This is a genomic window from Acetobacter fabarum, from assembly GCF_040702925.2.
Lineage (GTDB): Bacteria > Pseudomonadota > Alphaproteobacteria > Acetobacterales > Acetobacteraceae > Acetobacter > Acetobacter fabarum_B.
In genome coordinates, this window is the sequence record NZ_JBFCXX020000004.1 from 1 (window position 1) to 57,671 (window position 57,671).

Consider the following 57,671-nt stretch of genomic DNA (forward strand, 5'->3'; position numbering starts at 1 on the left):
CTCCCCCACGCCCCACCGCAGGACCCCTTGCCGGACATAACGCCATGGATGCAGGGGAACTGCGGCATAAGGGGTGTCCATCATTTTGAAAGCCACAGACCCGGCCCCCACATTGCCATAACAGCCCTGATGCATGGCAACGAATATGCCGGGGCCATGGCCCTTACCCACCTGCTGGCAACACCCCCTACCCCCACACGGGGGCGGCTGAGCCTGATTTTTCTTAACCCGGATGCATACGCAGCGTTCGACCCCCGCCACCCCTCCCGCTTCCGTTATATTGAGGAGGACATGAACAGGCTGTGGGCACCCAAACTTATCCACTCCACACACACATCTCTGGAAATGCAGCGCGTGCGCGAGCTTGTACCCGTGATTGACACAGTGGACGTACTGCTTGACCTGCACACCATGACATGGCCTTCCGCCCCCCTGCTGCTGACCAGCATGGCGGAACGCAACCTGCGCATGGCCAGCACTTTGGCCTGCCAGCAGGCAAGCCCCCTGCAGGTTGTGCTGGATCAGGGCCACCCTACCGGGCCACGCCTGATTGATTACGAACGTTTTTCCACGCCTTCGGGCACGGCACGGGCCTGCCTGCTGGAAGCCGGGCAACACTGGACCCGCAGCGCTGCCCAGCACAGCCTGAGCACGGCCCGCGCGTTTCTGGCCGAGCATGGCATGGGCCCTCCCTTACCCAGCACCCCACACCAGAGCGGGATCAATGCCGTGGTGACCGATTGTGTAGAAGCCCATACCGCGGGCTTTGCCTTCCTGCGCCGCTATGCGGGTGGAGATATTATTGAACACGCCCACACCCTGATTGCCGTGGATGGTATGGACGAAATCCGCACCCCTTACGATAACTGCCTGCTGGTCATACCCAACCTGCGCCCCCGCCGGGGACATACGGCGGTCCGGCTGGCGCGCATTCTTTAAAAAATCAGATACGGCGGAACAGACGCCGCCAGAGCTGAACCTGCACGGGTTTTGACGCACCAGTTCCATACAGGTCCGGCCAGCATGGTCTGAGCATCAGGCACAGTCGCACAGGCCCAAGGGTGCGGTGCTGGGCACCTGATCCATGGAATTACTGCCATAAGATCCATGGAGTTATTGCCATAAACAGAGTGGCACATTGGGCAGCACAGGCCGAAAGTGCCGAAAACCCAGAACGGATGAGCCTGCCCCTACACGCAAAAAAGGCGCAGGAGAAACCTCCCGCGCCTTTTAAGGCAGAACCGGTTTAAACGCGGATTAGCGCGTATAAATGGGGAAGCGTGCACACAGGGCCTTAACCCGTTCATGCACGGCGTTTTCCACGACGGTATCCCCCTCCCCACCCGAGGCGGCAAGGGCGGTCAGCACTTCGTCAATCATTTCACCGACCTGACGGAACTCTGCTTCGCGGAAGCCGCGCGCCGTGGCGGCAGGGCTGCCCAGACGCACGCCAGAAGTAATGGCGGGTTTTTCCGGGTCAAACGGAATGGCGTTTTTGTTGGCTGTAATACCCGCACGTTCCAGAGCCTGTTCCGCTGCCTTGCCGGTCACTTTTTTGGGCCGCAGGTCAACGAGCAGCAGGTGGGAATCGGTGCCACCCGTCACAATATCAAACCCGCGTTCTACCAGCACTTCGGCCAGCACTGCGGCGTTCTTCTGCACGGCTTTCTGGTATTCCTTGAACTCAGGGCGCAGGGCTTCGCCAAATGCTACGGCCTTACCGGCAATAACATGCATGAGCGGACCGCCCTGCAGGCCGGGGAACACGGCGGAGTTGATCTTTTTGGCCAGTGCTTCGCTGTTGGTCAGGATCAGGCCGCCACGCGGGCCGCGCAGGGTCTTGTGCGTGGTGGAGGTCACAATGTCCGCATATTCCAGCGGGTTGGGGTACAGGCCCGCAGCAACCAGACCGGCAAAATGCGCCATATCCACCATAAGCAGCGCACCCACTTCATCCGCAATGCGGCGGAAACGGGCAAAGTCGATAATCCGTGGGTAAGCGGACCCACCTGCCACAATAATGGAGGGCTTGTACTCGCGCGCAAGGCTTTCCATCTGGTCGTAGTCCAGCACGCCGTCCTGCTGGCGCACGCCATACTGCACGGCATTGAACCATTTGCCCGAATAGTTGGGAGCGGCACCGTGTGTAAGGTGCCCACCCGCTGCAAGGCTCATGCCCAGAACGGTGTCACCCGGCTTGCCCATGGCCATGAACGCGGCCTGATTGGCATTTGCGCCCGAATGCGGCTGCACGTTGGCAAAAGCTGCGCCAAACAGGGTTTTGGCCCGTTCAATGGCCAGAGTTTCCACCTTGTCCACTTCCACGCAGCCACCGTAGTAGCGCCGGCCGGGGTAGCCTTCGGCGTATTTGTTGGTCAGCACACTGCCCTGCGCCTGCAAAACAGCCTCGGAAGCCATGTTTTCGCTGGCGATCAGCTCAATCCCGTCCTGCTGGCGGGTCAGCTCTGCGGCAATGGCGGACGCAACGTCCGGATCCGTCTGGGTCAGCGGCGCATGAAAAAAACGGTCCAGATCCGTGTGGCTCATTCGGGTGTTCCCTCAAAATCAAACTGTCGTTTGGCAACATGCCTGCCGGGCGGCAGATGGTGGTCACTCTATACGGTTCCGGCTCGCTCTTTGCCAGACCATGTTCCACACTGCTTTTTATAACAGACACAAGCGCTGGGTGCTCTCTTACCCCGTTCCACGCACAGCTGACAGGAGAAAAACGCAAAAAGGGCGGAACTCTCCCCTTTTTTCTGCCCCGCACTTTTGCCCACGCCCTCTTTGGGACAAACCGTAAACATGGCTCCCCGGCACGCCCCCCATATCAACTGCGGATTCGCGTGTCCTGAGCACGGCAACACCGCGCGGGGCTGACCCTTGCGCGGCGGGGTTGCATAACAGGGGCAGGCGCGCATACTTGCCCCGTTTTGTTCACCCCGTACCGTCATGGGTAACCGGCCAAGCCTGCCCCGTGGCAAACACCGAGCAAGGAGATCCCGCCCATGATGGCTGGTCGTTTCCCTTTGACCCGCCCGCGCCGCAACCGGTTTGACGATGCTACACGCCGTCTGGTTGCCGAAAACTCACTGGGCATCAGCAACCTGATCTGGCCGATTTTTTTCATGGAAGGGACAGGTGTCACAACCGAGGTTTCCTCCATGCCCGGCGCGCATCGCGTCACACTGGACCGGCTCGCCAGGCATGTGGAACCGGCTGCCAGGCTGGGTATTCCAGCCCTTGCCCTGTTCCCCATCACCCCGACGGACGCGCGTGATGATGCCGGAACCGAAGCGCTCAACCCCGACAACCTGATGTGTCGCGCGGCCAGACTGCTGAAAAAGGAATTCCCCGACATGGCCCTGATCGGGGACGTGGCGCTGGACCCCTACACCAGCCACGGCCATGATGGCGTGATCGAGGACGGCTACGTAGCCAATGACGCCTCGGTCCAGATCCTGTCCCGGCAGGCCGTTAATCAGGCCCACGCGGGGGTGGATATTATTGCCCCTTCGGACATGATGGACGGTCGCATCGCCACCATCCGGCAGGACCTTGACGGCAATGGCCTGATCAACACCCGCATCATGTCCTACGCGGCTAAATATGCATCCGCCTTTTATGGCCCGTTCCGCGATGCGCTTGGCTCTGGCGGGCTGCTGAAAGGGGACAAGAAAACCTACCAGATGGACCCCGCCAACAGCGACGAAGCCCTGCGCGAAGTGGAAATGGACATTGCCGAAGGGGCCGACATGGTCATGGTCAAGCCCGGCATGCCGTATCTGGACATTATCCGTCGCGTAAAAGACACGTTCAGCGTGCCGACTTTTGCGTATCAGGTCTCGGGAGAATATGCGATGCTCATGGCAGCCATCAACAATGGCTGGCTCGACCGCGACCGTGCCATCATGGAAAGCCTGATGGCCTTCCGCCGTGCTGGGGCCAATGGCATACTCACGTATTTTGCCATTGAAGCTGCACAGCACATTCGGGAAAGATCGGGCCTGTAACCCACCGCCTGGCCCATGCCGGGCATAAGCGGGTCGGTTCTACCGGCCCGCCATGCATCCGGGATTGCCGATTATGACGCCTCCACTGCGCAACCCGCAGTTTTTTTATACCACAACGGCACAACCATGCCCGTACCTGCCTGCGCGCATGGAACGCAAAATTCTGGTTGATCTGGCTGTCCCCGATGCCGACACCCTGCACAGCCGCCTGTCCACCACGGGCTTCCGGCGCAGCCACACACTGGCCTACGCACCTTTGTGCGCGGGGTGCTCGGCCTGCATTCCCATCCGCCTGCCTGTTGCCGCCTTTACCCCCAACCGCACACAAAAACGGGTATGGAACCGCAATACGGACCTTAGCGCGACCCTGCTGCCCCCCATAGCAACGAGCGAACAGTACGACCTGTTCCGCCAGTACCTGAGCGCCCGCCACGCGAATGGCGAAATGGCGCATATGAGCGCGCGCGACTACCGGATTATGGTGGAGGAAACAACGGTTGACACGCAGATCATAGAGTTCCGCACACCAGACAACAAACTGGTCGCCGTCAGCCTGACCGATACGCTCGATGACGGGCTTTCGGCCGTGTACAGTATTTACGACCCACAGCAGACCACCCGTTCACTGGGGGTTTATGTTGTGCTTTTCCTTATCCACCAGACATTCCTGCTTGGCTGTCCGTATCTTTATCTGGGCTACTGGATTCCGGGCAGTCCCAAGATGGCGTACAAAAGCCGCTTCCGACCGGCAGAAATCCTGCGTGATGATACATGGCAGCCACTGGACCCGGAGCAGCCTGTCAACACCTCGCGGGACGCCCTGTTCCCCAATGCGCCATTATTCTGACCCGCCCGCCCCTTACTGGCAGGCTTACGCTCCACAGCTCATGCCCCCAGTGAGCAGAGCTGAATTTGGGCTCAGGGGCTGTTGACTGATTGCGCTGGACAGGATGTTGGACAGCAAGCCAGTGACAAGATCAGAAGCGGCACATTGAACGATTATGACGCCCTGTTGCGCCATGATAAGGTCCGACCGCTGCGGCACTCACGATTTTCCATATCTTGAAAAGCAGTTTACCCACCCTCCGCCTTGGCGGCGATGCTCTGGTTTTCATGGACGATCCCGCCAGAAAACCGCACGATACACCACCAGATAGCCTGTTTTTACGCGTCCAGCATGATTGCATCGCTCGTCGTCACGCGGCCAAGACGAGGGAAAATTGCCTCACAGGCAAAACGCTGCATCTCCAATGTGAATGTGGACATGATGTCCTCGGCAAGCACAACGTTGTATCCGTGCTCATGAGCCGCCCGAGCGGTGGACGCCACCCCCATATTGGTCGCAATTCCGCCGAGCACGATGGTTGTGATCCCGCGCCGCCGTAACTGGAGGTCGAGGTCCGTGCCGTAAAACGCCCCCCACTGCCGTTTCGTGACCAACAGATCGTCCGCTTCGGCAAGGCCGTCAACCAGTTCGCTCCAGTCTGGCGCGAAACCGTCTGGTGACGAAACAGGGCGATCGACCGCACCATGCACGGCATCGGCAAAATCGGGTGCGAATGCGACATTCACCAGAATGACGAGAGCACCGGCAGCCCGGAAATGCGCCGCGACTTTTTTCGATCGCTCGACGATCTCTCCGCCCGATATTGGTGCAAGAGGAAGCCCTGTTATGCCCTTCTGAAGATCAATCAGGACAAGAGCCGTCTGGCTGGCTGGGAGTGAAAGCATGATGAGACCTTCCTTATTGACGTTCGAAGTGCTTTCCCTAAGCATTGCCTGGGACATCAAGAAACGTTGAAATTTGAGTGCACACTCAAACAGGAGGATTATTTGAGGATAGACTCAAATACTTCAAGAGAAAAACGAACGCCTCTCCAGCCACTCCGCTCGACGGGGCGTCAGCGCGTTGAGGAACTGCTGGCGGCTGCGTCCGACCTTATGGCGGAGCGCGGTTATGAAGCGACAACGATGGCGGAGATCGCGGCCCGCGCCGGGGCGAAGATCGGTTCGCTCTATCGTTTCTTTCCGAACAAAGAATCTGTGGCGGACGCGCTGATGCAGCGGCATATCGCCATTCTGGAAGAGGAATACGCAGCACTTGCCCTGCGTGCGACCAGACTTTCGCCAGAAGAACTGGCCGATGTGCTGATCGAATTACTTGTCACGCTTCACCCTCGTGTCAAATCATTACCCGCGCTGATGGAAGCACGGACTGACAGAATGGAAATCCGTGACTGCGCACGAGGGCATGCCATAGCCGGAATTGCGGCGGCATTACGTGTCTGCGCACCGGGGCTGGATGAGACACTGGCGAGAGATATCGCAACGGTCGTTCTGAACACCATGAAAATGTTACGAAGCATGCTCGTAAAAGATGCGCCCACGACACCAGACGCTCCCAACGAGTTGCGCCGGATGAACCGGCTCTATCTTTCGGACCGGCTGGCACCGTTCCGCCGCACCTAGAGCGCGTGACAGATTATAATAAACTTTTCAATATCTTCTCTTGATATCATGTCTTTTTATGAAACCCTGTCTCGTTTTCAAACAGCCAGACGCATGTGCAGACGGCCTCGAAAAAGAAATACGTGATCCCAAACTTCGTTGTCGTGATGGGAATTACGTATTCCTCATTGAGAGAAACAACAAAGACAAAAATTGGATAATACCAACCTGAAACGCGAAAAATGCCTATTCCTTATTGATTATCTTCTGGAAAATAAAGAAGTCATGCAGTCCATTTCCTGACCCACTCCACATCATGAACGGTGGAGATTGCTAACGCGGGAGCCAGTACGTCCATCATATCCCGCCCCACTCTATCAGGACGGAGAATGACAGGGACTGTCTCTGCGTTCCGGACGCGCCTGTCACGCAGATGTACATGCCGATCAGCAATCCATATGCTGCCGCGCCGCCTTCGTCTTTTACCTCAAACAATGAACCCTGAGCCTAGAGCGCATCCACTGAACTATGAATTGTGTGGGGTGACATGGGGCATGGATTGTGATTCACCGTTTTCATTGATGGAGATGGTGATGGCGCGAGCATTGAGTGATGATCTTCGGGTGCGCGTTCTGGAAGCCGGAGCAGCGGGCGGGTCAGCGCGTTCATTGGCGAAGCGTTTCGGGATCGGGATTTCGACAGCGATCCGGTGGCTTCGGCGTGAGCGTGAACGCGCCGAATGGGCGGGAGCACAGATGATGTTCCTGCCTCCCTATAGTCCCGATTTCAACCCGATCGAAATGGCGTTCGTCAAACTCAAGGTCCTTTTGCGCACCAAGGCAGCAAGAACCGTCACAACCTTATGGGACGCCGCCGGATCAGTCCTGGATGCTTTCACTCCTGACGAATGCGCCTACAGGCCGCGAAGATTCCTTCTCATCTGCACTATTCCAGTTTCCGCTGGGTATAGGCCAAATCCTTCGTCAGTTGAGCAATGTACTGAAGGTTAAGACTCGTCAAGCACGACAATCTGCGGACTTCATGAGCGGCAGATTCTGCATCCCCCATAACAGACATTGAAAAATCACAATATTTATTTTTATATTTTTCAAATTCCCGATTGCTTATCGACATATATCTTCTGGCATCTCCCTTAAAATACTCTTCCTCAAACCACGTATCCAACATCCTCGGCTCCTGCTTTTCTTTTTGAACCAGCAGTCTCTCACTCGCTTCAAAATTTTTCTCCGCACAAAGCCTGACATCTGATAGCGCTCGAAACTGGCGGTAACATGCTTGAGATAAATCATTTGTACTGGGTTCTGCACAAACAAAAGCAGGCGCTATAGAGAAGCAACAAACCATCAAAAAAATATTTTTTCTCATTGAAAAATTTCCATTATTTATAGAAAAAAATTAAATTAATTACCTTGACTGCACAAACGGCAAGTCACCATCAATCTGCTCAATATAATGAAGATCAAGGCTCACACGACATGCTTTTTCATAGATTTCGTGAGAGTTACTGACTGATCCGCCCATAAGAGACATTGAAAAATTACAATTATCTCTCTTATATTTTTCAAATTCTTGATTACTTTCAAGAATCTTTTTCTTTGCTGCATCCTTATAGACTTGCTCTACATCCCATTGATCAAGAACCATCATGGCGTGCTTCTGCTCTCGTGCAAGGTATTTTTCACTCTCAGCGAGCTTTCCCGTCAGACAAACAACAATATCTGACGATACAAAAAAATCTTCAGAACATTGATTGTATAAATCCTGAGTACTGGGGGCAGCATTGGCAATACCCCCAAAAAAAATAATACAAAAAACAAAGCCGCTAAAATTTTTCATCATCAAGAACCTAGCACCAAAACCATCTAACCCTGCATCATTCAAGGAAATTACTACTTTTCGTTAAATACATTTTTTAGATCCACGTTGCAAAATTTTTAAAATTCTATTTTATAAAATCTCTCACATACAACAGTTTCTTATAATAATTTATATCTCCATGATTATAAAGAGCCGAAACGCTATTAATATTTAAATTTTTCCACCCTGTAATAACTCGTTTTTTTGCAGATTTTTTATATTTCCAAATCTGTCCACATCTAAAGATAGAAAAATTGGGATTCATATTTTCCATAACCTCAACTGTGCTGCCGATTTTCTTAGATAATTCATTCAGTGTTTTTTCATTATAAACTTTTATTGTGAGAATTTTTCCATCTATATTGCTATTTTTTTAAAATTCTCATCTACTACAACTTTTATATCTTCATTGGCATGCTTCATTAATAAAAACCCAACACCAATTCGAATATTATCAATCGGATTTGATAAAGCAGAATTTATATTTAACCGCCCTTTCCAAGCAGGAGGAACAATAAGATAGCCTCCCTCATTATCAGAAAAAAAGCTTTTAAACCTGGGTCTTGTGTATTTCCAATCTGCATAGGTCTACTACGCCATGAAGGGTTATCTGGTCCTCCCGTTTCAACCCAGATCATTGCCTTAATTATTTTCCAATCCAAGGGTCGGTAGTTTGGAGTATTAATTAAATAACGATTATACTCATTAACTATATTTTTTATATCTGAATCATATGCATTCCAACGATCTGAATAACGACTTTCATTAATTGTATCTTGCCATTTTTCAAAACCAGTTTTTGCACGTCCGGACAATGTTTGAGGGACACGAGATCTCTTTAGAGTTTGATGTGTTGCCACAATATCTCTCCAATCTGCCGCACACGATTAGCGCGAACAGAAAACATATTTTTTATGGGAATACTCTACGCCGGGAGCTTTCAATAGACGTAGAAAGGCTATTGTTCTTTATCAAATATGCATTATGAGCTCAGTGTCAATTATTTTTACGCAACTCAAATTCAAAAATTAATCTAGAGCGCATCCACTGAACTATGAATTGTGTGGGGTGACATGGGGCATGGATTGTGATTCACCGTTTTCATTGATGGAGATGGTGATGGCGCGAGCATTGAGTGATGATCTTCGGGTGCGCGTTCTGGAAGCCGGAGCAGCGGGCGGGTCAGCGCGTTCATTGGCGAAGCGTTTCGGGATCGGGATTTCGACAGCGATCCGGTGGCTTCGGCGTGAGCGTGAAAGCGGCGAACGGACGGGGGCACAGATGATGTTCCTGCCTCCCTATAGTCCCGATTTCAACCCGATCGAAATGGCGTTCGTCAAACTCAAGGCCCTTTTACGCGCCAAGGCAGCAAGAACCGTCACAACCTTATGGGACGCCGCCGGATCAGTCCTGGATGCTTTCACTCCTGACAAATGCGCCAACTTCTTGACAGCCGCTGGATATGAACCGGAATAAAGTGGACTCGCTCTAGGCTTTTTTGTTCGTCCATGTGGGAGCAAGCTTGCCAACACCTGCGCGCTTGCCCAGCCAGTCCTGCAAATCCGCCATGACGCGGTTTCGCACGGTTCCGGGCCAGACCAGCCCTTCGGATGCAGTAAATACCACAGCCTGACGCAACTTCCCGCCATCGGCGTATTTCTGCAACGCCACCCCCAGACCACGCCCCATGACGGGGAGCTGGTCGAGCGGGAAAATCAAAAACCGGCGGTTATCCCCAAGCACGGCCACATGGTCCCCCTGAGCTGGAATGCACAACTGGGCAGACTCATCGCCCTTGAGGTTGAGCACCTGCCGACCTGAACGCTTTTCGGAGACGAGGTTATCATCCTCCACCACCATGCCACGCCCCGCACTGGAAGCCACAAGGCGCTTGCCGCCTTCCTCCAGCACAAAAACCGCTAGCAGTTCCTCATCATTGGACAGGTCCATAAGCAGACGTACTGGCTGGCCGTCACCCCGCCCCCGTGGCAGGTCCACGCCCTTGAGCGTAAAGGCGCGGCCATCGGTCGCAAAAAAGCACAGCCTGTCCGTGCTCTGGCACGGAAGAGCCAGCTTGAAGCCATCCCCTTCCTTGAACTTCTGGCTTTCCAGATCAACATTGTGGCCCTTGATGGCGCGCACCCACCCTTTTTGGGACAAGATCATGGTCAGCGGTTCGCGCTCCACTGTTTCCACCACCGAAATGTCAACCGGCTTGGGAGCAGACAGAATGGTGCTACGCCGTGGGCCAACACGGCCCTTGCCAAACGCCTTGACCATACCCTCCAGTTCCTGCCCGATCTGCTTCCAGCGCTGTTTTTCATCGCCCAGCAGTGCGAGCAGTCCGGCTTTTTCGGCGGCGAGGGCGTCATGCTCCTTGCGGATTTCCATTTCCTCAAGGCGGCGCAGGCTGCGCAGGCGCATGTTCAGCACGGATTCGGCCTGCATGTCGGTCAGGCCAAAGGTGGCGATCAGGCTCGCCTTGGCGTCATCCTCCTCACGGATAATGCGAATGACCTCATCCAGATTGAGGTAAACGATGAGAAAGCCTGCCAGAATTTCCAGCCGTTTTTCCACGGCGGCAAGGCGGTGGCGGCTGCTCCGTTCCAGCACTTCGTGCCGGTGGTCCAGCCATGCCTGCAACACCTGCTTAAGCCCCAGCACACCGGGGGAACGGTCCGCCCCCAGCACGTTCATGTTCAGGGGAAAGCGGCTTTCCAGCGACGTGGCGCGGAACATGGTTTCCATCAGCACTTCGGGTTCGATCCCGCGTGTCTTTGGCTCCAGAATCAGGCGGATTTCATCCGTGCTTTCGTCGCGGATATCGCCTAGCAGCGGGAGTTTTTTCTGCTCCAGCAGGTCTGCCACCTGTTCGATCAGGCGGGACTTCTGCACCTGGTACGGTATTTCCGACACGACAATATGCCATATGCCAAACCGCCCCTGCTCCACAGCCCAGCGTGCACGCATGCGGAAGCCCCCTCGCCCCGTCTCGTACGCCTGCAGAATGGCCGAGGCATCCTCCACGATCAGCCCACCAGTGGGGAAGTCCGGCCCCGGCATAAGGGCCAGCAGGTCCTGCGTGGTTGCAGCAGGGTTCCGCACCAGCAGCGCCGCGGCCGCGCACACCTCCGCCGCATTATGGGGGGGAATGCTGGTGGCCATACCCACGGCAATACCCGCAGCACCATTGGCCAGAAGGTTGGGGAACGCTGCTGGCAGCACCACGGGTTCCTGCTCCTCACCATCATAGGTGGGGCGAAAATCGACCGCGTCGCTCTCTATCCCGTTTAGCAGGGCTACGGCCACTTCAGTCAGGCGGGATTCCGTGTACCGCATGGCGGCTGCATTATCGCCATCAATCGAGCCAAAATTGCCCTGCCCTTCCACCAGCGGGTAGCGAGCCGCAAAATCCTGAGCCAGACGGACCAGCGCCTCATAAACCGAGGCATCACCATGGGGGTGGAACTTACCAATGACGTCCCCCACAACACGCGCGCATTTTTTAAACCCCGATGTCGGGTCCAGCTTAAGCTGGTGCATGGCGTAAACCAGCCGCCTGTGCACGGGCTTGAGCCCGTCACGTACATCTGGCAGCGAGCGTGACATGATGGTGGACAAAGCATAGGCCAGATAGCGCTCACTTAGCGCATCTGCCAGTTTTGTCTCCTCAATATGGCCTTCGAATGTCTCGTTCATGCTCTGCCCCAGATAAAACGGTGCGATGTGTGATGGTCATGACATACCGCCACAGACCCGGTTGTGCCAGCCTTGGTGCGCAGTTCAGGTGTCGCCCGCTCCGGCTACCAGTTTTTCCACACGCCCGAGCAGTCTCTGCCGGGCGGCGGGGAGTGGCAGATGCCGCTGGCCAAAAGCATCCCGCGCCAGAAAATGCCCACTCAGGCGCAGGCCATCCAGCCAGTCCGGCCAGGAACCCGCCTGTGTCGGGTCATGCAAAAAAGCAGGCAGGGGCAGGAGCCGGTCCTTCCACGCCCCTGCCCCTTCGCAGCTGACAGCACGCCCGGTGCGGGGAGAGACAAAGGCGAGGTCGTTCGTCTGCCCGGTCACGGCGCAGCAGCTTAAATCCAGCCCAAAACCCAGCACGTCCAGCAAGGCCAGTTCCCACTCAATGTAATTAGGCAGACCGGTCTGCTCCGCAACGTCGGGGCTGTAGCCGATAAAGGAAAGAAGTTTGAGGGTCGCCCCAAAAAATGCCGGGCATGGCTCACCCTCGGGCAGGGTGGCATCGGCCAGCACACAGGCCGACTGCATCATGGCCAGTGCCAGCGGCATGCTCAGGATACGTGCAGCACAGCCATACAGCAGTTCACCCGATACCTGAACAGGAGCACCCTCGCCCCGTTGAGTCAGGCGGACCTTGACCACATTCCCCGGCTGCCACAAGGCGCGACCGGCTCGGCCAGCACCCCCGTAAGCCAGAGCGCGCACCAGCCCGTCCTGCTCGGTCAGCATATGAACCCGCGCGCCATTCTCGCCCTGCGGGGCCACAAAAACAACAAGAGCGGGAGCCTCCCTTTGCAGAGAAGTCCCGCCCTTGTTCAGCATGCAGAAGACCCTGTCTTAGACGCCGGAAACCTTGGCGACTTCAGCAGCAAAGTCGTCAACGACTTTTTCAATGCCTTCGCCAAGGTGGAAGCGGTCAAAGCCCACCAGCTTGACGCCAGCTTTTTTAACAACGTCCTTCACGCGGGTTTCGCCGTCATGCACCCATACCTGCTCCAGAAGCACCACTTCTTCGTAGAACTTGCGGATACGGCCTTCGACCATTTTTTCAATAATGGCTTCGGGTTTGCCCGATGCGCGGGACTGTTCGATCAGAACAGCGCGTTCACGCTCGACTTCTTCCTGATTCAGGCTGTTCACATCCAGCGCGGACGGGCGGGTCGCGGCAACATGCATGCCAACCTGACGGCCCAGCTGCTCAATGGCTTCATCAGCCGTCGGAGCTTCAATAGCTGCCAGAACGCCAATCTTGCCCAGACCGGGACGCAGCGCGCCATGCACGTAAGTGGCCACTACACCAGACGGCACGGTAAAGACGCGTGCGCGGCGCAGGGTCATGTTTTCACCGATGGTGGCGATCAGGTGCGTCAGTTCGTCAGCAACGGTACGCCCCGTAGCCAGCGTAGCTGCCTTGATGGCTTCCAGATCATCACCAACCTTGAGCGCAACCTGAGCAACGGATTCCACAAAATTCTGGAACGCTTCGTTACGGGCGACAAAGTCGGTTTCGGCATTCACTTCCACCATGGCGGCGGTTTTGTCGCCAGAGGCAACGGCAACCAGACCTTCTGCTGCCACGCGGCCGGATTTTTTGGCGGCGGCGGCAAGGCCCTTGGTGCGCAGCCAGTCAATGGCGGCTTCAATATCACCCTGCGCTTCGTTCAGCGCCTTTTTGCAATCCATCATGCCTGCGCCGGTTTTTTCGCGCAGTTCCTTGACCAGTGCTGCGGTAATTTCCGCCATATTCCTACTCCTTAGAAAACCGCAACGCGCCCCTGGCAGGGCGCGTGGCAGAACATTCCGTTGCCTGTAAAAAACACAGGCCTCTCATGCAAAAAAACAGCCCGGTTTAAACCGGGCTGTTTTTTTAAAGGCTTCAGCCTGCTACCGGAGCTTCTTCCGCCACCGGAGCCGCTTCCAGAGCGGGTTCAACCGGCAGTTCTTCAGAAGCACCCACGTCATGGCCCGCAGCACCCAGTTCGGCGGAAATACCGTCGAGCACGGAACCGGAAACGAGGTCGCAGTAAAGGCCAATGGCGCGAATGGCGTCATCGTTGCCGGGGACCGGGTAGGTCACGCCACGCGGGTCGGAGTTGCTGTCCAGAATGGCCACAACCGGGATACCCAGCTTGTTGGCTTCTTCAATGGCCAGCTTTTCCTTGTTCGTATCAATCACGAACAGAATGTCGGGCAGACCACCCATTTCCTTGATACCACCAAGCGAGCGTTCGAGCTTGTCGCGCTGGCGGGTCAGTTCCAGCACTTCCTTCTTGGTCAGGCCGGAAGTCGCGCCTTCGAGCGTTTCTTCAATCTGGCGCAGACGCTTGATGGAGCCCTGAATGGTCTTCCAGTTGGTGAGCATGCCGCCCAGCCAGCGATGGTTGACGTAGTACTGACCGCAGCGGCGTGCTGCTTCTGCAATCGGGTCCTGTGCGGCGCGCTTGGTGCCAACGAACAGAACGCGGCCACCACCGGCGACAACATCGCGAATCGCCTTGAGGGCGCGATCAAGCAGGCCAACGGTCTGCTGGAGGTCGATGATGTGAACCTGGTTGCGCACACCGAACAGGAACGGCGCCATGCGCGGGTTCCAGCGGCGTGTGTGGTGACCAAAGTGAACACCAGCTTCAAGCAGCTGGCGCAGTGTGAAATCGGGCATCGCCATGGGGCGTATTCCTACCTAACTGGTTAAACCTCCGCGAGACACCACCCAGCCATTTGACTGGGCACCAGAGGTGTATGGCCCCGCGTGTGTTATACCCCGGTCTGCGCCGGGGCGGCTCTATATGGCGTTTTTTGGCCCTGCGGGCAAGGCCAAAAAATGCGTTCAGCCCTGCTTGAGCGGTTTGGCGTAACGGTTGGGCACCCCGCTGCGGGCCAGCAGATCGCGCAGGCTTTTGACAACAGGGAACACTTCCACATTGTGGTCCCCGCCCAGTTCGCGCCATGCGTTCTGTTCCATTTCCACAATTTCGCGGTCTTCTTCAAAGATGCGATGCGTAAACAGACCCAGCACCGGCCATGCCATATCAAGCAGGAAAGTCCATTTGGGCTTTTTAACTGACAGCAGACCAAACGCCTGAGTAACCTGCTGGGTTTCACCCAGCGGCAGGTAACATGCCCACAGGTCCATGATCAGGTCGCCGTCCTTGTCATGGATCTGGAGCGTCTGGTACGGATAGGTGGTGCGAATGGACACGACCTCTTCCACTGGCTGTTCGCGCCCATCATCATGATGTTTGCCAAAAATCAGGGCTTCGGCCAGCGGCTGGTTGCCACCTTTGCGCGCAAAGCTGTAGCGGGCTTCCATAAAGTTGTCGCCCTTGTCCTGCCCCAGAAAACGGGCCGTGATGGAACCCATCTGGCGGCGGTGCAGGAACTGATGGTTCATGTCCATCAGGTTTTCGTGCATGAACGTATAGTGGCACTTCAGGCGCGGGCTGAACTGGCGGGTCTTGTATTCAGGGTTCCCCACCTGCGCGATATCGGGCACGGGCACCTTGTCCGCCAGATCGGGGTCACCGGGGAAGATAAAGATCAGCCCGCTTTTTTCGCGGCAGGGGTAGGATTTAACCGGGCGGCCCACGCCTTCCTTGTTCAGGTAGGGCACGGTTACGCATTTGCCCTGCTGGTCAAACGCCCAGCCGTGATAGCAGCACTTGATGCAGCCCTTGTCGTCCACAACGCCTTTGCTCAGCGGGACCTGACGGTGAGCACAGCGGTCTTCCAGCGCATAGACCGGGCCGTATTCCGGGCGGATCAGCGCAATGGGATGGCCTGCAAAACGGGCGGCAAACGCCTTGCCCTGCCTTACCTTGCTGGACCATGCCACAGGGTACCAGAAATTGGGATCAACATCGATCTGCCTCAGATCATAGCGGGGGGCATGCCCCTGCTCTGCCTGCTGCTCCGTAGCTGTTGCTGCCTGTTGCATGGTGTCACCTCATCAGAATACCACAGACCGGTTGTTCCGATGCATATCATTCCGGCCTGAAAAGGACGTGCGAACGATTGAGCATTCAGCCGGGTCTGCACAAGCCCTTATCGTCGCATGCCTGCCTTCCAAACGGAATGGACATAAATCAAATTCGGCTTATGCACTCTTCCGCAGGCATTGTTCCAGTTGCGCGGTCCATGATTCGTCCACCGGCAAGGACGTTCCGTCCAGTTCCGTGACCACCCGGAGCGAAAGGGAATTTACCAGCCACACACCACGCGCGTGCAGCAGGTCCGCCGGGGCCAGACGGGCTTCACGCACAAAATTTTGCTCCAGCAGGCGCTCACGGGCAATGCCCGCCAACGCACCTTCGCCCCCAAGGGGCGTGAGCAGCCCCGCATCCGTTGCCACCAGCAGGTTGCTGATCGTGCTTTCCGCCACCCGTCCCTGCGTGTTGAGCAACAGCGCATCCTGCGCCCCCATACGCTCGGCCTCCTGCCGGGCCAGAATACCGGGCAGGTAGTTCAGGCTCTTGATATAGGACAGGGGCGAGGCCTCATCCCGCCGGATCAACCGGCTGGTCACGACCTGAATACGAGCAAGGCTGAACTCCCCCGGAGCCGCCGTAAGCAACACGGTAGGGTGCACGTGAGTCGGAGGCAGCAGCCCCCTTGGCCCCTCCCCGCGCGCCACGCTCAGCCGTAGCACCGCGTTGTGCAACCCGCATGCCTGTAGCAGCGCCGTAGCAGCCTCCTCCACCACTCCAGCCTGCGGCACGGGCATGCCCAGCACACCTCCCCCCGCTGCCAGACGGGCCATGTGCCGGGGCAGATGCAGAACCCGCCCACCAACCGCCCGCATGGTTTCAAACAGGCCATCACCCAGCGTAAAGCCACGATCTGCCGGGCTTATGCGGGCCTCATCACGCGTAAGGAGCGCGCCATTGAGCCATACGACTGTCATGCTCTCTCCGCAAAAGCCGCAAAAGGGGCAAGCTTCAGGCGCATTTCCTCATATTCCTTTTGCGGGTCAGACAGAATGGTAATCCCGCCCCCCGTACCCATACGCAACTGCCCCCCGTGGGCGACAAAACTGCGAATGATCACGGAGCTATCCATCCGCCCATCCACACCAAGGCAAAAAACCGTTCCACAATAAGCCCCACGGGGTGTGGCTTCCAGTTCGTCAATAATTTCCATAGCGCGGTATTTGGGCGCACCTGTTACGGAACCGGGCGGCAGGGTAGCCGCCAGCAGGTCAAACACATCACACCCCTGCCGCAAATGCCCCTGCACTTCAGAAACAAGATGATGCACATGTGCAAACCGTTCCACCGCCCATAATTCGGGCACACGCACACTGCCAATACGGGCAACACGCCCGATGTCATGGCGCATGAGGTCCACAATCATCAGGTTTTCAGCACGTTCCTTATCATCTGCTGCCAGAGCCTGAGCCAGAAGCTGGTCCTCCGCCCTGCTCTGCCCCCGTGGGGCTGTGCCTTTTATGGGGCGGGTTGCCATATGCCCGTGCCGGTCAACCTGCAAGAACCGCTCTGGCGAACATGAAAGCAGCGAAAACCCTGCCCCACAGGACAAAAAAGCTCCAAAAGGTGCTGGGGCCACCTGCCGCAACCGGCGATACAGGCCAGACGCACACATATCTGCAGGCAGGTCCGCCACATGCTGGCAGGTGATGTTGACCTGAAAAATATCCCCCTGAGCAATATAGCGTTGCGCAGCACTGACTGCCCGGCAGTATTCCGCCTGTGTCTGACTGGCCCGCAAATGCAGCGGGGGTACCTGTGGGGCTGGCTCCGCGTGCTCAGGCAGGGCGGACCAGAGTGCCTGAGCCTGCTCACACGCCTGAGGCGTTAGCCCATCATGCGCCAGCCCTGCCAGCACCACCTGCCGGTTTTTGCGGTCCCATATATAGGCATGATCGTAAAAAGCTGCGGAAAAGACAGGAGCATCCCCCTCCGCATGCCGGGACGGAACACCTTGCAAGGCCCGGCCAAACGCATAGCTGGCAAAACCGACCCAGCCACCACAGAACGGCACATCCGCCTGATAGGTACCAATACTGAAACCTTCCTGTATTTTACGCAGAATATCCAGCATCTGCTCAGACGCACCCAAAGCCTGACGCACCCCGTCCACTTCCACCCTGTCTGCAAAAACCTGTAGGGTATGGCGTGGATTATGGCAGAAGATACGCCACCGGCTGCGTGCGTCCAGCGCTCCGCCACTATCGAGAAAAGCGCACCATGGGGCACCTCCCCACAGGGCCAGAACCGTATCCGGCTCCCGCCATGGCAGGGTGCGCGTCCATGCCACGGGCTAGACCTGCTCCACGCGGGAAATACCATCCAGTGTACGCAGCTTCTGCCCGAGCAGAGGGGTCACCTTGTAGCCACCACGCAACCGGATTTCCACATCGCAGCTTTCAGCCACACCGGGCAACAGCACAATACGGCCTGCGCCGCCCTTCTGGTCGCTCAGCACGGTTTGCAGGGCGGGCAGAGCCTCTTCCTTTTCCAGCCATATCCGCAATTCGCTTTGGCCCTGGGCGGCTGCGTCCTCCAGTTCCACGATGTCGGACGCGGTGATACGCATGGCCTCGCCCTCCTGCTTAAGTTCGGCCGTAACCAGCACAGCCCTGCCCGCCACCAGACTTTCCCGCACACGGCCCAGCACTTCGGAAAATACCGTGACCTCACACCCACCTGTGGCGTCGGACAGGCGCACCCATGCCATTTTATTGCCTGTGCGTGTCGGACGCTCCTTGCGGTCCACCACGCAGCCCGCAATTTTAACCCGCCCGACCCCGGCTTCTGCCGCGGCAAGCAACTGGGAGGATTTGACAACCCCCAGCCTGCGCAACACAGGGCCATAGGCATCCAGCGGGTGGGCTGTCATATGAAAGCCAACCGCTTCTGCTTCCATGGCCAGTTTTTCAAACTCCGGCCAGTCCGGCCCTTCGGCCAGACGCAGGGGCTCCTTCTGCCCGCCGCCACCAAACAGACCGATCTGGCCTGATGCCGCCTCCTGCGCCTGACTATGGGCGCGGCGCAAAAGGACATCGGCTGAATGGAAGACACGCGCCCGGTTTTTATCCAGACATTCAAACGCGCCTGCCTTGGCCAGATTTTCCATTTGCATGCGGTTGATGTGTTTGGGGTCTATGCGCGTTGCAAAATCGGCCAGATCGGTAAAAGGCTTGTCCCCTCTTGTGGCAACCAGAACCTCCATGGCCCCAAAACCAACTTTTTTAACCGCGGCCAGTGCGTAGCGAATGGCGTATTCGCCATTGGGCATGACCTCCACGGCAAAGTCAGCCTCCGAACGGTTGATGTCTGGCGGCAGCACGGCAATGCCCATGCGCTCGGCCTCCTGCCGCAGGGCCGCCAGTTTTTCCGTCCGTTCCCGCGCGAGTGACATACAGGCAGCAAGGAAGGCCACAGGGTGGTTGGCCTTCATCCACGCGGTCTGGTAGGAGACAAGAGCATAGGCCGCAGCATGGGATTTGTTAAACCCGTAATCCGCAAACTTGGCCATGAGGTCGAACACCTCTACCGCCTTGTCGTGATCTATGCCGCGCCCGGTGGCTCCTTTGGTAAAGATCTCGCGCTGGTGGTCCATTTCCGCGCGGATTTTTTTACCCATGGCGCGGCGGAGCAGATCTGCCCCACCCAGACTGTAGCCCGCCATCTTCTGGGCAATCTGCATGACCTGTTCCTGATAGACCATGATACCGTAGGTCTCTTCAAGAATATCGCGGATTTCCTCGTGCGGGGGTTCCCACGCCTCACCATGCTTACGGCGGCAGTAGTCAGGAATATTGGCCATTGGACCGGGGCGGTACAGAGCCACGGCGGCAATAAGATCCTCCAGCCGGGTGGGGCGCATCTGTTTGAGAACATCGCGCATGCCAGCACCTTCGAACTGGAAAACGCCTGCCGTATCGCCCCGGCTGAGCATCTCGTATGTGGCGGTATCGTTCAGGGGGATGGAGGCCAGATCCACCTCCTTGCCCATCTTGTGAATAAAATCCACACCGCGTTTGAGAATGGTCAGTGTTGTCAGGCCCAGAAAGTCGAACTTGACCAGACCGGCCTGCTCAACAAACTTCATGTTATACTGGGTGACCAGCGTGTCGCTCTTGGGGTCTCGGTACAGCGGCACCAGTTCCACCAGCGGGCGGTCCCCGATCACCACCCCGGCGGCGTGAGTGCTGGCGTGGCGGAACAGCCCTTCAAGCTGCTGGGCAATTTCAAGCAGTCTGCGCAAAGCCTCGTCATTATCGCGCATTTCCTGCAATTTGGGTTCGCCTTCTATGGCTTCCCTGAGCGTAACAGGCTTGGCTGGGTTGTTGGGAATAAGCTCGGCCACACGATTGACCATGCCATAGGGCAGCCCCAGCACACGCCCCACGTCACGCACCGCCGCGCGGGCCTGCAACTTACCGAAGGTAATGATCTGGGCAACCCGGTCGCCCCCATATTCACGCCGGACATACGCGATCACCTCGTCTCGCCGGTCCTGACAGAAGTCGATATCAAAGTCAGGCATGGAGACACGTTCGGGGTTAAGAAACCGCTCGAACAGCAGGTTGAAGGGAATGGGGTCAATATCCGTAATGGTCAGCGCCCACGCCGCCAGCGAGCCCGCACCCGAACCACGCCCCGGCCCTACCGGAATATCATGCGCCTTGGCCCACTGGATAAAGTCCGCCACGATCATGAAGTAACCGGGGAACCCCATTTTGGAGATAATATCCAGCTCGAATGTCAGCCGTTCACGGTAGCGGTCCTGCGTTGCGTCATCCAGCGTCATGGAGGCCATGCGGCGCTCCAGCCCTTCCCATGCCATGGCGCGCAGGGTCTGGTCCTCGGTCGCACCTTCGCGCACTTTGGGGCAGACAGGCAGCAGGGGTTTGCGGGTTTCCACCTTTATGGCGCAGCGGCGGGCAATTTCGAGCGTATTGTCACACGCATCAGGCAGATCCGCGAACAGGGCGCGCATCATCTGCGGGGGTTTGAACCAGTGCTCGGGGGTTACGCGGAAGCGGTCTTTTTCCGCCATGGTGCGGCCCTGGGCAATACACACCAGCGCGTCATGCGCCTCGTACATTTCCGGCTTGGGGAAAAAGCACTCATTGGTGGCCACAAGCGGCAGGCCAAACTGGCTGGCAAGGCCCAGTACACCCGGCTCCACCGCTTTTTCAATAGCCAGATTATGGCGGTGCAGTTCCACCACCAGCCGGTCGCCAAAAGCTTCCTGCATACGGGCCAGCCAGCGTGTGGCCTCGTCCTTCTGCCCTTCGGCCAGCATCTGGAACAGGGGACCGCGTGTGCCGCCGCTGAGCAACATCAGCCCTTCGGCGCGTGCGCAGAGTGTATCCAGCGTTACAAACGGGTCAGACGGATCGGATGTCTTGAACCCTTCCGATGAGAGGAACTGGAGATTGGTCAGCCCCACTTCGTTCTGGGCCAGCAGCACCACCGGTTCAGCCGGTGCACCAGGTTTGTCATTGCGGGCAGGCAGGCCGATCTGGGCCCCGATAATGGGCTGAATGCCACTTTTCGTGCAGTACTGCGAAAATTCCAAAGCACCGAACAGATTGCCCGAATCGGCAATAGCCACGGCAGGCATATGCATTTCCTGCGCGAGGGATGCAATTTCCGGCACCCGGATTGCCCCCTGACTGAGCGAGTAGGCAGAGTGCACACGAAGATGAACAAAATCAGCGTAGGACATGCTCCTCCATAGCACAGGCATGTCCTCTCTTCACCGCCCTGTACGCACTTTAAAAATCAGGGCACGGCATGCAGCATGCATGGGCTGGGGCAGTCACCCCCGCCCTGCGGCTGGAACCGCGCACCAATCGGCACTAAAGTGGAGGCTCTACCCTCTTCGGGGGTTTTATCGCCCCGATGTTTCATCTGTTATTCAGGATATTTCATGCGGATTATCAGATCCAGATCAGAGCTGGCCACACAGCGCGCCCAATGGCGCACAGAGGGCGAGCGTATTGGCGTTGTGCCTACCATGGGCTCGCTCCACAACGGCCATCTGGCCCTTGTCAACGCGCTGGATGGCAAGGCCACGCGGCGGATTGTGAGCATATTTGTCAATCCCATCCAGTTCAACAATCTGGCTGATTTTGAGCACTATCCCCGCGGGCTTGAAGCCGATGCCGCCGTACTGGAGGGTACCGGCAAGGTTGATGTGCTCTATGCCCCTGATGAGGCAGAGATGTACCCGCCGGGTTTTGCAACACGCATTACGGTTGCCGGTGCGGACGCGATGCTATGCGGGGCAGAACGACCCGGCCATTTTGATGGTGTTGCAACGGTTGTAAGCAAGCTCCTGCTCCAGACCGGTGCCGATGTCGCAGCCTTTGGTGAAAAGGACTACCAGCAGCTCTGCCTGATCCGCCGTCTGGTGTGTGACCTTGACCTGCCCGTAAACATTGTTCCCGTCCCCACCGTGCGCGAAGCAGATGGCCTTGCCCTTTCCTCCCGCAATCGGCGGCTGAGTGCCGCACAGCGCAAACAGGCCACCCACCTGCCCGCAGCACTGCACGCCTGCATTGCAGACATTAAAACAGGCAGGCCCGTTGCCGATAGCCTGCAAACCTGCCGCGACCGCCTGACGGCTTCGGGGTTTAACGTGCATTACCTTGAACTGCGCACCGGGGACACACTGGAGCAGACATCCACCCCCCAGCCAGATGCACGCCTGTTTGTTGCCGCAAGTCTTGGTGACATCCGCCTGATTGACAACATGCCGCTCCACCAAGCCTAAACCCGCGCCCCCCATTATTTTTCTTTCCACAACGGAGATAACCATGAGCATAACGCGCCTTGAACCCGAAGAGCGCCTGAGCGGAGCCGTTATTCATAACGGGCTTGTATATCTGGCAGGCCAGATTGCCGATGACGCCAGCCTGAATGCCCAAGGTCAGATGGCCGATATTCTGCAACAGGTCGATGCCCTGCTGGCCAAAGCCGGAACAGACAAGAGCCACCTGATTTCTGTGCAGATTTTTTTAGCGGATATGAATGACATGGCCGCCATGAACCGGGCATGGGATGCATGGCTCGACCGCAACAACAAACCGGCCCGTGCAACGGTGGAAGCCAGACTGGCAGACCCATCGTGGAAAGTGGAATTGACCGGCATTGCAGCCCTGCCCTGAGACCTGAAGCCGGGCCGAAGCACCCCCGTTGCCTTATTACGCAGCGAGGGTCGTTCTCTGGAAAATGCCTGACATAAACATGCATTCCCCCACATACTGGCCAGAGCACCCACAGGTCGCAGCCAGCGCCACGTAGCACGGCAGACTATAAGCGTAAGATGACAGGATGGTGGCACGCAATGGGAAATATTGTTATCTAATCACTTTCCTATGAATCCAATATCATTTTCAGCAACGAAAACCTGACATGAGCGAAGATTGCCTATATAAATATACCTCAAAATGATATTGAGGATCGGCATGTCTATTTTCCTAAAAAATCTTGAAATCAAAAATTTTCGTGGCATAGGCAAACGAATTGTAAAAATGGATAAATTTGAAAAAATAAACCTCTTCATTGGAGAAAATAATTCCGGAAAGTCAACTGTTTTAATTTTTATTTCAAATTACTTAAAAGAGATCCAAAGAAACACAGCATCTACTCTTGATGCGCCGCAAAATCTAGATCTGTCTATGGAAGATACAAATTCCCCGATAGAGTTTTCTTCAAACATGAGAATTGATCTATATCAAGGTGGGCTTGACATTATAAATAAAGAAAAAAGAAATAAAGTAATGAGTTTTTTTGATAATATTTTATTAAATAATAAGTCAATGCTGAAATTAAACGTTAAAATAAATGAAAAAGGGAACCTAGAAAAAGAAATTCTAGACAAAAATGGCGAACTTATCAACTTCATCAATATGGAATACTACCATGACTGCTTAGGTGATATTGCTATGGCACTAAGTGTTTCCTTATCAAACACATCAACGCCCTCAACAATTTGGAGAGAAGTGATTGACGATTATTTTCGTTTATTTAAATCATCTTTACAACCCATAAAAATAATACCCACTATTAGATATATTGATGAAGTTGGTAATCAATTTGATGATTATTCAGGGAAAGGTCTTATTGAGTGCTTAGCCGGATTAGATCGGCCGAATATAAAAAATTCTAACGACAGATTAAAATTTAGAAAAATTGAAAATTTTTTACGTGAAGTAATTTCAAACCTGAACGCAACAATAGAAATACCGACAGATAAAAGCGCCATAATTGTAGAAATAAATGGGAAACGTCTTCCCCTTGAAAATCTCGGAACAGGAATTTCCGAAGTAATTATGATTGCTACATTTTGCACATTATCAGAAAATGAAATTATCTGCATAGAAGAACCGGAAACACATCTCCATCCAATTTTACAGAAAAAACTTATTAATTACCTCAACAAAAAAACATCAAATCAATATTTTATATCCACCCATTCCGCATCGTTCATCGACACGTCTAATGCGGCTATTTTTCACGTCTACTTAGAAAACAATCAGACTATGATCAAGGAGGCTATATTAAACTCAGATAAATATAACATCTGTCACCAACTAGGTTATAAGGCTTCTGACATCCTCCAAGCCAATAGTGTGGTGTGGGTCGAAGGCCCTAGCGAGTTGATATATCTTCGTTACTGGATTGAGTGTGTCGATTCCAGCTTGGTAGAAGGCATTCACTATTCTGTAATGTTTTATGGTGGTCGACTTCTCAGTCACTTATCGGGTGATGGTGAAGAGCAAGACGACAGCGAAGAAGAGGATGTTCAGAGATTCATACAACTTCCATCGTTGAATCGTAACAGCCTTATAGTCATGGATAGCGACAAGAAAAGTGACGATGACAAAATTAATAATACAAAAGAACGTATCAAAAAAGAGTTCGAAATAAATGGTGGTTATGTATGGATTACTCAAGGGCGAGAAATAGAGAATTATCTGAATTATCCTGACATTCAAGAGGCTTTAAAAGCCAATCATCCCAGAATATACGATGGGCAGGATAAAGATGGTCAATACGACCATGCTTTCTATTTCAAACGGAAACCAAAATCGGGTAAAATAGAAGCTTCTATAGAGGAAAAGGCTGATAAGGTTTCCATCGCCAAATGGATTGTAGACAATCATAAACAGTCATTTACCAAGCTAGACCTTAATGACCGTATATACGGGGTGGTTAACTTCATTCGCAAAGCTAATGGATTAGAAGAATTGAAATAAAGCCTCCCAACGGCGATTGATTAGAATCCAGTGGTATCTTGATCTCTGCTGAGACTTGAAGGTCAAGATACCTTTTCTTATAAGGCCCACGCTTTCTACTTGGCATTGCAAAGGCGCGTGCGGCCTTACGTTCCTCTGCTCAAGGAGCCTTTGGTCCTTTCATATCCTCAGTATTGGACTTTGACTCAAATGGGCAATCCATAAGAACGCTATACCAGAAAGCAACATGAGCTTTGTGCATTTGCGGCATATATTTCTCATTCCGAAAATTAAACCATTGCTGAGCATCAGCTAAAGCAGCCTGCTCTATCGTTATGATTTCAGCATCATTAAAACTCGGCCTGACATTAGTTTTCACCTTCACACGCTCAAAGTCAGGTATTCTGCGAATGTAATCCCGGTTTAGACAAAACCGCAGAAACTTGGAAAGAATCGCCTGTAGCGTATTCATCGTTGAAGGTTGGGGTTCGGTGTGCTCAACGGGTCTCTTAACCATCCTCCCATCACGGGAGTATGTCACATAATCGAGGTCTTTCCCAGGCCCTTCTGTCCAATACGTTCTGCGCCACTCCATAAAATCAGCAATGGTTCTACCGTTTAGCTGCGTCACATCCATACGGCTAAAATAACCTCGTATGAATCTATCAACGACAGACTGCTCCGGCTGTCTTAGTTTTGTGCAAGCAATCCATTCATTGAGAACATCATGCACTGTCGTGGCATGGACTTTTAGCCCCGCCTCCGCCTTGGCAATGGTCTCATAATATATTTTCATCGCACGAGGCTTCGCCAGGTCGAGAGAGCTTGTTTTTAGGGATTTTTTAAACTGCTTCTGGTTGACGGAAAAACGAACATACCAGTTAGCAGAGTGTGGCTGCGTGAAGAGACTATACCCTTCTGGTGTTGTAATCGTCTTATGCTCGCTACGCGTCTCTACCGGCTTTTTTTCGCTATATTGCTCAGCACTATAAGCTAAAACTAAGCTAAGGGATTTCGTCATATTAGCTAACCCATTGTTTTCGTTGGGCCTAGCACAGACCTCGAAAGCACTATGCTAAGGTAAGCTAACACTGTTGCCATTTGCTCAATAGAGCAAATCAGCGCGTAAGTCTTTGATTTTTAAAGGAAAGTGTGGCTCCCGAAGTAGGACTCGAACCTACGACCCAGCGATTAACAGTCGCTTGCTCTACCAACTGAGCTATTCGGGAACAGCAATTTTACCACTCTGCTGCACTTTATTGCCCACTCCCTCAAGGGGATAACGCAACGCTGTGCTGCTGTGTGGGTGTATAACGGGAACCCTTGGGGGGTGCAAGACCCTTTTTATATTACAAAATAGTAATCTTTATCGCCTCGGCAAATGGTACAAAAAAAACTGGCCCACTGTCGCATAACAGTGGGCCAGCATCACCATTTATTCCCTAAGTTTCTGTTATTCCAGACTTTCTGCAGCTCAGAAGGTCATGGACGCTTTGACGTAGTAGTAACCACCCATAAACCCGTAAGGTGAGTTGGTCGGATATTTATAGGCACCGCTGGAGGTCGAGATAGACAGAGAACGCCGCAACTGGTTGGGATAGTAGTTGAACAGGTTGTTCGCCCCGACGGCCAGATGCAGACGTTCCAGAACCTGATACCCCACTTCCAGATCCGTAATGTAACCCGGCTTCACGTTCAGCCAGTCATTCCCGCCCAAGCTGGGCGTTGCAATGTAGGTCACAGAACCATAACGCTCTTCTTGCACAAAGATGGACAGTTTTTTCCAGCTCCAGCGTACCCCCACCATCTCACGGTTTTTGGGTGCGGAATGCAGCAGAAGATTCTGCGCATACGCGTTAAACATTGTTGTGCTGACTTTCATCTTGGAAATTTCCGTATCCGAGAAATTGATCCCAAGGTTGAACTTCAGCTGCCCCATACGCCCCACATCCAGCGTATAGTCTGTTGTAACATCCCCACCATATGTCACGGTATTGACCGGGTTGCCGTAATAATGGGCATAGGTCACGTTTGACATATTGTACTGGTTCAGAATACTGGCAATGGGTGATCCGTTGTATTCTGTAAACTGGGTGGAGTTAGCCATTCTGTTATTGATCTGGATGCAATACAGATTGGCGTTAACATTCCAGTGGTCAAGTGGTTTGGCGTCAAACCCTATGCTGTAGTTCTTTGTTGTTTCCCCTTTAAGCCCTGTAGCACCCAGAGCCTTTGCCGCCTCGCCATTGGCGGGGAGCTGTGCCGTGGAATACCCGGGGAAGGTGGTGATAATGTAATAGTTTTCCTGCCCAAGAGTTGGCGCACGGTAGCCTGTGCCCACGTTAGCCCGGATCGCCCAACGCTTGTTAAAGTTATAGCGTGTGCCAATTGTGCCTGTTGCTGCCGTTTTATCCATATCGGAGTAATTGACCGCATGGCCACCCAGCGTCCACTCCCACTTGGGGGTTATATAGAACTCGGTATTGACAAAACCATCGAAAATATCACGCGATGTATCGCTTGCGGCCGCGGGCTGCGCACCGGGATGGCCAGAAGCACCCGGTGTTGCGCCATGCTTCATCCCACCATCTGACCAGGACTGGAGGTCACCCGCCATAAGCTGGAATGTATCGTGGCGGTATTCCCCCCCGAACATCAGGTTAACCGGCTTGGGCAGGAACCCGACATCGAAGTTATGAGACATTTTACCACCCGCCACAAACTGGGTGGAAATGTTTGTGCCATCATAAAACTTTGTCTGGCTGTTCATCCCATATGTTGCGTTGACCGAATCAAGGGTGGAGTATTCCTGTTCGTCACGCCCATAGGTGACGTATGTGTCCCACATCCAGTCCTTGAACGCCGCGCCGCGGAAACCACCGTTGATCTGGAAGTCATCTTCCTGCAAGCCCATCTGCGGCTGAAAGCCGTTGGGGTAATATTGCAAAATATTGTTCACGTTCGCAGCCGTGCGGACAGACTGCGGCGTCACGTTGTTACGGTGCGCATAAGTTGTCAGCAGATAAGCCTTTATCATATCCGTTATCGGCATTTCTGCGTTGGCGGACATTGTGGCAACAAGCTGGCTGCCAGCACCCATCATGCGGTTCAGATCCTGACCGGACTGGGGGTCTCCCGCTTTCTCGTAAATACCAGAGCGGTTGGTCGGCTGGGTGTGAGTAATCTGGCCAGCAAGGTTCATAAACCCGCCGCGCTTGCCCAGCGCCAGACCATAGTCAGCCGAGCCATCCACGCCCTGCCCGTCCCCTGCGTAATAACCCATGTTCTGAATATTGAATTCACCACCGCGGCTATTGCGCTTGAGCACAATGTTGACCGCACCGGCAATGGCTTCCTGCCCGTACAGTGCGCTGGCGCCATCGGTAATAACTTCCACATGGTCAATTGCGCTAATGGGGATAAGAGCAATATCGGACGGTTCCGTGCCTGCGTTTGGTCCGTCATTTGAGTTAAAGTTGGCGCTCAGGTGGCGGCGCTTGCCGTTCACCAGAATAAGGGTTTCGTCCGCCGAAAGGTTGCGCAGCTGCATCGTCCGCACAAAACCGTTAGTGCCCAATCCACTAAAGGATGGCGAGCTGAGCGATGGGCTAAGCTGCTCAAGAGCAGCCATGACGTTGCTCTGCCCGGTCTGCTTGAGCTGCTCGGACGAGACAACCTGCACGGACGTGGTGCTGTGAACCTGGGTTCTTTCCGACAATGCGGAGTTGACCCTGTGCGCCGCCTGCACGGAAACCTCCTCCGCTTCACCTTGCAAGGAGGCATGTGTGGTTTTCTTTTTTACTGCTTTGGTCGCTGCGCGGCTTTCTTTTGCCGCGCCCATCTGCTTATGCAGCTCCTCAGCGCTTGCAATGCGGCCGGATACTACGGAACTACTGCCAAGGAGCATTGTAGTTACAGAGAAAATCCGTACTGTCCTGATCCAATGCTGGGCCATAAGTTTTCATGCCTCCCGACAAATTTGCACAGGATGAATACGGTCTGGCGATCAACAGTGACGACGGTCTCTCATCGATCAGATAGCTAAATGGTGCTGAGTGACACTAACGGCCCGTTGGAAGCTCTATTCGTACACATCGTTTCGATACCGTTATATCTTGTTCGACCCAAGACATTCTATGAAAAAAGCCGAAAATAAATTCATCCAACCATTCTTTTTCAGAGCATTTAGCTACAAAAAAAGCCCATAAGCGGGTACTTATGGGCTTCTCAGATAACGTAACGGCTATCTCAGTTGCGCAATGGCCGTCACTTCAACCAGGATATCGGGAAAAGCCAGCTTTACTTCGCTACAGCAGCGCGCTGGTGCTTTTCTTGCAACAATCCATTGATCATACACTTCATTCACTGCATTAAAATCATCCATGCATGCAAGCATGATTGTCACATTCAGCAGCCGGTCCTTGCCGCTGCCCGCCTGCTCCAGCAACGTCTCTATAGCAGCAAGAATATCTTTTGCCTGCCCTGCCGCATCCTTGGTACGATCCTGCCCCGTATGCCCGGCAATATAGACTGTACCCCCAGCCACCACGGCACGTGAACGACGGTGGTTTGTATCAATGTAGGTTATATCACTCAATTTCCGAGTCCTTCATATCCGTTAAACTTGACTGCGTTCCCTTCGGCCATATCCGCCTCATTGTAGGATGCGCTCTCCGCACATATCCAACGTATGAAGCGGGTAATTAGTGGGTCATGTGCCTTTTCTGTTGGCGTGACCACGTAGTATGCCCCTCGGGAGCAGATTTTTTCTTCCGTAACAATGCACAACTCCCCTTCCGCCAGTTCCCGCTCCACAAAAATGCTGGGAACAAGCGCCACCCCCAGCCCGGCAACAGCCGCTTCTATTGTTGCATTGAACTGGTCAAACACATTGCCATGGAAAGGAGACTCTACATCCACCCCCACTTCGGCAAACCAGAACTCCCACAAGGCCGGGCGCGTTGTAAGCTGGATAAGGTTGGCGCGCGCCACATCCTTCGCAGTTTTAAGCTGCATGCGCTCGCGGTAGGCGGGGCTGCAAACAGGGACTATTGTTTCATCAAAAATATGGAAAAGCTGGCCATCAGGCCAAACCGCCGCACCGTAGTGTATGGCGATATCACAGTCCGAATTTTCAAAACTGAAGGGTTGAAAAACCGTGGTCAGGCTGATCCGTACATCCGGGTTTTTTTCAATAAACCGTGGCAGGCGCGGAATAAGCCAGCGGGAAGAAAACGTAGAAAATATATGCAGGCTAAGTGTATTTTCGCCATTCCCGGAAGAAATAATACGATAAGCCGCACCTGCAATCTGCTCCAGAATAGACACAATAGAGGGCAGTATGGACTTGGCCTGCCGGGTCATGACCAGTCTTTTGCGCCTGCGATCAAAAAGCGACACCCCGAGTGTCAGCTCCATATTCCGGATCTGTTTGCTAATGGCTCCCTGCGTCAGGCAGAGTTCTTCCGCAGCGGCGCTGAAGTTCTGGTGCCGGGCCACAGCCTCGAACGCCAGAAGTTCAGGAATGGAAGGAATCAGACGACGCGGTATAAGCATCAGAACCTCCTGTAGAGAATACGGCTTGAGCAGAGCAGTGCCCCCCCCCATGCAACCGCAACCGCACAGTCCAGACAAAGCAGAACCGGAAACTGCATAACATGCGCCAAAATCAGGGCGACACAGGTTGCACCACACGTTTGTCCCATAATTCGGGCAAGGGAGATCATGCCACTTGCACTGCTGCTCCGCTCATGGGGAGAGGCAACAAGAGTAAGACGGTTATTGGGTGAAACAAAAAAGGCAAACCCCACACCAGCCACCGCAAAGCGCCACATAATATCAAGATTACTGGCATCAAACGGTGTCAGGCGCACCAGCAGAAAGCCACAACCTGCAATAACAAGCCCTATGGCAGAGAGCACCTGCGCTGGAACTTTGTTGGCCAGAAAAGCCACCAACGGCCCCACCATAACCATGGAACCGGGCCAGGGCGTAAGCAGCATGCCGGTCATGACTGGAGAACGACCAAAAAGCTCGGTTAAGGAAAATGGCATGGAAATCATAAAGAAATTTGCAGCCGTGTAGCCTAAAAAACAGGCCGTGATACCAATGGAAAAATCCCACCGGGCCAGCAGATCTAACGGCAGCAGGGGCGCGGCCTGCCCTTTCTGGCGCAAAAACAGGAGCAGACCGCAGACAACCCCCAAACCCAGCACAAGACTGCCGCCAAAAACCCATTCACCACGGGCCAGAAAGTCACACCCAACCAGCGTCAGGCTGAATGTTAACATGTTGAGTATAACAGAGGATTTATCAATCCTGCGTTCTGTCCCTGGGGTACGGGGTAGATAAACAAAGCTGACAAATGCAGCCAGAAGCCCCACAGGCAGGTTAAACAAAAACAGCCAGCGCCATGAACTGGTCAGGTAAAGAATGCCCCCCGCAACAGACGGGCCAACCGCCACCGCCAAAGACGTAATCAGAGCATTCAGCGCCAGGCTGTGCCCCAGCCTGGTGGGGGGGCACACCATGCGCACCAGAGCTGTGTTGACCGCCATAATGGCCGCTCCACCCGCACCCTGTATGCCGCGGGCCAGAGCCAGAACCCACAACTGGTTTGCAAGACTACAGATAACCGAACCAACAACCAGAACAAGCAGCCCGCCGATACAGACAGACTTGGCCCCAACCCGCTCGGCAAAGGTAGCCAGCGGCAACAGCAACATGCAGTTGACCAACTGGTAAGCATTAACCACCCAGATGGACACAGATGCGGACGTATGAAGGTCCTGACCGATTGTCGGCAACGCAATATTGGCGACCGCGTAATCCAGCACAGCGAGAAACACTGCAAGAAAAATCGCGCTCAATGCTCCCTTTTGAACCGACTGAACCGGGGCCGCCAGCTGTGTGGTCATGGAACTGCCTATTCTTTGCCGCCACGACAAAAACGCTTCACCGTATAGGGGGCCACTTCTGGCACCGCATCCCCAGCGATCAGACGCGCAATAAATTCAGCCGTAAGCGGTGCACTGACCAGCCCAAGGTGCCCGTGCCCGGTGGCATAATAAACGCCACTGACTTTAGAGGACGGTCCAATAACTGGCAGGCAGTCTGGCGTGGATGGACGGTTGCCCATCCAGTGGCTGGTTGTGGAAAAACCGCCAATTTTCAGGCGTGGCAGGCCCTCACGAAGGCAGTCCAGCAAAATGCGCGCCCGCCGCCAGTCGGGTGCGGCCCCCTTGAGGGCAAACTCCACCTGCCCGGCCGCCCGCAATCCACCAGTCATGGGGGTAATTCCGAATTTGAGATCGGACATCATAACCGGGATTGGCAATCCACCTTCAGCGCCGGGCACTTCCACATGGTAGCCCCGCTCGCTGACCAAAGGCAGCCTGTCCCCGATCTGGGATGCAAGCTCCGCCGAGCCCATACCCCCGGCAATAACCAGACGGTCACATGCAACCTTGTTGCCATTATAGACAACACCGGAGATTTTTCCTCCATCAATCAGGAGTTTTTCCGCACAGCCGGGAATATAGCGCACGCCCTTTTTTTCTGCATAATGGGCCAGCGCAGCCACATAACCGCCCGGATTGCGACAATGCGCGCCATCAACAATAAAGGCCCCATACTGGTAACGCTCACCCAGTTCAGGACATAGCGCCACCAGCTCCGGGCGCTCCATTGTTTTCCAGACAACATTGTTCTCGCGCCTGAGGCTCCATGCCAGTGAATCTGCCTCATACGCAGCTTTATTGGGATAAACGACCAGCAGGCCCTTTTTCTCAATCAGTTCAGGCACACCTGCGGCTTCGGCCAGCGCACCATGCCGTGCGGCGGAATCTGCCAGAAACGGGCGCAGCGCACGTGCAATGCGCCGGACACGCTTTTGCGTGGCTCCACAGGCCACAAACCCTAAAAGCCACTGCCATGACTGCAACAGCGCAGAAGGACGGAGTTTGAGTGGCCCGTTAGAGGCGAGCAGATAACCGGGAATTTTTTTCCACATACCGGGCATGGACAGCGGAACAACTGAACCGGGATTCAGCCAGCCCGCGTTGCCATAACTCGCCGCTTCCTGCGAGCCGGGCTGGTCCATGGATAGCAGTGTTACCTCATGCCCACGCAAGCGCAGCTCAAGCGCGGTTGTAACACCGACAATCCCCCCCCCGACCACAACAACATGTGTGGCGGCGCACTCTGTATTTGGTTTATCCATGTCACGAACACCCTGCGTGAAAGTGTTTTAGAAAATCTTTGGTACGCTCTTCCTGCGGGTCTTCTATGACCTGCCGGGCCGGACCTGACTCAACCACGCGCCCATCGGCCATGAACATGACAATATCCGCCACGTCCCGCGCGTAGGACATCTCATGGGTCACAACAACCTGCGTCATGCCAGCCTGTGCCAGATCCCGCATAATCGCCAGAATTTCGGCCACACGTTGCGGATCAAGGGCCGATGTCGCCTCGTCAAACAGCATGACCTTGGGGTTCATGGCCAAAGCACGGGCAATGGCGACACGCTGCTTCTGCCCGCCGGAGAGGCGCTGCGGCATGCTGGAGGCAAAGCCCTCCATACCAACCTGCGCCAGAAGCGGACGGGCAATAAGCTCTGCTTCGTCTTTGGAAAGACCTTTCACAAACCTCTGACCAGCCATAATATTTTCCAGAACAGTCATGTTCGGAAACAGATTGAATGACTGGAACACCATGCCTGTCTCAGCCCGGAACGCCGCCAGCTCCGTGGTGCGGTAACGCAGCGAGAGAATGCCAAAGTCCATTGTTTTTCCATCGATCGTAATGGCCCCTGCATCTGGCATTTCCAGCAGGTTGATACAGCGCAGCAGGGTGGACTTGCCCGAACCACTCGGCCCGATCAGCGCAATGACCTTACCTTTGGGAACAGAAAAGGAGATACCTTCCAGAACCTTGTGTTTTCCAAATGATTTTTCCAGATTAACAACGTCAATCATCACTTCTTTAGACATGATAACGGCGCTCCAGAATACGGGCCACCTGCGTGATCGGGAACAGGATCGCAAAATAGATGATGGCAATGGTTGTATAGACTTCCAAAGGCTTATACGTGGCGGATGCCACCATCTGCCCCTGATAGACCAGGTCTGGCACCGTCACGACGGAAACAAGCGAGGTATTTTTAAGCTGGAGCACAAACTGGCTGACCAGTGGTGCAATCATGATTTTACAGGCCTGTGGGCCAATAACACGGCGCAGGGCGGTAAACGGGCGCATACCCAGCGCATAGGCTGCGTCCCACTGCCCTCTATCCACTGTATCCAGCCCGGCCCGAAAAATTTCGCTATAAAATGCCGCGCCATAACACGACAGGGCAAGCAGGGCCGCCATCACGGGGGAGAGCGTAATACCCAGCACCACAGGCAACGCGTAGTAGCACCAGACAAGCTGGACAAGTGCTGGGGTACACCGGAAGACCTCAACAAATGCCACAGCCGGTATGGACAGTATTTTCCACCCGCTCCGGCGCAAAAGCGTCAGCAAAGCCCCTGTGACCATGCCAATAAGGGCGCTGACAAGGGTAAACCCCAGCGTATAGCCCAGACCGGTTTCAAACAGGGGCCAGTAGTGCAGAACGTCCCCAAAATCCCAATGATAGTTCATGGATATGCCCCTTTTTAAAACTCGAGACCTGCGGGCAGGCTGGCAATATCCACATGGTTTTCCTGCAACGCTTTGTACATCCACTCCTGCACAATACTTTCGGAGCGCGAGTAAAGCAGCCAGTTGTTTACAAATGTCAGGAAACGTGAATCCGCTGTTGCAGGCACCCCAATACACGTTGGCTGGTGCGCAATGGGGGTGGGCAGAACAAGGTCCCCAATGTTCGGGTTACGTGCATGCATGACCGATGCAATCACCACCACCTGCACCACGCAGTCTGCCCGGCCTGTCTGCAGGGCCATAATGGCATCTGTTGGGGACTGGACCGCAACGGGCGTGCAGTGCGGCAGCCGCCTGCGCACGAAAATATCGTGGGAAGAGCCGGTATCAAACGCCACGCGCACTTCAGGTTTATTGATATCGTCCCATGTTTTGGCAACCAGCCCTTTTTTGACGATCGCAGTAAAGGAGTTGTTAATTGCAATGTCGCTAAAGGCAATCTGCAAAGCACGGGGAGGGGTGGGGCTGAGGGCAAACATGATGTCGATTTTGCCTGTCTGCAAATCCATAACGGAAGCGCCCCACTCCGCCTCTGTTATCTCAAGCTTGACCTGTAGGGTTTCGGCCATGTTTGCGGCCATTTCCACGCAGGCGCCACTCCAGCCTCCGGTCATAATATCTTTATGAAAGAAAGGCTCAGCCCCCGGAACAGCCGCTGTACGCAGCTTGCCCGAAGCTCTGATACGCTCCAGCATTCCGCCTTCCGCTGCTGCTGCTTGTGTCGTGTTCAAACCTGGAACAGCAGCAGCAACAGCCGCCACTCCCGCCATCGAAAAAACAGATGCAAAGGCTCGACGAGTTGTCACGGCAACCTCTCTTTCAGCAACTAGATCATATTTGCCGGGGTATCGGATACAGCCATGACACCCCGGTCAGAGAACAATCCGGTTCGTATATCCGGTTTTAGACTATCTGGTTTTTCAAAGCGCCACCTGTTTCCATGGCCTGAATGTTGTGCAGCAGAATGTCCACAACATTGCGCTCGTAAAACTGCGTTTCACCAGCCGCATGCGGCGTGACCACCACGTTTTCCATCGTCCACAGCGGGGAGGATGCGGGGAGCGGTTCTTCCACAAATGTATCCAGCGCTGCAGCTGCAAGTTTGCCAGACTGCAACACATCAATCATTGCGGCCTCATCCACCACCTTACCGCGCGCCACGTTGATCAGGACCGCATCGGGGCGCATGGCCGCAAATGCATCCACGCTCATAAGCCCGAATGTTTCTGGCGTCAGCGGACAGGTCAGGATCACCACATCAGCCAGCGGCAGGGTGGACAGAAAATCCTTCTGGCCAATAATCCGCACACCTTCGGGTGATGTTTCGGGAACGGAACGACGCATCGCAATGACATTCATGCCAAATGCGCGGCAGAGAGAGGCAACACGCGCACCAATGCCACCAAAGCCCACGATCAGGACGGTCTTGCTGCTCAGCTCATGCAGGCGTTCGTCCGCCTTGGTGCTTGTTGGCCGCCAGTAGGATTTTTTCTGGTCGTCACGCGCCTCATACAACCGGCGGGACAGGTTAAGAAGCAGGCCCATGGCATGGTCCGAAACCGCATTGGCGTTCACACCCTGCGCACTGCACAGATGAATGCCACGCTCACGGAAAAGGTCCTGCCCATAGTGGTCAACACCCGCGCTGACGGACTGTACCAGTTTGAGGTTGGGTGTCCAATCCAGAATGCGATCTTTCCAAAGCATGGAAACAACCAATACTTCCGCATCGTGCGCAACTTTTTCCAGAGCATCGAGCGAGGTCACCTGAGTGCAGGGGTAGGGAGCCCCCCGCCGGGCCAGTTCGCCTTTCAGATCATAATGTGCATGGGCTACACAAATCTGGGGTTTGTCTCCGCGCCAGGGTTTTGTCATGACTTACTTCCCTTACTATTTGATAGAATGACGAAACCTGTGGTTCCATCCCAATTCGTCTCATAGGAGCATACACCAGCGGGTTATTCTATTCCGTTTTCGTAATGAAACACGAAAAAAAATCTCTTGCCTATTACTTTTTGGAATACCGCTGGTTTAAACCCCTAAAAAATTCCGCTGTAGTCCCCACCATCCACCAACAGGCTCTGCCCCGTGACAAAACCACTTGCCTGTGAACAGAAAAAACCAACAGCCGTTGCCACCTCAACAGGCAGGCCATATCGTGCGGCGGGTGTGCGGGCTGCCCGCTCGTTCCAGATATCCGCATAACTACGGCCCGTACGCTTTGCCAAATCCTGCACATGTGCGTACTGGGCTTCGGAATCGATGATACCGGGCAGGACATTGTTGATTGTCACATTATGCGCAATCACCTGCCGCGACAGCCCCGACGAGAACGCAACCAGCCCCGAGCGCGATGCATTGGAAAGTCCCATTTCCGCCTGCGGACTTTTCACACTCCGGGATGCCAGATTGACAATACGACCAAACCTGCGGGCAATCATGCCGTCTATGGCCAGACGGATCATTTCTATGGGGGCGAGCATCATGGTATCGATCCCCCTGATCCAGTCCTCCCGCCGCCATTCCCGAAAATCGCCCGGTGGCATGCCTGCGCCGTTGTTGATGAGGATATCAGGCTCAGGGCAGGCTTCAAAAATATGTTGCCTACCCTGTTCGGATGTAATGTCCGCCGCAACGCAGTTTACCGTCCGCCCCGGCCTGTTGCCGATCAGATGGAGCGTTTCCTCCAGCTTCGTCGCGTCACGCGCCACGAGGGTCAGATCGACATCTTCCTTTGCCAAAAGCAGCGCAATGGCGCGCCCCATGCCACGACTTGCACCACAGACCAGTGCGTGACGGCCAGAAAGTCCCAGTTCCATTGTGGTCTCCCCCAGACTTTTGATCAGCCTTGTTGTGCCAGAAAGCGGCGAGGCCGCAGGCCCGACATAAACCAGCTTACAGCCGTATAAATATCGTAAACAGGCAGCCCGGTTGCCTGCGCCACGGCTGCGGCGTACGGGGGCATGTTGGTGCATTCCAGCACAATGGCGCCCACATCGGGGTTGTCCTTGACCAGTTGCAGCGCGGCATTCACCACGTCCTGCTCGGCCTTGTCCACGTCCATTGAATCACTTTCCGCACGGATGAGAATACGGAAAAACTCCTCACCATTCTCGGTTCCGGCAATGGGAGTATCGACTGGTGCGCCAACAGCACTCAAATGTGCCGCCGTAAGGCTGCTTGCACATACGGTAACAATACCCACGCGCTTGCCCGGTGGCAGGGTTGTCTGCACAAGCGGGATCTGAACAAGGGAGGAGGCCAGAACAGGCACCTTGAGCGCTGCCGCCAACTGGGGCTGTAACAGGGCCAGAAAACCACAGTTGGTGGTAATGGCGGAAACCCCAAGTCGGATCAGCCGCTGGCCTTCGCGGATGAACTGGTCCAGATAATCCAGCGGATTACCCATAACAATATGTTCAGGGGTTACCCCATCCACAATACAGAGCTGGACCGGGAACGGCCATGTTGTTGCATTGCCCATATCCCCTTCAATCCGGGGGAATTTGGCTTCAAGCATCAGCACACCCAGAGGCACACCGTACAGGGAATATCCGCCTTTTGCAGTACCATACATGACTTTTATCCTATTCCTGATGACCCAGAAGGCGCAGCACACCGTTTTTCATGCGCTCCAGTGCAGCGCTCAGGGCCTTGTCCGATGTTGCGTAGGAGAGCCGGATGAACCCCTCCCCCCCAAAGCAGGAGCCCGGCACAATCGCCACTCCACACTCGTGCAGGAAGTAATGGCAAAGTTCCTTGTCATTCCGGATCTGTTTTTTAATGACCTCCGGATTGGCAACCAGTTCACGAATATCGGCAAAGGCGTAAAACGCCCCTTCGGGCGCACGGCAGGAAATACCCGGAATATCATTCAGCACGGCCACACTCAGGTCACGCCTGCGCTGGAACACATCCCGCCGCACGGCAATATTGTCCTGTGTGCCGTTCAGTGCCTCCACCGCCGCCACCTGACTGATTGAGCAGGGGTTGGAGGAACTCTGGCTTTGCACAACCGCCATGGCCGCCACAATCTCGGCCGAAGCCCCGGCATAGCCAATGCGCCAGCCGGTCATGGAATAGGCCTTGGAAACACCATTGACCGTAACCACGCGCGGCTTCAGGTCCGGGCAGGCATGCGCCATGCTGACAAAAGGTGTGGCACCATAAGTAATATGTTCATAAATATCGTCAGACACGATACCGACATGGGGGTTCTGCCGTAGAACATCCCCCAGCGCTTCCAGATGATCCTTGCCGTACACCGTACCCGTTGGGTTGGAGGGGGAATTCAGGAGCAACCAGCGGGTTTTGGGGGTTATGGCGGCACGCAGCTGCTCCGCCGTCATGCGGAACCCCTCATCATCGCTGCACTGCACGGCTACCGGCACACCACCGGCAATGCGTATAATATCAAAGTAACTGGTCCAGCATGGCATGGGCACGACAACCTCATCCCCATGGTTCAGCGTTGCCATGAACACATTAAACAGCAACTGCTTGGCACCCGGCCCAACGCTGATTTCGGATACTTTGTAGTCCAGATTGTTTTCACGCAGGAATTTCTGCCGTATGGCTTCTTTTAACGCGGGAATACCATCGAGTGCCGTGTAGCGTGTCTGGTTATCAATAATGGCCTTTATACCAGCCATTTTTACATTATCGGGCGTTGGAAAGTCTGGTTCCCCGGCATTGAGGAAAATAATGTCCTGCCCGCTGGCAACCAGTTTATTCGCCTCGATACCAATGCGAATGATTTCCGAAACATTAATTCCATCGAGTTTTTCTGAACGTGAGAACTCAGACCATTGCATCATATCTTAAACACCCTTGCTCCCGGATTTCGTTCCGCAACGTTAACATGCAACAAGAGGCTTCCGTCTTGAGTCATTTTTGTAAATTTGGAGATGAAACTATTCCATTCTTTGACCAAAACGTAAAAAACAGCACCGTATGCAAAAAAAATAGTGCAAATCTTCTCTGCTTTCATGAAATTTTATCACAGGCACATAACTGTCATTAGCAGAAACGACATAACGCATAACTGCCAGACAAGCCTGAACAACGTATCTGCACGATACGAAAATACCTGAAAAACATGCAGAAATGATCATATATACAACAAAATACTACAAACAGTCATTTATATATGTGAAATGATATTTCGTTATTTATTAGAAATGAATCAAATGCCAAAATCAATTGACAAAATGCTGCTAAAGACACTTTAATTTCGGCAGATTGCAATGTTGGTCGGCATTATGAAACTGGATGAAACAGACCGCGCCCTTTTGGCGCTTTTAAGCGCTAATGCACGCATAAGCACCGTTGCCTTGTCCAAAAAACTGGGCCTGTCCCGCACCACCGTACAAAGCCGTATTGAACGGCTGGAGCGCAGGGGCATTATTCAGGGCTACACCGTAACACTCGCCCCGGATGCCGATCTTTCCATTCGTGCGCATGTCATGATCGCGGCCAGCCCGCACACATACGCTGTGGTGGAAAACCAGCTCAGGCAACAACGCGGCGTGCTCGAACTTTATGCCGTAAGCGGAAAAATGGACATGATCGCCATTATCGCCGCCCCGAATATGGAAATGCTGAACACGATCATAGACCGCATTGGCGCATTGGATGGCGTGCAGCGCACACAATCCTCCATCATCCTGTCCACACGCATCAGGCAGGACACTGGCTATACGAAACACCCCCCTTTTGCGCCCTGATCCGGTGGCTGGAATTTTTTCATTTTCTCCCCACAGAACAGGGACACCCCGGCCAACACAGTGTAAGTAAGAGGCATGAGCGCACCTGCCCCCTCTCCCATCTCCCGCCGTGCCCTGCTGTGGGGGGCCGGAGGTTGCGCCGCCGTGGGTGCTATGGCCGTGCTTACGCACCACTCCCGCCCCCGCGCTCCCCGCCGGCAGCCCGATGGTGTGTACCGCAAACTCAAAATCGCATGGCCAGAAGCCGCCATGTCCCCCGTGCTCGCGGCTGCTCTGGAGAAGAGTTTTTTTGCCCGGTACAATCTGGACGTGGACCCCCTGCCCGATATCCATAACGGGCAGGATGCGATCGAGGCTCTGACCCGGCAAAAAACCGCCTATGCTCTGGCACCGGCTCTGACATGGCTGCAACGCCTGCATGCTGGCCTGCCCGCACATCTGGTCATGGGTGTGCAGTCGGGCAGCCGCCGCCTGCTGGTCCGGCGCAGCAGCGGCATTACGCGACTGGACCAGCTCATGGGCCGCAATGTTGCCGTCCCCGACCAGAATGCCGCCGACAAGCTGTTCTTCTGTATCATGATGCGCCGTAAAGGCATGGACGCGCTCAACCACATCAACTGGATTGATCTACCCATCCAGCAAATTGAGCAGGCCCTCCATGACCAGAAAATAGATGCCGTGGTCACGCATGATCCCGATGCGTGGAGCCTGCTCCAGAATTACCCGGACCTTCTGTACGAACTTGTTGGCAGTGATACAGGCCATTACGCCGCGCGCACCAGCCTTATTCTGGGCGTTGCGAATACCGCGCAGGACAAAGACCCCATCGCCGCCACAGCACTGGTCATGGCCCTGCGCGATGCGGCCTTATGGGTCAACACCCATCAGGATGATGCAGCAACCCTGATAGCCGACAACTCAGCCGGTCTGCCCGTTACCAGTGCCCGCACCATGCTGCATAACGAGCCGGTTATCCGCCCCCTTGTGGGCCACGGCCTGCGCGAGCAGATTGCGCAATACTGCGATGAACTCCAGCTTGTGGGCATGATGGCCGATGGAGAAGATTCCACAGCCCTTGCCCACGCCTACACCTTGAATGTTCTGCACGAATAACTGTACCACGCTCTGGCCCAGAACCCTCCTGCAAACAGCACTCCCCACATCCCCGCCAAAACATGGCAGGACACGCAAACACTCACTCCCGCGTGCGTTTGCGTGGCAGGCGTATCTCACTGGTTAATACGCCCAGAATAACCATGCCTCCGCCCAGCAGTGCGCGCAAAGGCAGGGCATCCCCCGCCAGATGCCCCACAACCCCTGCCCACACAGGCTCGCCCGCGTAAATAAGTGTAGCCCGCGTGGGCGAGACCGTTTTTTGCGCCCAGTTCATAACCAATTGGATCACGGCACTCATGACCCCAAGGCCCAGCGCGGGCACTGCCCACCACCATGCAAAGGCTGGCACATGCTCCCCCATAACGGGCATGGCTGCAAAAGCCAGAAGACCAGCCACAAACAACTGCACAATAGCGACCCGAAAACTATTGATAGCAGGAGAGGCAAAGCGGCTGATCAGCACAACCTCCATGGCAATGGCTATGGTGCTGACAAGGGTTATGACCTCACCAAACTGGAGGCGCAGATGGGTTATGGCCTGTGGGCCAGTCAGCAGCACCAGACCACAAAAAGCAAAGAGAACCCCAAGCCAGACCATAAGGTGCGGGGGCTTTCGAAAGAAAAACCACTGCAAAAACGGCACCACAGGCACATACATGGCTGTAATAAAAGCGGACTGACTGCTGGAAATACTCCCCAGCCCCACAGTTTGCAGCGTATAACCCAAAAAAATGGCCACTCCCACACAGGCCCCCGCACGGACCTCATGCAAGGTCAGGTCCAGCAACAGCCTGCGGAACAGCAGCATGCAAAGCAGGGCCGCCGTGGTAAAGCGCAGCCCTACAAAAAACATGGGCCCCGTATAGCGCATGGCCGTATGCACGACCAAAAACGTAACACCCCACAGGACGGTAATGCAGACCAGCGCGCCTTCCTCGCGCGAGAAGGCACGGAACGCTATTTTTTCCCGCACAGGCAGGGACTGGTCGGGCAAGTCAGGTACTCCCGGCCCGAACCGGCTGGCGGCTGCGGACCTAATTTTATTCTGCTCGGGTCTTATTTTAACCCGCTTACAAAGCGCGCCATACGCGTGCAGGCTTCGGCCAGCACATCATCCGATGTTGCGCAGGACAGACGCAGATAGGGGGACTGTCCAAAGGCCGAGCCGGGCACAGTCGCCACGAACTCTTCCTCCAGCAGGGCGGTGGCAAAGTCGTGGTCGGTTTCTATCCGTTGTCCACCTGCTGATGTACGGCCCAGACAGGCCGCCACGCCAGGATAGGCATAAAACGCGCCCTCGGGCATGGCACAGGTCAGGCCCGGCACCGCGCGCAAGGCTTCCACCACAGCACTCCGCCTGCGGCTGTACGTCTCCACCATTGTGGCCACAAGGTCTGGCGGGCCGTCCAGCGCAGCCGCCGCCGCGGCCTGCGCAATGGTGCACACACCTGATGTTGCATTCCCCTGCACATCACGCATGGCGCCAATAAGGTCGGCTGGTCCACCAGCAAACCCCACGCGCCACCCGGTCATGGCATAAGCCTTGGACACACCATTGAGCGTAAGGGTACGGTCCTTGAGGTCGGGCGCCACAGCGGCGATTGATGCGGAGCGCGCTCCATCAAACACCAGATGTTCGTAAATTTCGTCCGACAAAATCCATACATCGGGGTAATCACGCAGGACTTTGGCAAGCGCGGCCAGATCCTCAGCCGGGCAGATGGCCCCGGTAGGGTTGTTGGGAAAGTTCAGCACAACCCAGCGTGTACGGGGCGTAAGAGCCTGCGCCAGCACGTCCGCCCGGAGCCTGAACCCGTCTTCCTCCCGGCATGGAGCAAACACCGGCGTTGCCCCGAACATGCGCGCAATCAAGGGGTAGCTGACCCAGTAGGGGGTTGGCACCACCACCTCGTCCCCCGCGTTCAGGGTCGCCATGAAAGCGTTGAAGATAACCTGCTTGCCCCCGTTGGAAACCATGATCTGCTCGGGCGTGTAGTCCAGCCCGTTCTCCCGCGCGAACTTGCGGGCGATGGCAGCCTTGAGCGCAGGCGTGCCATCCACAGGGGGGTATTTGGTCTGCCCGGCCAGCGCGGCCTGATGGGCGGCTTCCACCACCGCAGGCGGCGTTGCAAAATCGGGCTCGCCCAGAGCAAGCGAGATAACCGGCCTACCCTCCGCCTTGAGGGCCCGGGCACGCCGGGCCATCTCTATTGTTGCAGGGGCAGGCAGGCCATTCAGGCGGTGCGCAAAACTCCGGGACATGGTTTACAGCAGACCTTCACAAAAATTCTGGATCCGTGTGCAGGCATCCCGCAGGCTCTGCGTGTCGGTTGCGTAGGAAATACGCATATACCCCGGATACATGAAGGCCGACCCATGCACGGCGGCCACGCCTTCTTCCTCCAGAAGGGCCGTTACAAAATCCTCATCCGTTTTAAGCAGTTTTCCGCCAGAAGAGGTTTTGCCAAGGCATTTTTCAATGCAGGGGAAAACATAGAATGCCCCTTGGGGAACATCGCATTCCATACCCTTGGCCTGATTGATCATGCTGACCACCATATCGCGCCGTCCCTGATAGGTATCGACCATGGTCTGGATAAAGTCCTGCGGGCCGGTCAGGGCTTCCACCGCTGCGGCCTGCGCAATGGAGCAGGTATTGGAGGTGGACTGCCCCTGCAACTTGTTCATGGCTCTGGTCAGTTCCACCGGCGCGCCGGAAAAACCAATACGCCAGCCGGTCATGGCATAAGCCTTGGACACGCCGTTCATGGTTACAGTGCGGCTGCGCAGGCGGGGTTCGACCTCCACGAATGTTGCGGGGCAAAATCCATCGTACACAAGCTTGGCGTAAATATCGTCCGTAAAAATCCACACATGCGGGTGGCGCAACAGCACATCACACAGCGGGCGCAGATCTTCAGCCGAATAGGCAACTCCGGTGGGGTTACAGGGCGAGTTCAGAAACACCCATTTGGTGCGCGGGGTAATGGCGGCTTCCAGTTCATCCGCCTGAAGGCGAAAACCGTTTTCGCGCTTGCAGGGCACCACTACGGGCACGCCCTCGGCCAGCGTGACAATATCGGGGTAGGACACCCAGCATGGCGCGGGAATAATGGCCTCATCCCCCGGGTTCAGGGTCGCCATCATGGCGTTGTAGATGATCTGCTTGCCGCCGGTGGAAACAATGACTTCCTCGGGCGTGTAATCCAGCCCGCTATCCAGCCTGAAGCGCTCCGCCACGGCCTTGCGCAGTTCTGGCGTGCCTGCCACATCCGTATAGCGTGTCTGGCCTGCGGCAATAGCCTTTACGGCGGCCTGAGCAATGTTGTCGGGTGTGTTGAAGTCCGGCTCACCCGCAGAAAGGCTGATAATATTCCGCCCCTCCGCCTTCAACGCCCGTGCACGCGTTGAAATGACGATTGTCTGGCTAGGACTGATCCTGTTCAGGCGGTCAGCAACAAGGCTCATGGTTTTCTTACTTTCCGACACAATATTTTAAGGCACCCGGCACCCGCGCGGGCACAGACCCGGACAGAGGTGGCAAATGCGCTGCTCCGGGGCGCACAGTAATCCTCTTCCGGTCGGGGCGGAACCGGAGATTCCATCTGCTCTGTCTTTTTTGTTCTGCGCGAGCTTTTTCCCTGTCATGCAAAAATGGGGTTCAGCGGGCAGGAGCGCCTAACCGTGCAAGGGCATATTGCCATGGGGAGCAGCCGCAAACACGGCCTTGTCCCGCACCTGCCCGGCACTCAGCCCGCTCTGGCGCATGGCGCGCACGCTCAACGCACCATCACGCTTGGCCAGACGGCGGCCAGTGGCATCGCACAGCAAGGGGTGAAACGCATAATGCGGGGCAGGCCAGCCCATAAGGGTCTGCAACAACCGGTGCAGGCTGGTGGCGGGGCGCAGGTCCTCCCCCCGCGTGACCAGTGTGACGCCCTGCGCGGCATCATCACACGTCACGCACAGGTGGTAGGATGCGGGCACGTCCCGCCGGGCCAGAACCACATCACCAAACAGTTCAGGCTGGCAGGGGACCGGGCCACAGGCCAGATCATGGTAGGTGAGCGGGCCACAGGCCCCTGCCCCGCCATGCTCCGCACGGCTCCGGGTGCTGGCCAGCGTGCGGGCGCACTCCATGGCGCGCGCCATATGCAGGCGCAGCACGTATGGCTGGCCCTCGGCCATACGCTGCGCCCGTGTATGGGCATCAAGCTGGCGACAACGACCGGGGTAGAGCAGGCTGCCATCGGGGGCGGTATGGGGGGCGGAGAACATGGCCGCACTCTCCCGCACAATATCCGATCGGGTGCAGAAGCACGGATACAGCACGCCCATATGCTCAAGCGTGTCCAGCACGGCCCCGTAAACCGCCATGCGGGTGGACTGGTATAGAACAGGCCCATCTGACACCAGCCCAAGCCATGCGAGGTCTTCCAAAAGAGCGGTGGCAAAGGCAGGTCTGCAGCGCTGGGGGTCTATATCCTCCATCCGCACCAGCCATTGCCCGCCGGGCTGCGCCAGCTCCCACCCGAACAGGGCGGACGCCACATGGCCCAGATGCAGCGCCCCTGTGGGACTGGGGGCGAACCGCGTCACCCATTCTGTTTTGCAAGGATCATTGTACTGTAATCGAATAGTCATATTAATCTTACCAGATCTATAAAGCTGTCCGATATCGGCGACTATTGGCCCACATTTTCTTGCCACACCTCTTTGCGTCTGCAATAGTCCTGCCGGTAATTATCTCGACGACGCACTTCTGCTGGCGGTCGACTTGAGTTGTTCTGACCCCTTCGGAACTGTGTTCTCGTGTTAACGAGGAGACACATCTTGGCCGATGGCAGTACTCTAAACTACCCAGCCCTTGTTCTGAATGCAGACTTTCGACCTCTGTCCTATTTTCCGCTTTCCCTCTGGGCATGGCAGGATGCCATAAAAGCGGTGTGTCTGGACCGGGTTTCGGTCCTGAGCGAATATGACATGGAAGTGCATTCACCTCGTCAGGCCTTCCGCCTGCCCAGCGTAATTGCCCTCAAGGACTACGTGCCCGCCGCCCGCAAACCGGCTTTTACGCGCTTTAACGTGTTCTTGCGTGACAATTTTTCCTGCCAGTACTGCGGAGAACGCCACCCCACGCAGGAACTGACGTTTGACCACGTTATTCCCCGCTGCAAGGGTGGGCGCACAAGCTGGGAGAATGTTGTTACCGCGTGCGGCTGCTGTAACCTGCGCAAGGGCCCGCATATGCCACACCATATCGGCATGCTGCCCCGCCGCCCCCCTGTCCGCCCCACATCATGGGAACTTCAGGAAAACGGACGGGCTTTTCCACCCAACTACCTGCACAAAAGCTGGCATGACTATTTATACTGGGATGCGGAACTGGAAGGTTAAGCCCGCTCACACACCCTAGCGGGTATAGGTGTAGCCGTATTCATCCGCCAGTTTCTGCAGGTCTGGCGCGCCCTTCAGGTCAAGGGGGAGTTGCTTGGCCTTGGCCTCGCCCAGCACAAAGCCGTTATTGCTCATGCGCTGGCAGGTATTGGCCGCCAGTGGAAAACTCAAAAACATGGGGCCAGCCATCTGCTTGTGCAGGCAGCTTATATCCGTATCCAGCATGGGCACGCGCCCGATTTCGGATGAGCACCCAGCCAGCAGCAAGCCGCCTGCCGCCATTACACCCAGAGCAAATGTGTTTGTTTTTTGCGTCACGGACCAGCTTACCTCTGTTTTTGCCTGTCGAGCGGCTTTTGACCACCGGTTACTCCGGTGCGCCTCATGGTGCCATGTCCGCCCCCCAACAACCAGAGAGCGCAGGTCACGCCCCCTTTCCGCTGGCTGCATGACACAGCGCAAGGCAGTTCAGCTTACCTCGTAACCAGCGCCGCGAATGGCATCCCGCAGGGAAGAAACGCCAACACGTGCGGGGTCATACGTGACCTTGACCTCACCATTGGCCAGATTCACATCCGTACCTTCCACACCGTCAATTGCGGCCAGCGCACGTTTTACGGACGAAACACAACCGTCGCATGTCATTCCTTCGACCATAAAGCTTGCTATCGTCTGGCTCATTGCGTTTGCATCCTTTTTACAAAATTCCATACATGGCGTTTTTACACGACCGTTCTATTTCTTCCATAACGCAACTCCACCGTGATGCGAAACAGTGATGTGCAGCCCATACCTGCCCCAAAGCATGATATAAGACCCATATGCCCAACCTAGCGCCCCCTCAGCCCGCCACGGAGCCCTTGCTTTGTCACCCGTGGCGGAACAGCTTCATGCACCGGCTTATGCTGGCAACCCTGATCAGCCAGATGGAAAACCGCCTGCTGGCTGAAAACAGCGCCACACAGACGCTGGAACACTGGCTGCGCGCACACGCGCTCCTTGGCGCGCATGAAACCCTGCGCGCCGAGCGCGAAGCCGGTGCCCGCAGCCCCTGCCCGCCCGACCTGCTGGCCGCACTGGACCTGCCTGCCGCACAGGAAGGCCAAAGCCTGCGCTACCGCAAAATCCGGCTGGCAGGGCACAACCACATTTATTCGGAAGCGGAAAACTGGTTTGTACCAGAACGCCTGACAAAAACCATGACCGAGGCACTGGAACAGACCGACACACCCTTTGGCCGTGTTGTGTCCCCCCTGCGGTTTACCCGCCAGCTTATCCGGCGGGAAACCCTGTGGTCCCCCTTGCCAGATTTGTGGGAGATGCAGCCCCACCGGCCAAGCAGCGCAACAGAGGCAGAACCACTGGCCCTGCCCCCGCATCTTTTCCGGCATATTGCCCTGTTACGGACCCATGCCGGCACACCGTTCAGTCTGGTGGTGGAAACCTATACCCCGCAGGCCTTTGCTTTTCCCCCGCCCGTTTTACGTTAAACACGGCACGGGTCAGCAGCAACAAGTGGCAGGCGGCAGAGCTCCATGCTCGGGTAAACGCCTGAACATGGGCGGAATTGTGGGGATGATGCGGGTTACGCATCTTCCCCCATACGGGTCTTGTCCACAAAACTTTCGGTTGCATCATCCAGCGCGCGGGTTTTGCGCCCGCCGGGGCCATGCACGTACAGGTCGTTGCGATCAATCTTGTCCACCGCATCAGGCTGCACGGGCATAAGGTAGCGCGCGGGACGCTGATGGTCGGCAAGCTGGAGTGCGGGGTTAAAGACCGAGTTGAACTTCCACAACATCTTAACAAAGTTGGTCTGGCCGTTCTTGAGCAGATTAACCGCAATCCCTGCCGTGTCCTTGAGCGCCTGCCAGCCCATATGCTTGGTGTTGAGCACCTGCTGGGTCTTGACCAGTTCTTCATAAAACTCGGGCAGAGGCAGTGTGGTGGGCAGCACGGCATGCTGAATATCAAACAGGCGGTAGTCACGCGTGGTCAGGCGGCGGGCTTCCTTGTGCCAGATTTCCGTCCCCGGATACGGCGTTGTGACGGAAATGTTCACAATATCGGGAATTTCCAGGCACCACTGCCGCACAGCCTCAAACCGCGCACGATCCCAGGATGGGTCGGCAATAATGTTGATGGCCACAATCAGCCCCAGAGAACGGGCATATTCAAGGGCCTCAAAGTTCTTGTCGAGCGAAACACGCTTGCGGAACTGCTTGAGCCCTTCCTCATCCACCGCTTCCAGACCGATGAAGATGTAGGAAAGACCGATCTCGCTCCAGACCTTGAACACTTCCTTGTTGCGCAGCAGCACGTCTGCGCGGGTTTCAAGGTAATATTCCTTTTTAATGCCACGCTTTTTAATTTCGTTGGCAATGGCCATGCCGTGTTCTTCATGCACAAAGGCCACGTCATCCACAATAAAGATGCCGGGCTCCTTGATCTCCTCCAGTTCATCCGCAATGACCTGCGGACTGGCCGTGCGGTAGGAGCGACCATAAAAGGTCCAGGCCGAGCAGAACGTGCAGTCCCACGGGCAGCCACGGGCAAATTCAATGGAGGCTGCGGGGTCCAGCGTACCAATAAAGTACTTGTTGCGATGGCGCAGCAGGTCACGCGCGGGGCGGACCTCATCGAGCGATTTGACAAAAATGGGGGGCGGGCCTTCCCCGTCCAGCGTAATGGTGCCGGGGACTTCCAGAATATCCGTGCCGTTCTGCACCGCATCCAGCAGCAGGCCGACCGTAGCATCGCCCTCCCCTTTGAGAATGCAGTTGACCGTGCCTTCGGAAAGATCAAGCACATCCTTGGCGATGAACGAAACAGAATGCCCGCCAATAAACTGGAACACCTGCGGGAAGCGGTAGCGTGTTTCGCGGCACAGATCGAGAATTTCCGGCACATTGGCCAGATAGCTGCCCGAGTAGCACACAGCATCAGGCTGGAACTCGTCAACCAGCTTCCAGTAATCTTCGTGCGTTTCGGCCTGAAGGTCGATAATCCGCACGTCATGTCCGGCATTCCGCGCAGCACCGGCCACCAGTTCCAGCCCCAGCGGCTCCAGCCGCAGGAAAACCTTGGTGTACATCAGGGCACTGGGATGAACCGCCAGAACTTTCATAACATTCCTTTCTGCCTGCTAGCGGGCCAGGAATGCGAACAGCATTCCTCCTTGCCCATAACACTCGAGCATAAGGCAGGATTATAGAAGGAATGCGCCCTGTTGCCCTATCCTGCTGCCGGGTATCTCCCATGCGCAAGACGTCTGGCTTGGCGGTTAACCGCCATTCTGGCGGCCCCGACGTATGCACAAGACACAACGCCGGGGTGTGACCTGCCAGAATTAGGGCAGGATTTCCGTTTCTGCAAAGAAGAAGCGGATTTCGTTTGCAGCATTTTCCGCGCTGTCGGAACCATGCACGGAGTTTGCTTCAATGCTTTCAGCAAACTGGGCGCGAATGGTCTGGGGGTCGGCCTTTTTGGGGTCGGTCGCACCCATGACTTCACGGTTCTTGGCAACGGCGTTTTCGCCTTCAAGCACCTGCACCACAACCGGGCCGGAGATCATGAAGGACACCAGATCGTTGTAAAAAGGGCGTTCCTTGTGCACGGCGTAAAAAGCGCCAGCCACAGCGGGAGAAAGCTGGACGCGCTTTTGCGCAACAATGCTCAGGCCCGCATCTTCAAACACGGCGTTGATCTTGCCGGTCAGGTTACGACGGGTTGCATCCGGCTTGATAATGGACAGGGTACGTTCTTTAGCCATAAGGCCCTCCTTGGGGTATAAACGCAGATATCCGCCTTGATCTGGCGGACGTTCAGCGTTTCCATCTAGAGCATATCGGCGCTGGCTGGTAGGTACCACACAGAATGTAATGAACAATTCCAGAAGAAACGAGACCTGCGTTGAGCCTGCTTGTCATCTCCAACCTTAGCCTGCGTATGGCTGGCCGCGTTCTGCTGGACCAGGCGAGCCTTTCCATCGACCCTGGCCGCAAGGTCGGGCTGGTCGGGCGCAATGGTGCTGGCAAGTCCACCCTGCTGGCCGCCATTGCGGGGGATATTGCCCCCGATGGGGGGGAAATCCGCCTGTCCTCACGCGCGCGCATGGCCCGCGTGAAACAGGAAGCCCCAGCAGATGGCGCCAACCTGCTGGACACCGTTCTGGCGGGAGATACCGAGCGCACAGCCCTGCTGGCCGAGGCCGAACAGGCTACAGACCCCATGCGCCTTGGCGAAATACACGAACGCCTGCGCGCCATAGGGGCAGACAGCGCCCCCGCGCGGGCCGGGGCCGTGCTGGCGGGGCTGGGCTTCAGTGTTCAGGCGCAGCAGCGCCCGGTATCGGACTTTTCGGGCGGGTGGCGCATGCGTGTTTCGCTGGCCACGGCCCTTTTTCTGGAACCTGACCTGCTGCTGCTCGACGAACCCACAAACCATCTGGACCTTGAGGCCACACTCTGGCTGGAGGACTGGTTGCGCCGATTCGCAGGAGCGGCACTGATTGTCAGCCATGACCGTGGCCTGCTCGATTCCTGCGTGGACGCCATTGCCCATCTGGAACGCGGCAAGCTGAGCCTGACCCCCGGCGGCTACGAAAACTTTGTCCGAATCCGTACCGAACAGGCGTTGCAGCAGACCCGGCAGGCCGAAAAAATTGCCGCCCGCCGCGCCCATATGCAGTCTTTTGTGGACCGCTTCCGTGCCAAGGCCACCAAGGCCAAACAGGCACAGGCCCGGCTGAAGGCGCTGGAAAAACTGCCCGTGATCGACGCGGTGGTGGAAGATACCGCCGCGCATTTTTCCTTCCCCGAGCCCGAGCAGCTCCCTCCCCCCATCCTGAGCGTCAACCGCGCGAGTGTGGGGTATGAAGGCAGGCCTGTGCTGGGCAACCTCTCCTTCCGGCTGGATATGGAAAGCCGGATTGCCCTGCTTGGCGCCAACGGCAATGGTAAATCCACCCTCGCCAAGCTGATAGCTGGCCGCCTTGACGCGCTTTCAGGCGATGTCGAGCGCAATGCTCGGCTCCGGGTTGGGTATTTTGCCCAGCACCAGACAGAAGAACTGCATCTGGAGCAGACCCCGATCGAGCACATGGCGCGTGCCCTACCCAAAGCCACCATGCCGGTTGTACGCGCGCAGCTAGCCCGTTTCGGGCTGGATGTGGACCGGGCGGAAACCGCGGTCAAAGACCTCTCAGGCGGAGAAAAAGCCCGCCTGCTGCTGGCCCTTGCCACGCGAGATGCCCCCCAGCTGCTTATTCTGGACGAACCCACCAACCATCTGGACCTCGACGCGCGCGATGCGCTGATCCGCGCACTGGCGGATTTTGAAGGTGCGGTCGTGCTGATCAGCCATGACCCGCATCTGGTGGAACTGGTGGCGGACCGGCTGTGGCTGGTGGCAGATGGGCAGGTCACCCCGTTTGAAGGGGATATGGCCGAATACCGCACATGGCTGCTTGAGCGCAGCCGCGCCAGCAACCGCCCCAGACAGGACACCACAAGCCAGAACAGCCGCAAGGACGAACGCCGCGACCGGGCCGAAATCCGCAAGGCGCAGGCGCCCTTGCGTAAAATTGTCAAGGACGCGGAGGCCAAGCTGGCCAAGCTGGCCCTTGAGCGCACAAAGCTGGAAGCCGCACTGGCCGACCCGGCCCTGTACGAACCGGGCAAGGCGGCAGAAGTAACTCGCCTGAACACCCGGCTGGCCACCATTGCCAGAGAGGAATCCGAAGCAGAAGAACGCTGGCTGACCGCCGAAGCCCAGATGGAAGAGGACACGACCAGCGCCCCATAAGCGCAGTTCCGCCTCCCTGTCCCTCCCCTCCGGCTGGAGGGGCAGGTGATCTTTCAGGCCGTTATGGATGTTGTGGAGGTGGTGTAATTCACGTCGTTCTCCTCAAGCACCTTGCGGAGAGACTTAAGCGATTCAATGTTGTGCTGGACGTTGAAGACGCCGTTTTTTTCCTGATAATCCAGTAGCGAATCAATCATGGCGTACATGTTGGTTGAGCCACTCACAAGCTTTCCACCATTCACGCCTTCCAACGCAAAGCCGTCCATCAAAGCCATTGTCACACTTTGATGAAGTGAAATCTTGCCCTCCAGCGACAGCTCCCGCCGCGCGGATTCCATTTCCTGCGGTGTCATGTTGCTGAAATCCAGCCCGAGCGATTTCCTGTTCCGGCTTTGCTGGGCCATGCTCGCCGGGCTGTTCAGGATCTGGTAGGGGCTACTGACTTCCATGCTCACACACCTTCCGTATTGATCTGCTTTTTACACCTGCCCACACAGGGTTATAAATAACCAGACAGCCCGTCGAGTAAAAACCACGGCAATACCTACGGTAACGGCCCTGTGCACCCTCCGGGGCGCACAGCAGCCCTTATGCGTGCGCAAAACCTCTTGTCCGGCTTAGGCAGCCCCACCTTCTGCCAGCGCGGCTTTTCTGGCGTCCTGCGTTTCCACCCGTAGCGAGAGCAGAAAAAGCACCAGCCCCACGAGCGAGAGCGCCATACCAGCCCAGCCTGTGGCTTCCAGCCCAAACCCCACAGCCAGCACCACCCCGCCCAGCCACGCGCCAATGGCGTTGGCAAGGTTGAAGGCCGCGTGGTTCATGGAGGCTGCGAGGGTCTGTGCATCGGCCGCCACATCCATCAGGCGGACCTGCATGGCCGGGCCAATGGCAATGCCACCGCCAAGCATAAAAACGGCCAGCGCCGTCAGCCAGACCGAATGCGCAACCAGCGCAAACAGGCCCAGTGCGGCGGCATTCCACAAAAACGCAAAAATGGTTGCCCATTTCAGGTTCCTGTCCATCAGATGGCCGCCAGCCCATGCGCCCGTACACATGCCGACACCCCACAGCGCCTGAAAAAGCGGCACCCCCCAGAGCGGCACATGGGTAACATCCTGCAACGTTACGGAAAAATAGGTGTACACGCAGAACATGCCACCACACCCCACCGCCACGGTGCCCATGACGTACCAGACCTGCTTGCGCGAAAACGCACCAAGTTCCGACAGGGCCGAACGCCCCCGGTTAGGCGCATCATAGGGCACCCATGCCAGCACCATAAGGCAGCACACAACGCCAATAAGGCCGATAAACAGGTAGGACAGCCGCCACCCGAAATAGGACCCGGCATAGGTGGCAAAGGGAGCGCCGACCACATTGGCAATGGTCAGGCCCGAAAAAACACGCCCCACGGCCCGCCCGCGGTAGCCACGGTCCACCAGCCCTGCGGCAACCAGCGCCGCAACCCCCATAAAGGAACCATGCGGCAGCCCGGTTACAAAACGCGCCAGATCAAGCATACCCAGCGAGGCGGCAAGTGTGCCCAGTGCATTGGCCACGGCAAACCAGCCCATAAGCAGCACCAGCAACTGCCTGCGCGACATCTGCGCCGCCATGACCGACACAACAGGCGCTCCGACCACAACCCCCAGAGCATAGGCCGAAATAGCCTCCCCTGTGCGTGGAATACTGGCATGCATGCTGTCCGCCATCTGGGGCAGCAGCCCCATTGCCGCAAACTCTCCCGTGCCGATGGCAAACGTGCCCACCGCCAGAGCGAGAATGGCTTTGGAGGCAGCCGCCAGCCCACCGTCGTTCCCGCCAGACATGTCCGTATTATGCTCCTGTAACCATACTTAAGAAATTTCTTCTCACATTCCGCGAATGAATGGATAAGATTACACAAAAAAGTAAGACATCATGTGCTTACAGATTAACGACACGGACAGCCGTTACACAGCCTCCCCCGATCCTGAAAGAATTTTCTTGCATGCCATCTGATAGCGGTTCCTCCTCTTCGCCCATGCCACCACCGGACTCGCCTATATTTGGTCCCGAACACATTGCCCGCATTCTGCGCCTGTCCATAGGGACTGTGTGCATTGGCCTGCTCATATGGCTTTTGGGTGATGTGCTTATGGTGGTGTTTGCCTCCGTGCTGTGCGCGGTGGTGCTGTATGGGCTGGCCCGCATCCTGCGCCGCCACCTTGGCGTGTCGCACGCATGGGCGCTGACCATTGTGGTGCTGGCCCTGCTGGCGAGTGCGGCCCTGCTGGTCTGGAACAGTGGTCCCGCCATTGTCAGCGAGGTGATCCGCCTGCAAGATGCCCTGCGCCAGCAGGAAATAGCCTTGCGGGACACACTGCAGAGCACCCCCACCGGACAGATGATCCTGAACTACCTGCCCGCCTCCCTTGGGGGCCGTCATACGGGGGGCGATAGTGGTCTGGCCTCCCTTGGCTCACGGATTGCCGGGTCCATGACCGGCATACTGGGGTCCGCCTTTGGCGCCATTGGCACGCTGATTGTAGTGCTGATTGCCGGGCTGTATTTTGCCATGTCCCCCGCCACTTACGCCAACGGCCTGCTGCGACTGGTGCCGGAAGAACGTCGCCCGATCATCCGGCAACTGCTGCTGCGGGCGGGGCAGACCCTGTGGGCATGGGTTGCAGGCCAGTCGCTGGACATGCTGGTGGTTGGCACGCTCTCGGGCATCGGGCTGTGGTTTATTGGCGTGCCTCTGGCGCTGGCGCTGGGTGTGCTGGCGGGGATGTGCAATTTCATTCCCTATATTGGCGCCATCATGGGGGCCGTGCCTGCCCTGCTGCTCGCCCTTTCCCTTGGCACGCGCGAGACCATTATGGTGGCGGTGCTGTATGGCGTGATCCAGTTTTTTGAAGGCAACGTGCTTGCCCCCGTTATCCAGCGCCATGCAGTGCAGATGCCACCAGCCCTTACCGTGCTGTCCCAGACCCTGTTTGGAGCCATTCTGGGCTTTCCGGGGTTGATTTTTGCATCCCCCTTAACAGCGGTTTTACTGGCAATGCTGGATTCTCTCACAAAACCCCTAGCCGAAGCTGACCGTATATGAAACATTTCCGCACTAGCCCGTGACAAGAACATATATTTCTTGTAAGAATTTGGTAATCCGTTTGGGTAATTGAGGTCTGTCTATGCGTGTTCTTCTAATAGAAGATGATCAAACGGTCCGTAACTTTGTTGCCAAGGGCCTCTCTGAAGCCGGTCATCTGGTGGAACAGGCGGCAGACGGCAAGCAGGGCCTTGCCCTTGCCTGCCAGGATAAGTTCGATGTCATCATTCTCGACCGTATGCTTCCCGGTGGGGTAGAGGGGCTCCATATTCTTGAAACCCTGCGCCGCGAAGGCAACCTGACCCCCGTCCTCCTGCTGTCTGCTCTGGCGGATGTGGACGAAAAAGTAGCCGGGCTTAAAGCAGGTGGGGATGACTACGTCAGCAAGCCCTTTTCTTTTTCCGAGCTACAGGCCCGGCTGGAAGCCCTTGTGCGCCGCAACCGCAACGAGGCCCAGCCCCTGACCAAGCTGAGTGTGGCTGATCTGGAAATAGATCTGCTCTCCCGCGCTGTCCGCAGGGGTGGGCAGAAAATAGACCTGCAACCGCGCGAATTCCGGCTGCTGGAATTTTTAATGCGCCATACCGGACAGGTCGTCACCCGCACCATGCTGCTGGAAGGCGTATGGGACTACCATTTTGATCCGCAGACCAATGTGATTGACGTCCATATCTCCCGCCTGCGCCAGAAAATAGATAAACCGTTTGAGCATGCTCTGGTGCATACGGTGCGCAACGCCGGATACATGCTGCAGGAATGACCGGACCAGCACGATTTATGCAGACCATTTTACGCAAGGTCCGCATACAATCCGTCAGCCTGCGTTTTGGTCTTGTCTACAGCGTTCTGTTTATCAGTTCCGCCATCCTGTTCCTGTCATTTGTATGGTGGGGCACCATTGGCCTGCTGGAGCAGCGCGTGCGCCACTCCATAGCGCTTGATGCCCACGCCCTGCTGACGGAATGGCGGCATGACGGTATTCCGGGGCTGGAAAACCTGATCAACAACCGTCTGGCGCAGGATATAGATGACAACGCCCTGTACCTGCTGAGCGCGCCGGACGGCAAACTACTGGCGGGCAATCTGGCCCACTGGCCCATACGGCTTGATGCCTCCCTGATCTGGCAGACCCTGCCTGTACTCCGCGATGGGCAACTCAACCTTGCGCAGGTCCGGGTCTGGACCCTGCAAGGCAATTACCTCCTGCTGATCGGACGCGATATTAGTGAGCGCACCCAGATCCAGCGGATGCTCACGGACGCCATGCTCTGGACATGCCTTATGGTCGGGCTGCTGGCCGTTGGCGGGGGCTGGGTTGTACGCGTCCTGTTCCGGCGGATCATCCATTCCATCAACCGCACAACTCTGGCCATTACGCGGGGCGACATGTCCCGCCGCATTCCCGTATCGGGCATGGGGGACGAGCTGGACGATGTGGCCCTGACCATCAACCAGATGCTCGACCGCATTACCCGGCTTATGGATGGGGTCAAACAGGTTTCCAACTCCATTGCGCATGATCTGCGCACCCCCAT

Annotated in this window: 51 protein-coding genes, 1 tRNA gene and 4 pseudogenes (1 of these 56 running past the window's edge); 19 read left to right on the top strand and 37 right to left on the bottom strand. The window is 55.9% G+C overall.

Translation table 11 applies throughout. The annotated features are described in order from the left end of the window. Positions 1–939: M14 family metallopeptidase (locus tag AB2L51_RS04560; protein ID WP_400920900.1), on the top strand; the 939-nt coding region annotated here is incomplete at its 5' end. Between the two features lie 318 nt (positions 940–1,257). On the opposite strand, the gene glyA is transcribed toward AB2L51_RS04560, so the two are convergent. Continuing rightward, positions 1,258–2,547 (bottom strand): serine hydroxymethyltransferase, encoded by a 1,290-nt coding sequence (gene glyA / locus AB2L51_RS04565; protein WP_395581607.1) that lies wholly within the window; start codon positions 2,545–2,547, stop codon positions 1,258–1,260. 461 nt (positions 2,548–3,008) lie between these two features. On the opposite strand from glyA, the gene hemB reads away from it, so the two are divergent. Both hemB and AB2L51_RS04575 read left to right on the top strand, forming a co-directional pair. Continuing rightward, positions 3,009–4,013, top strand: coding sequence for a porphobilinogen synthase (gene hemB / locus AB2L51_RS04570; RefSeq protein ID WP_395581606.1), 1,005 nt, complete (start codon positions 3,009–3,011; stop codon positions 4,011–4,013). A gap of 73 nt (positions 4,014–4,086) precedes the next feature. After that, the gene (locus AB2L51_RS04575; protein ID WP_395581605.1) at positions 4,087–4,860 is read left to right on the top strand and encodes an arginyltransferase; all 774 of its coding nucleotides are present in this window, start codon (positions 4,087–4,089) and stop codon (positions 4,858–4,860) included. A gap of 317 nt (positions 4,861–5,177) precedes the next feature. Here the strand turns inward: AB2L51_RS04575 and AB2L51_RS04580 are convergent, their stop codons facing one another. Then, positions 5,178–5,744 (bottom strand): hydrolase, encoded by a 567-nt coding sequence (locus AB2L51_RS04580; protein WP_395581604.1) that lies wholly within the window; start codon positions 5,742–5,744, stop codon positions 5,178–5,180. Positions 5,745–5,852: 108 nt separating this feature from the next. Here AB2L51_RS04580 and AB2L51_RS04585 point away from each other — a divergent pair, with 108 nt between their 5' ends. The 3 genes and pseudogenes from AB2L51_RS04585 to AB2L51_RS04590 all read left to right on the top strand — a co-directional run. Continuing rightward, a complete protein-coding gene (locus tag AB2L51_RS04585) occupies positions 5,853–6,482 on the top strand; it encodes a TetR/AcrR family transcriptional regulator (RefSeq protein ID WP_395581617.1) in 630 nt (209 codons plus the stop codon). 572 nt (positions 6,483–7,054) lie between these two features. Further along, a pseudogene (locus AB2L51_RS15370) lies at positions 7,055–7,192 on the top strand (IS630 transposase-related protein); the annotation flags it as partial. Continuing rightward, positions 7,187–7,471 (top strand): annotated as a pseudogene (locus AB2L51_RS04590) (transposase); the annotation flags it as partial. The pseudogenes AB2L51_RS15370 and AB2L51_RS04590, both read left to right, overlap by 6 nt. Here AB2L51_RS04590 and AB2L51_RS04595 read toward each other — a convergent pair. The 3 genes from AB2L51_RS04595 to AB2L51_RS04605 form a co-directional block, all read right to left on the bottom strand. Further along, positions 7,407–7,847: a hypothetical protein gene (locus AB2L51_RS04595; protein WP_395581603.1), complete on the bottom strand. Its 441-nt coding sequence runs from the start codon at positions 7,845–7,847 to the stop codon at positions 7,407–7,409. The pseudogene AB2L51_RS04590 and the gene AB2L51_RS04595 overlap by 65 nt on opposite strands. 39 nt (positions 7,848–7,886) lie before the next feature. Next, a complete protein-coding gene (locus AB2L51_RS04600; protein ID WP_395581602.1) occupies positions 7,887–8,363 on the bottom strand; it encodes a lysozyme inhibitor LprI family protein in 477 nt (158 codons plus the stop codon). A 461-nt stretch (positions 8,364–8,824) separates the two neighbouring features. Beyond that, the gene (locus tag AB2L51_RS04605; protein WP_395581601.1) at positions 8,825–9,199 is read right to left on the bottom strand and encodes a hypothetical protein; all 375 of its coding nucleotides are present in this window, start codon (positions 9,197–9,199) and stop codon (positions 8,825–8,827) included. A 259-nt stretch (positions 9,200–9,458) separates the two neighbouring features. On the opposite strand from AB2L51_RS04605, the pseudogene AB2L51_RS04610 reads away from it, so the two are divergent. After that, positions 9,459–9,590: pseudogene (locus tag AB2L51_RS04610) on the top strand (IS630 transposase-related protein); the annotation flags it as partial. After that, a pseudogene (locus tag AB2L51_RS04615) lies at positions 9,591–9,815 on the top strand (transposase); the annotation flags it as partial. Positions 9,816–9,827: 12 nt separating this feature from the next. On the opposite strand, the gene parC reads toward AB2L51_RS04615, so the two are convergent. The 8 genes from parC to dnaE all read right to left on the bottom strand — a co-directional run bounded on the left by parC (position 9,828) and on the right by dnaE (position 21,779). Beyond that, entirely contained in the window at positions 9,828–12,038 is a 2,211-nt protein-coding gene (gene parC / locus AB2L51_RS04620) for a DNA topoisomerase IV subunit A (protein ID WP_395581600.1), read from the bottom strand. Positions 12,039–12,122: 84 nt separating this feature from the next. Then, on the bottom strand, positions 12,123–12,881 hold the full coding sequence (gene recO / locus AB2L51_RS04625) for a DNA repair protein RecO (RefSeq protein WP_395581616.1): 759 nt from the start codon (positions 12,879–12,881) through the stop codon (positions 12,123–12,125). A gap of 39 nt (positions 12,882–12,920) precedes the next feature. Then, on the bottom strand, positions 12,921–13,826 hold the full coding sequence (gene tsf, locus AB2L51_RS04630) for a translation elongation factor Ts (RefSeq protein ID WP_166111562.1): 906 nt from the start codon (positions 13,824–13,826) through the stop codon (positions 12,921–12,923). A 133-nt stretch (positions 13,827–13,959) separates the two neighbouring features. Beyond that, complete coding sequence (gene rpsB / locus AB2L51_RS04635; protein WP_166111565.1) at positions 13,960–14,748, bottom strand: 30S ribosomal protein S2; 789 nt, start codon at positions 14,746–14,748, stop codon at positions 13,960–13,962. 162 nt (positions 14,749–14,910) lie between these two features. Then, positions 14,911–16,017: a Rieske 2Fe-2S domain-containing protein gene (locus tag AB2L51_RS04640; protein ID WP_395581599.1), complete on the bottom strand. Its 1,107-nt coding sequence runs from the start codon at positions 16,015–16,017 to the stop codon at positions 14,911–14,913. 159 nt (positions 16,018–16,176) lie between these two features. Next, positions 16,177–16,983 carry an aminotransferase class IV gene (locus tag AB2L51_RS04645; protein WP_395581598.1) on the bottom strand — a complete coding sequence of 269 codons (807 nt, stop codon included), beginning with the start codon at positions 16,981–16,983 and terminating at the stop codon, positions 16,177–16,179. After that, complete coding sequence (gene pabB, locus AB2L51_RS04650) at positions 16,980–18,356, bottom strand: aminodeoxychorismate synthase component I (protein ID WP_395581597.1); 1,377 nt, start codon at positions 18,354–18,356, stop codon at positions 16,980–16,982. The genes AB2L51_RS04645 and pabB overlap by 4 nt, the downstream gene beginning before the upstream one ends. 3 nt (positions 18,357–18,359) lie before the next feature. After that, positions 18,360–21,779 carry a DNA polymerase III subunit alpha gene (gene dnaE, locus AB2L51_RS04655; protein ID WP_395581596.1) on the bottom strand — a complete coding sequence of 1,140 codons (3,420 nt, stop codon included), beginning with the start codon at positions 21,777–21,779 and terminating at the stop codon, positions 18,360–18,362. A gap of 204 nt (positions 21,780–21,983) precedes the next feature. Here dnaE and panC point away from each other — a divergent pair, with 204 nt between their 5' ends. The 3 genes from panC to AB2L51_RS04670 all read left to right on the top strand — a co-directional run bounded on the left by panC (position 21,984) and on the right by AB2L51_RS04670 (position 25,317). Beyond that, entirely contained in the window at positions 21,984–22,829 is an 846-nt protein-coding gene (gene panC / locus AB2L51_RS04660) for a pantoate--beta-alanine ligase (protein WP_395581595.1), read from the top strand. Positions 22,830–22,872: 43 nt separating this feature from the next. Continuing rightward, entirely contained in the window at positions 22,873–23,223 is a 351-nt protein-coding gene (locus AB2L51_RS04665) for a RidA family protein (RefSeq protein ID WP_395581594.1), read from the top strand. Between the two features lie 300 nt (positions 23,224–23,523). After that, the gene (locus tag AB2L51_RS04670; RefSeq protein WP_395581593.1) at positions 23,524–25,317 is read left to right on the top strand and encodes an ATP-dependent nuclease; all 1,794 of its coding nucleotides are present in this window, start codon (positions 23,524–23,526) and stop codon (positions 25,315–25,317) included. 139 nt (positions 25,318–25,456) lie between these two features. Here the strand turns inward: AB2L51_RS04670 and AB2L51_RS04675 are convergent, their stop codons facing one another. From AB2L51_RS04675 to AB2L51_RS04740, 14 genes are all read right to left on the bottom strand, one after another. Then, positions 25,457–26,317 carry a hypothetical protein gene (locus tag AB2L51_RS04675; protein ID WP_395581592.1) on the bottom strand — a complete coding sequence of 287 codons (861 nt, stop codon included), beginning with the start codon at positions 26,315–26,317 and terminating at the stop codon, positions 25,457–25,459. Positions 26,318–26,449: 132 nt separating this feature from the next. Further along, a tRNA-Asn gene (locus AB2L51_RS04680) sits at positions 26,450–26,525 on the bottom strand. 245 nt (positions 26,526–26,770) lie between these two features. Then, complete coding sequence (locus AB2L51_RS04685; RefSeq protein ID WP_395581591.1) at positions 26,771–29,137, bottom strand: TonB-dependent receptor plug domain-containing protein; 2,367 nt, start codon at positions 29,135–29,137, stop codon at positions 26,771–26,773. A gap of 402 nt (positions 29,138–29,539) precedes the next feature. Next, positions 29,540–29,893 carry a RidA family protein gene (locus tag AB2L51_RS04690; RefSeq protein ID WP_395581590.1) on the bottom strand — a complete coding sequence of 118 codons (354 nt, stop codon included), beginning with the start codon at positions 29,891–29,893 and terminating at the stop codon, positions 29,540–29,542. After that, the gene (locus AB2L51_RS04695; RefSeq protein ID WP_395581589.1) at positions 29,890–30,852 is read right to left on the bottom strand and encodes a LysR substrate-binding domain-containing protein; all 963 of its coding nucleotides are present in this window, start codon (positions 30,850–30,852) and stop codon (positions 29,890–29,892) included. The genes AB2L51_RS04690 and AB2L51_RS04695 overlap by 4 nt, the downstream gene beginning before the upstream one ends. Beyond that, on the bottom strand, positions 30,852–32,213 hold the full coding sequence (locus AB2L51_RS04700) for an MFS transporter (protein ID WP_395581588.1): 1,362 nt from the start codon (positions 32,211–32,213) through the stop codon (positions 30,852–30,854). The genes AB2L51_RS04695 and AB2L51_RS04700 overlap by 1 nt, the downstream gene beginning before the upstream one ends. Before the next feature lie 8 nt (positions 32,214–32,221). Next, complete coding sequence (locus AB2L51_RS04705; protein WP_395581587.1) at positions 32,222–33,517, bottom strand: NAD(P)/FAD-dependent oxidoreductase; 1,296 nt, start codon at positions 33,515–33,517, stop codon at positions 32,222–32,224. Position 33,518: 1 nt separating this feature from the next. Continuing rightward, on the bottom strand, positions 33,519–34,289 hold the full coding sequence (locus AB2L51_RS04710) for an amino acid ABC transporter ATP-binding protein (protein ID WP_395581586.1): 771 nt from the start codon (positions 34,287–34,289) through the stop codon (positions 33,519–33,521). Beyond that, positions 34,282–34,941: an amino acid ABC transporter permease gene (locus tag AB2L51_RS04715; RefSeq protein WP_395581585.1), complete on the bottom strand. Its 660-nt coding sequence runs from the start codon at positions 34,939–34,941 to the stop codon at positions 34,282–34,284. The genes AB2L51_RS04710 and AB2L51_RS04715 overlap by 8 nt, the downstream gene beginning before the upstream one ends. Before the next feature lie 14 nt (positions 34,942–34,955). After that, positions 34,956–35,807 (bottom strand): transporter substrate-binding domain-containing protein, encoded by an 852-nt coding sequence (locus tag AB2L51_RS04720; RefSeq protein WP_395581584.1) that lies wholly within the window; start codon positions 35,805–35,807, stop codon positions 34,956–34,958. Between the two features lie 97 nt (positions 35,808–35,904). Further along, positions 35,905–36,876, bottom strand: a complete 972-nt coding sequence (locus AB2L51_RS04725; RefSeq protein WP_395581583.1) for a D-2-hydroxyacid dehydrogenase — start codon at positions 36,874–36,876, stop codon at positions 35,905–35,907. 164 nt (positions 36,877–37,040) lie between these two features. Then, the gene (locus AB2L51_RS04730) at positions 37,041–37,820 is read right to left on the bottom strand and encodes an SDR family NAD(P)-dependent oxidoreductase (RefSeq protein WP_395581582.1); all 780 of its coding nucleotides are present in this window, start codon (positions 37,818–37,820) and stop codon (positions 37,041–37,043) included. A 23-nt stretch (positions 37,821–37,843) separates the two neighbouring features. Then, positions 37,844–38,578, bottom strand: coding sequence for an aspartate/glutamate racemase family protein (locus AB2L51_RS04735; RefSeq protein ID WP_395581581.1), 735 nt, complete (start codon positions 38,576–38,578; stop codon positions 37,844–37,846). A gap of 10 nt (positions 38,579–38,588) precedes the next feature. Beyond that, the gene (locus AB2L51_RS04740; RefSeq protein ID WP_395581580.1) at positions 38,589–39,818 is read right to left on the bottom strand and encodes a pyridoxal phosphate-dependent aminotransferase; all 1,230 of its coding nucleotides are present in this window, start codon (positions 39,816–39,818) and stop codon (positions 38,589–38,591) included. Positions 39,819–40,247: 429 nt separating this feature from the next. Here AB2L51_RS04740 and AB2L51_RS04745 point away from each other — a divergent pair, with 429 nt between their 5' ends. Then, complete coding sequence (locus AB2L51_RS04745; protein ID WP_395581579.1) at positions 40,248–40,727, top strand: Lrp/AsnC family transcriptional regulator; 480 nt, start codon at positions 40,248–40,250, stop codon at positions 40,725–40,727. Positions 40,728–40,802: 75 nt separating this feature from the next. Further along, on the top strand, positions 40,803–41,840 hold the full coding sequence (locus AB2L51_RS04750; protein WP_395581578.1) for an ABC transporter substrate-binding protein: 1,038 nt from the start codon (positions 40,803–40,805) through the stop codon (positions 41,838–41,840). 82 nt (positions 41,841–41,922) lie between these two features. On the opposite strand, the gene AB2L51_RS04755 is transcribed toward AB2L51_RS04750, so the two are convergent. The 4 genes from AB2L51_RS04755 to gluQRS all read right to left on the bottom strand — a co-directional run bounded on the left by AB2L51_RS04755 (position 41,923) and on the right by gluQRS (position 46,487). Then, a complete protein-coding gene (locus AB2L51_RS04755; protein WP_395581577.1) occupies positions 41,923–42,837 on the bottom strand; it encodes a DMT family transporter in 915 nt (304 codons plus the stop codon). Between the two features lie 62 nt (positions 42,838–42,899). Then, positions 42,900–44,105, bottom strand: coding sequence for a pyridoxal phosphate-dependent aminotransferase (locus AB2L51_RS04760; protein ID WP_395581576.1), 1,206 nt, complete (start codon positions 44,103–44,105; stop codon positions 42,900–42,902). Between the two features lie 3 nt (positions 44,106–44,108). After that, positions 44,109–45,311, bottom strand: coding sequence for a pyridoxal phosphate-dependent aminotransferase (locus tag AB2L51_RS04765; protein ID WP_395581575.1), 1,203 nt, complete (start codon positions 45,309–45,311; stop codon positions 44,109–44,111). Between the two features lie 210 nt (positions 45,312–45,521). Then, on the bottom strand, positions 45,522–46,487 hold the full coding sequence (gene gluQRS, locus AB2L51_RS04770) for a tRNA glutamyl-Q(34) synthetase GluQRS (RefSeq protein ID WP_395581574.1): 966 nt from the start codon (positions 46,485–46,487) through the stop codon (positions 45,522–45,524). A gap of 189 nt (positions 46,488–46,676) precedes the next feature. Between gluQRS and AB2L51_RS04775 the strand changes: the two genes are divergently transcribed. Next, positions 46,677–47,240, top strand: a complete 564-nt coding sequence (locus tag AB2L51_RS04775) for an HNH endonuclease (RefSeq protein WP_395581573.1) — start codon at positions 46,677–46,679, stop codon at positions 47,238–47,240. Between the two features lie 15 nt (positions 47,241–47,255). On the opposite strand, the gene AB2L51_RS04780 is transcribed toward AB2L51_RS04775, so the two are convergent. Then, positions 47,256–47,522, bottom strand: coding sequence for a hypothetical protein (locus AB2L51_RS04780; RefSeq protein ID WP_395581615.1), 267 nt, complete (start codon positions 47,520–47,522; stop codon positions 47,256–47,258). A gap of 186 nt (positions 47,523–47,708) precedes the next feature. Further along, positions 47,709–47,921 carry a heavy-metal-associated domain-containing protein gene (locus AB2L51_RS04785; RefSeq protein ID WP_166111593.1) on the bottom strand — a complete coding sequence of 71 codons (213 nt, stop codon included), beginning with the start codon at positions 47,919–47,921 and terminating at the stop codon, positions 47,709–47,711. A 209-nt stretch (positions 47,922–48,130) separates the two neighbouring features. Between AB2L51_RS04785 and AB2L51_RS04790 the strand changes: the two genes are divergently transcribed. Next, a complete protein-coding gene (locus tag AB2L51_RS04790) occupies positions 48,131–48,730 on the top strand; it encodes a hypothetical protein (protein WP_395581572.1) in 600 nt (199 codons plus the stop codon). A gap of 95 nt (positions 48,731–48,825) precedes the next feature. Here the strand turns inward: AB2L51_RS04790 and hpnR are convergent, their stop codons facing one another. Both hpnR and ndk read right to left on the bottom strand, forming a co-directional pair. Beyond that, positions 48,826–50,367 carry a hopanoid C-3 methylase HpnR gene (gene hpnR / locus AB2L51_RS04795; protein WP_395581571.1) on the bottom strand — a complete coding sequence of 514 codons (1,542 nt, stop codon included), beginning with the start codon at positions 50,365–50,367 and terminating at the stop codon, positions 48,826–48,828. A 222-nt stretch (positions 50,368–50,589) separates the two neighbouring features. Then, positions 50,590–51,012 carry a nucleoside-diphosphate kinase gene (ndk, locus tag AB2L51_RS04800; RefSeq protein WP_025826705.1) on the bottom strand — a complete coding sequence of 141 codons (423 nt, stop codon included), beginning with the start codon at positions 51,010–51,012 and terminating at the stop codon, positions 50,590–50,592. 140 nt (positions 51,013–51,152) lie between these two features. Between ndk and AB2L51_RS04805 the strand changes: the two genes are divergently transcribed. Beyond that, complete coding sequence (locus AB2L51_RS04805) at positions 51,153–53,045, top strand: ABC-F family ATP-binding cassette domain-containing protein (RefSeq protein WP_395581570.1); 1,893 nt, start codon at positions 51,153–51,155, stop codon at positions 53,043–53,045. A 53-nt stretch (positions 53,046–53,098) separates the two neighbouring features. Here the strand turns inward: AB2L51_RS04805 and AB2L51_RS04810 are convergent, their stop codons facing one another. Beyond that, on the bottom strand, positions 53,099–53,494 hold the full coding sequence (locus AB2L51_RS04810) for a hypothetical protein (protein WP_395581569.1): 396 nt from the start codon (positions 53,492–53,494) through the stop codon (positions 53,099–53,101). A gap of 168 nt (positions 53,495–53,662) precedes the next feature. Continuing rightward, complete coding sequence (locus AB2L51_RS04815) at positions 53,663–54,874, bottom strand: MFS transporter (RefSeq protein WP_395581568.1); 1,212 nt, start codon at positions 54,872–54,874, stop codon at positions 53,663–53,665. Between the two features lie 161 nt (positions 54,875–55,035). Between AB2L51_RS04815 and AB2L51_RS04820 the strand changes: the two genes are divergently transcribed. From AB2L51_RS04820 to AB2L51_RS04830, 3 genes are all read left to right on the top strand, one after another. After that, positions 55,036–56,136, top strand: coding sequence for an AI-2E family transporter (locus tag AB2L51_RS04820; protein ID WP_395581567.1), 1,101 nt, complete (start codon positions 55,036–55,038; stop codon positions 56,134–56,136). A gap of 82 nt (positions 56,137–56,218) precedes the next feature. Next, complete coding sequence (locus tag AB2L51_RS04825) at positions 56,219–56,896, top strand: winged helix-turn-helix domain-containing protein (protein ID WP_395581566.1); 678 nt, start codon at positions 56,219–56,221, stop codon at positions 56,894–56,896. 17 nt (positions 56,897–56,913) lie between these two features. Beyond that, positions 56,914–57,671, top strand: the 5' portion of a protein-coding gene (locus tag AB2L51_RS04830) for a sensor histidine kinase (protein WP_395581565.1). The gene runs 664 nt beyond the window's last position; only the first 758 of its 1,422 coding nucleotides appear in the window; the start codon lies at positions 56,914–56,916; its stop codon lies off the right edge, out of view.

What these genes read in the sequence shown, in the direction of transcription:
- glyA (WP_395581607.1), bottom strand. Translation starts at nt 2,547, where the DNA reads ATGAGCCACACGGATCTGGACCGTTTTTTTCATGCGCCGCTGACCCAG.
- hemB (WP_395581606.1), top strand. Translation starts at nt 3,009, where the DNA reads ATGATGGCTGGTCGTTTCCCTTTGACCCGCCCGCGCCGCAACCGGTTT.
- AB2L51_RS04575 (WP_395581605.1), top strand. Translation starts at nt 4,087, where the DNA reads ATGACGCCTCCACTGCGCAACCCGCAGTTTTTTTATACCACAACGGCA.
- AB2L51_RS04580 (WP_395581604.1), bottom strand. Translation starts at nt 5,744, where the DNA reads ATGCTTTCACTCCCAGCCAGCCAGACGGCTCTTGTCCTGATTGATCTT.
- AB2L51_RS04595 (WP_395581603.1), bottom strand. Translation starts at nt 7,847, where the DNA reads ATGAGAAAAAATATTTTTTTGATGGTTTGTTGCTTCTCTATAGCGCCT.
- parC (WP_395581600.1), bottom strand. Translation starts at nt 12,038, where the DNA reads ATGAACGAGACATTCGAAGGCCATATTGAGGAGACAAAACTGGCAGAT.
- tsf (WP_166111562.1), bottom strand. Translation starts at nt 13,826, where the DNA reads ATGGCGGAAATTACCGCAGCACTGGTCAAGGAACTGCGCGAAAAAACC.
- rpsB (WP_166111565.1), bottom strand. Translation starts at nt 14,748, where the DNA reads ATGGCGATGCCCGATTTCACACTGCGCCAGCTGCTTGAAGCTGGTGTT.
- AB2L51_RS04640 (WP_395581599.1), bottom strand. Translation starts at nt 16,017, where the DNA reads ATGCAACAGGCAGCAACAGCTACGGAGCAGCAGGCAGAGCAGGGGCAT.
- AB2L51_RS04645 (WP_395581598.1), bottom strand. Translation starts at nt 16,983, where the DNA reads ATGACAGTCGTATGGCTCAATGGCGCGCTCCTTACGCGTGATGAGGCC.
- dnaE (WP_395581596.1), bottom strand. Translation starts at nt 21,779, where the DNA reads ATGTCCTACGCTGATTTTGTTCATCTTCGTGTGCACTCTGCCTACTCG.
- panC (WP_395581595.1), top strand. Translation starts at nt 21,984, where the DNA reads ATGCGGATTATCAGATCCAGATCAGAGCTGGCCACACAGCGCGCCCAA.
- AB2L51_RS04665 (WP_395581594.1), top strand. Translation starts at nt 22,873, where the DNA reads ATGAGCATAACGCGCCTTGAACCCGAAGAGCGCCTGAGCGGAGCCGTT.
- AB2L51_RS04670 (WP_395581593.1), top strand. Translation starts at nt 23,524, where the DNA reads ATGTCTATTTTCCTAAAAAATCTTGAAATCAAAAATTTTCGTGGCATA.
- AB2L51_RS04675 (WP_395581592.1), bottom strand. Translation starts at nt 26,317, where the DNA reads ATGACGAAATCCCTTAGCTTAGTTTTAGCTTATAGTGCTGAGCAATAT.
- AB2L51_RS04685 (WP_395581591.1), bottom strand. Translation starts at nt 29,137, where the DNA reads ATGGGCGCGGCAAAAGAAAGCCGCGCAGCGACCAAAGCAGTAAAAAAG.
- AB2L51_RS04695 (WP_395581589.1), bottom strand. Translation starts at nt 30,852, where the DNA reads ATGCTTATACCGCGTCGTCTGATTCCTTCCATTCCTGAACTTCTGGCG.
- AB2L51_RS04700 (WP_395581588.1), bottom strand. Translation starts at nt 32,213, where the DNA reads ATGACCACACAGCTGGCGGCCCCGGTTCAGTCGGTTCAAAAGGGAGCA.
- AB2L51_RS04705 (WP_395581587.1), bottom strand. Translation starts at nt 33,517, where the DNA reads ATGGATAAACCAAATACAGAGTGCGCCGCCACACATGTTGTTGTGGTC.
- AB2L51_RS04710 (WP_395581586.1), bottom strand. Translation starts at nt 34,289, where the DNA reads ATGTCTAAAGAAGTGATGATTGACGTTGTTAATCTGGAAAAATCATTT.
- AB2L51_RS04715 (WP_395581585.1), bottom strand. Translation starts at nt 34,941, where the DNA reads ATGAACTATCATTGGGATTTTGGGGACGTTCTGCACTACTGGCCCCTG.
- AB2L51_RS04725 (WP_395581583.1), bottom strand. Translation starts at nt 36,876, where the DNA reads ATGACAAAACCCTGGCGCGGAGACAAACCCCAGATTTGTGTAGCCCAT.
- AB2L51_RS04730 (WP_395581582.1), bottom strand. Translation starts at nt 37,820, where the DNA reads ATGGAACTGGGACTTTCTGGCCGTCACGCACTGGTCTGTGGTGCAAGT.
- AB2L51_RS04735 (WP_395581581.1), bottom strand. Translation starts at nt 38,578, where the DNA reads ATGTATGGTACTGCAAAAGGCGGATATTCCCTGTACGGTGTGCCTCTG.
- AB2L51_RS04740 (WP_395581580.1), bottom strand. Translation starts at nt 39,818, where the DNA reads ATGATGCAATGGTCTGAGTTCTCACGTTCAGAAAAACTCGATGGAATT.
- AB2L51_RS04745 (WP_395581579.1), top strand. Translation starts at nt 40,248, where the DNA reads ATGTTGGTCGGCATTATGAAACTGGATGAAACAGACCGCGCCCTTTTG.
- AB2L51_RS04750 (WP_395581578.1), top strand. Translation starts at nt 40,803, where the DNA reads ATGAGCGCACCTGCCCCCTCTCCCATCTCCCGCCGTGCCCTGCTGTGG.
- AB2L51_RS04760 (WP_395581576.1), bottom strand. Translation starts at nt 44,105, where the DNA reads ATGTCCCGGAGTTTTGCGCACCGCCTGAATGGCCTGCCTGCCCCTGCA.
- AB2L51_RS04765 (WP_395581575.1), bottom strand. Translation starts at nt 45,311, where the DNA reads ATGAGCCTTGTTGCTGACCGCCTGAACAGGATCAGTCCTAGCCAGACA.
- gluQRS (WP_395581574.1), bottom strand. Translation starts at nt 46,487, where the DNA reads ATGACTATTCGATTACAGTACAATGATCCTTGCAAAACAGAATGGGTG.
- AB2L51_RS04780 (WP_395581615.1), bottom strand. Translation starts at nt 47,522, where the DNA reads ATGGCGGCAGGCGGCTTGCTGCTGGCTGGGTGCTCATCCGAAATCGGG.
- AB2L51_RS04785 (WP_166111593.1), bottom strand. Translation starts at nt 47,921, where the DNA reads ATGAGCCAGACGATAGCAAGCTTTATGGTCGAAGGAATGACATGCGAC.
- AB2L51_RS04790 (WP_395581572.1), top strand. Translation starts at nt 48,131, where the DNA reads ATGCACCGGCTTATGCTGGCAACCCTGATCAGCCAGATGGAAAACCGC.
- hpnR (WP_395581571.1), bottom strand. Translation starts at nt 50,367, where the DNA reads ATGAAAGTTCTGGCGGTTCATCCCAGTGCCCTGATGTACACCAAGGTT.
- ndk (WP_025826705.1), bottom strand. Translation starts at nt 51,012, where the DNA reads ATGGCTAAAGAACGTACCCTGTCCATTATCAAGCCGGATGCAACCCGT.
- AB2L51_RS04810 (WP_395581569.1), bottom strand. Translation starts at nt 53,494, where the DNA reads ATGGAAGTCAGTAGCCCCTACCAGATCCTGAACAGCCCGGCGAGCATG.
- AB2L51_RS04815 (WP_395581568.1), bottom strand. Translation starts at nt 54,874, where the DNA reads ATGTCTGGCGGGAACGACGGTGGGCTGGCGGCTGCCTCCAAAGCCATT.
- AB2L51_RS04820 (WP_395581567.1), top strand. Translation starts at nt 55,036, where the DNA reads ATGCCATCTGATAGCGGTTCCTCCTCTTCGCCCATGCCACCACCGGAC.
- AB2L51_RS04825 (WP_395581566.1), top strand. Translation starts at nt 56,219, where the DNA reads ATGCGTGTTCTTCTAATAGAAGATGATCAAACGGTCCGTAACTTTGTT.